Genomic DNA, 57,671 nt, shown 5'->3' with positions numbered 1-57,671 from the left:
TACTACATAGCAAGAAAGTTTGGTAAGGATTTAGTTGATAAATTATTAAAGGGTAGATATAAAAACATTAGATTAACTTCAAATAAAAATGATTTTATTGTAACTTTTATTATGCGAGTTGTTCCTATACTGCCCTTTGATGCGGTAAGTTATATATGTGGGCTTTCGGAAATAAGGTTTAAAGATTATTTTTTAGGAACTTTTTTAGGAATTATTCCAGGAACTTTTATTTATAGTTATTTTGGAAGTGCAGTTAATAATGTTTATTCTAAAAAGTTTTTAATATCCTTATTTTTACTTATTTTGTTATCGCTAATTCCTTTGATTTTTAAAAATTCTAATATAATATTGCAGATTCAGAATAAGGATAAATTAGATTGACACTAAAAAATAAAATAAATATAATAATAGTTGATAAAGGGGAGTAGCTCGGCGTAAGCCTTAACCGATCGTCACCTCGGCGTAAGCCCGGTCGGTTAGCAAGGGAAACCTTGTGAGTAAGACCTTTATCCGTTTTGCGGATAAAGGTCTTTGTTTTTTATTACAATAATTTTAAGGGAGGGATAATATGAGACCTTATTATTTATTGACCAAAGAAGAAATACTCAAGGAACTTGAAACTAATGAAAATGGAATTTCAGATCAAGAGGCAAAAAGGAGATTAGAAAAATATGGATATAACGAGTTTAAGGAAAAGAAGTCAAAAACTATGTTTCAAAGGTTTTTAGATCAGTTTAAAGACTTTTTAGTTATTATTTTAATTGTAGCTGCAATAATATCAGGGTTTGTGGGAGAAATTGCAGATTCTATAATAATTCTTTTGGTTGTTATTATTAATGCTATTTTAGGGGTTATTCAAGAAAATAAAGCAGAACAATCTTTAAAGGCTTTAAAGAAAATGGCCCAGCCTTTGGCTTTGGTTATAAGAGAGGGTGTTTCTAAAGAAGTTCCTGTAAGAGAAATTGTTCCTGGAGATGTAGTTATATTAGAAGCAGGTAGATATGTTCCTGCAGATTTAAGGCTTATTGAAACATCAAATCTAAAGATTGAGGAGTCTTCATTAACGGGGGAGTCTGTTCCAGTTGAAAAAAATAGCGATGTTTTAGAGGAGGATAATATCCCTATTGGTGATAGAAAAAATATGGCTTTTATGTCTTCTATGGTTACATATGGAAGAGGAAAAGGTGTTGTAGTATCTACAGGAATGAAAACAGAAATAGGTAAAATTGCAGATATGTTATCAAGTGTAGAAGAAGAGCAGACTCCTTTACAAAAAAAGCTTGAAGAGGCAGGCAAGTGGATGGGAATAGCAGCTTTGATTATATGTGGTATTATGTTTTTTGTTGGTATATTAAGGGGTAATAATATTTTAGAAATGTTTATGACTTCTATAGCGCTAGCTGTTGCTGCAATTCCTGAGGGACTTCCTGCTGTTGTTACTATAGTTTTAGCAGTTGGAGTTCAAAAGATGATAAAGAGAAATGCAATTATAAGAAAACTTCCTGCTGTTGAAACTTTAGGATGTGCTACTGTTATATGCTCTGATAAAACAGGAACATTAACTCAAAACAAAATGACGGTAAAACAAATATATACAATTAATGGTTTATCTGATAAAAAAGCTTTAATAATAGCTAACTTATGTAATGATACTAAGATAGTTGAAGAAAATGGTAAATTAAGAACTCTAGGAGATCCTACGGAAACAGCCCTTATTGACTTTGCTTTTAAATTAGGAATAGATAAAAGAAAGCTAGATGAAATGTATCCGAGAATTGATGAAATACCCTTTGATTCTGATAGAAAGCTTATGAGCACTTTTAATAAAGTTGATAATCTAATTGAAGTAAATGTAAAAGGAGCGCCTGATATTTTACTATCTAGATGTAAATATATTTTAGATAATGAAAATATAAGAGAAATAACAAGTGATGATTTAGAAAAGATAAAAAGAGCTAATGAAGAGATGGCTAAAAAAGCATTAAGAGTTCTTGCTGTAGCTTACAAGCAGGTTGAAAATATAGATAAGGAAAATGCAGAAAAGGATCTTATATTTGTTGGTCTTATAGGAATGATAGATCCTCCAAGAGAAGAAGCAAAAGAAGCCGTTGAAAAGTGTAAAACTGCTGGAATAAAACCGGTGATGATTACAGGAGATCATAAAATAACAGCAATAGCTATAGCAAAAGAGCTTGGAATATTAAAAAGTGAAGAAGAAGCAATTACTGGAGCTGAGCTTGAAAAGATGAGTGATAAAGAGTTATTGGATAATGTTAAAAAGTATAGTGTTTATGCAAGAGTTTCTCCTGAACATAAAGTTAGAATAGTTGAAGCATGGAAGAAACAAGGACAAATTGTTGCTATGACAGGAGATGGAGTTAATGATGCACCTGCATTAAAAATTGCAAATATTGGTGCAGCTATGGGAATAACTGGAACGGATGTTGCTAAAGAAGCTGCAGATATGGTCTTAACGGATGATAATTTTGCTACTATAGTTGCTGCTGTGGAGGAAGGAAGAACTATTTATTCAAATATAAAAAAATCTATAAGTTATCTTTTATCTTGCAACGTAGGAGAAATTTTTACGCTTTTTGTTGCTACGCTTTTAGGTTGGGCTGAGCCTCTTTTACCTATACATATACTATGGGTAAACTTAGTTACAGATAGTTTGCCTGCTCTTGCTTTAGGAGTAGAACCTGCAGAAAAAGAGGTTATGAAACAACCTCCAAGGGATCCGAATGAGGGTATATTTTCAAAAGGAGCTGGTATTAGAATAATACTACAAGGAATGTTAATAGGAGCATTAACTTTATTTGCGTATTGGTATGGAGTAAGGTATGGTAAAGAACGTGGATTAAGCTTTGACGAATACGAATTAATTGGTAGAACAATGGCATTCTTTACATTAAGTTTATCTCAGCTTGTTCATGCTTTTAATAATAGGTTAGAATTAAAATCAGTTATTGCAAACGGTATGTTTAAAAACAAATATTTAAATTTAGCTGTTCTTATATCTTTCCTAATACAACTTATAGTTTTAAGTACTCCATTTCTTAGGAATATTTTTAAAGTTACTCTTTTAAATAGAGAACTTATTTCTGTTGTGGTATTGTGTTCAATAGCACCATTAGTTTTTGTAGAAATTGTAAAATTCATTAGAAGAAGATAGGCTGCATTAAAATGCAGCCTATTTTTTTGTTGACAATTTAGAAATTTTTAATATTATATTAATGAAGTTGTAACTTAAAAATTGTATCGATACAATAGGAGGGGTTCTATGAAGGATGAAAAATTAAAAAACATTATTTATTCAGGATTAGGTATAGCTCTTGTTTTTGTAGCAACGATTGCTATAAAAATTCCTTATGTTAAAGGTTATATTAATTTTGGGGATATTTTTATTTTTATTATTTCAAGTATATTTGGTGATAAAATAGGCTTTATTTCTGGTGGATTGGGTTCTGCATTAGCAGATATATCATTAGGTTATAATATTTATGCACCAGCAACTTTTGTAATTAAAGGTTTAGAAGGTTTTATTTCAGGAGTTTTATATAATAAATCAAGGGAAAGCTCAAATACATTTTTATATTATTTTTCATATATAATAGCTGGATTATGGATGGTTTTAGGATATTTTATTTATGAAACTTTAATATACGGATATTTAACAGCAACTGCTGCAATTTTTGGTAACTTAGTTCAAGGATTGGCAAGCGCTCTAGTAGCCATTATATTAATAAGGCCTATCAAGATGTTATTAAATAGATAATGTAAGTGCCTAAAAGGCTTTTGCCTTTTGGGCACTTTTTGTTTATTTATAAAAAAATGTGGTAAAAATATTAATAGTTAAAAATGGAGGTGAAGATATGTTAAATAGGATAAGAGAAAGAAGAATACAAAGAGATGGACTTTATGAAATAACATTGCAAATTCCAGAGGATGAATATTTTAGCGTTTATGATAGCGTTACAGAATATAATGCAGTTGAGATATTAGGAAACTATCTTATGAAATATCAAGATGATGCAAGATTTGATAATGTTAGAATAAAACATAATAAAAATGGTCATGTTGTAGATATAAAGGCGGATCTTCATTATCTTAAAAATGATCATACAGATGCCTCTCCTATTCCTGATATGTTAAATAAAATAAGAGGTGAGTAATTTGCTTATTCCTTACATGGTTATATGTTTTATTTTTGGTGCTTTATTTTACTTTACGAAAAACATAATTTTAATTAGTGCAGTTTTATCTGCACTTTTTTTGACTTTTTATTTAGGAAAAAGAAGCTTGGCATTGTTTTTAGCGGCTTTTTTTGTTTTTGGTTATATATCAAGTTATTTTCAAAATGAGGATACTGAGCATAAAATAAATAAATTGATGAGATTTAATAAAGTTGAAGGATATGTTGTAGATAAATATAACAATAATGTTTTAATTACAAATTTTAAAGAAAACTATAAAATTTTGGTTAATTTAAAACAAGCTAGAGTAGGGGTAGGGGATTATTTAATTGTAAATTCTAATATTTTATTATTACCTAATTATAGTAAAAGGTTTTATTATTCTAAAGGAATTATAGCAAAAGCAAATATTATTAACTTTAAAGTTCAAGAGAAAAACAATATAATAACTTTTCTTATAAAGAACAAATATAGATTGATAGAAAAACTTTTGGATATAGATAAAATATCTGGGGCATTTTTATCTGGAATATTATTTGGTTATACAAAAAATATAGAGGATGATTATTATAAAATTTTTGATGAACTTGGAATAACGCATATTTTGGCTGTGTCAGGATTTAATTTGGGTATAATATATTTATTCTTTAATAAAATTTTTTCAAACTTTAGTTATATCTTAAGAAAAATACTAACTTTATGTATTTGTTTTATTTTTGTATTTATTGCAGCTTTTGAAGCATCTATTTTAAGGGCATTTCTTATGATTGTTTTTTTAAATATTGCAAGGTTTTTGAAAAGACCATCATCTAGCATTAATAATATGTTTTTAGCTATGTTATTGATGCTCATTAGAAATATATTTTTGATTTTTAATGGAGGGTTTATATTTTCCTTTGGTGCAACTTTAGGAATTTTACTTTTAAACTCTTATTTTAAAAAATATAATGATGATATATCAGCATCTATTTCGACATTTTTATTTACATTTCCGATTGTTTTATTGTATAGAGGATACTTTTCACTATTAAGTTTAATGATAAACATATTAATAAGTCCTTTTGTTGCTTTTTTAACAGTGGCTTCTTTTATATCAACAACTTTATATTTTATTTTTGAGTTTGATTTTATATTGTATTTTCCTTTATATTTAGGAAGAATATTTATAAATTTTTTAAAGGTTATTCAAGATTATAATGTTTTGTTTTATTTTAATATAAATTATGTAACTTTGTTTTCCTACTATTTTTTGATTATTATCAATTTTGTTTTTGTTAAGTTAAAAAATAAGAGGATTTTAAATTATGTTTTAGGATCAATATTATTGTTATCTATTTTATATAAGCCTAATAATTTATTAATAAGCTTTATAAATGTAGGACAAGGAGACAGTATTTTTATTGAAACTCCAAATAGACATTGTATATTAATTGATACAGGCCCAAGCTATTTAGATTATTTGGCGGCTGAGTCTAAAGTAGTTCCATTTATAAAGAAAAGAGGATATAATAAAATAGACTTGTTTATAATAACACACCCCCATAAGGATCATTTTTCAGGATTTGATTATATATTAAAAAATTTTCATGTAAAAAGAGTAGCGGCTTCTTTTAAAATAAGTAATGTTGATTTTTTATATCTTGTTAAAGGAGATAAAATTTTAGTTGATAATGTTGAACTAGATGTTTTATATCCTCAAAACATAATTTATAAGGATGATAAAAATGAAAATGCACTAGTTTTAAGTTTAAAGTATAAGGATTTTTCAATGTTGTTGCCATCAGATGCAGATTTAGATAACATAGATTTAGAATCTAAAGTTTATGATATAATTCAGCTGCCTCATCATGGTTCAATAAATTCTATGGGGTTAGATACAATAAAGAATTATCATTTTAGAAATGCTATTATTTCTGTAGGTAAAAATAACTTTGGGCATCCTTCTGTTCTTCTTTTAGATTATTTAAAGGATAGTGGAATAAAATTTTATAGAACAGATGTTAATGGTAATATTTTAATTTCTACTAATGGAAAAAAATATTTCGTAAAAGGTGATTGGAATGATAGTGAATGATTTAAAAGCTTTTATTAAAGAAATGAACAATAACGTTTTTATTGTAGGAGGAGTAGATAGAAAAAAAATTGATTATGCTATAAAGAAGATTTATGACTTTTCACAATCTAATGGATATGATTTAAGGATAATAGATTTTGAATTATCCTCCTTTGATGATATAAAAAATGCGTGTTTTACTTCTACGTTTTTTTTAAGCAAAAAACTTGTGCATGTGAAGAATTTTGAGTTGATTAAAGTAAAAGGAGAAGATGAAAAGAGTAGTTTGGATAATATACAAGTTAAAGATATTGTTGAGCTTATAAAAAATTTAGATACAGATACTATACTTTTATTAAGCTATGATGGGCAAATCGATCTTACAAATCAAATTAGTAAGATTGTATCAGAAATAGGATGTGTAGCCAACTTTTCATTAACTAAACAGGATTTACCTTTGTATATTGATAAAATTTTAAATAAAGAATATAAAAGGATTGGAAAGGCTGAAATTAATTATTTTTTAGAATCAATAAATTATTCAACAGAACAGATTTATAATGAATTAGAAAAACTTATAGATTATACAATGGATGAAACAAGGATTACTATAAAGCATATAGATGATATTGTTACAAAAACATTGGAAAGCAATATATTTAAAATGGTTGATAGTATAGGTAAAAAAGAGGCCCATATAGCATTATCTATTTTAAATAATTTGATAAATCAAAAAGAGCCTGAGCTTAAGATATTGGGAATGATAATAAGACAATTTAGACTGTTATATCTTATGAAGATAATAGATGAACGACATAAGGGGATGATAGAAGAAGAAATTTTAAAAAAATTGTCTTTAGATGCTAGGAAAAAATTTATTATAAGAAACTTAAGAATACAAAATCAAAGGTTTAATAAACAAGAATTGATAAGGAATATAAATTTATGTTTAGATACGGATTATAAGATAAAGTCTGGGAATATTCAGGATGGAAAACTTGCATTAGAACTTTTAATTTTAAATATTTGTAAATAAAAAACACCCGCAAGGGTGTTTTTTATTATTGATTTGAAGCTTTGTTTAATTTTAAAGTAAGTCTTGACTTATATCTTGCTGCTGCGTTAGCGTGAATTACTCCTTTAGCGGCTGCTTTGTCAATCTTTTTGATAGCTTCAACAAGTAAAACCTTTGCTTCTTCCATATTTCCATTTTGAAGTGCTGCTAAGAACTTTTTAATAGCTGTTCTCATTGATGATTTAACCATTTTATTTCTTAGAGTTCTCTTTTGTGTTTTCTTTATTCTTTTTATAGCTGATTTTATATTTGCCATTGACTACCCTCCTCAACAATTTTTATCTTTAAGCCAGCAGTTGGGGAAACGGCGAAGGGTCGAGCATACTACAACAAGTAGTATTATAACATTAATAATTTTGGTTTTCAAGCAAAATATGTTTTTTTTATACAATATTTTTAAGTTTTTCATAAATAGAGTATATGAAATATGATTATGGGAACTATATATTATAGAATTTAAATATTAAAGAGGGTGGTTAAATGTTTAATGTTAGGACTGACCTTGCTATAGAAGCAAGAGAAATATATAAACAAGGTAGCAATAGAGAAGTCCCGGGAGTTTCAGTTGATGTTAATAATGAAGATGAAGACATAAAAATAACAATAGTAAAGGTTTTAGATGAAGTAGGGGCAAGGATTATAGGAAAACCTATAGGTAGTTATATTACTATGGAAGTTCCTAAAATAAGGCATTATGATGCAGAATTTCATGATAGATTAGGCAAATCTCTTGCAAAACAACTTTCAAATCTTATAAATCTAAAAAAAGATGGAACGGTGTTAGTAGTTGGGCTTGGTAACTGGAATGTAACCCCTGATTCTTTAGGTCCAAAAGTAGTATCTAAGTTATTTATAACAAGACATTTAAAACAGTATATGCCACAGTATCTTGAAGAAGGAATAAATCCTGTATGTGCTATATCGCCGGGAGTATTAGGAATTACAGGTATAGAAACTGCAGAAATAATTCAAGGAGTTGTAGAAAAGGTAAAACCGGATGTTATTATTGCCATTGATGCTTTAGCATCCAGAAAGATGGAAAGAGTTGTTACAACCATTCAAATTGGAGATACTGGAATAAATCCAGGTTCAGGAGTTGGAAATAGAAGGATGGAATTATCTCAAAAAACGCTTGGGGTGCCAGTAATTGCAATTGGGGTTCCTACTGTAGTTGATGCTGCGACTTTGGCTAATGATACAATTGATCTTATGATTGATTCTTTAATAAAACAAAGCCAAAATGACAAGGATTTTTACAATATGTTAAAAAATATAAACAAAGATGAAAAATATACTTTAATAAGGCAGATATTAAATCCATATATAGGAGATTTAATGGTTACTCCAAAAGAAATAGATAGCCTTATTGAGGATATATCTAAAGTGATTGCCAATGCTATAAATATTGCTGTTCATCCTGGAGTTGGGCTTGAGGATATAAATAAGTATATTCATTAATTTTGACACCGAAAGGTGTCTTTAATTTTTTGTTTTATTATCAAAGATAAAATCATATAAATGTTACGAATAGTTTTAAAAGGGGAAGATGGGGATGCATAAGAGGTTAGATTGGAAATTAATTTTGGAAGTTTTAGCAAAACTTGTATTGTTTTTTGCTTTTTTTAGGATAATTATTCCGTATATTTTTCCTATTGGTTTTATAATTTTTAATTCGAAATATAAAACTAATTCTTATGAGTTTTTATTATCTCAAAGCATACCTATAATTTCTTGTTGTATTGAAGATGATGAAGAAGACATAAATTTAATCTCTATAGTATTAAAAAGTTTTATAGGAATTGATATTTCAGATTATAGAAGTATTTTAAATGTTAGCATACCTGTGATGGGACAGATAGAAGAACAAATATTAGCTATTAAGGAAGATGGACCTGTTGTTATTATTCCAAGGGTAGCACAAAATACAGAAGATAAAGAAAATGCGAGCAGTGCCAGTGAAGGACTTAACATAAAAGAAAGAAAAGAAAATCCCCCTAAGAAGAGAAACTTAGATCCTACAAAACCTTTGATTTTAATTTATCATACCCATACTACTGAGGCTTATAACCCTGATGGAAAAGGTTCTAATTTTACTGTAGATCCTAATTATAATATGATAAGGGTTGGCGAAGAATTAAAAAAGGAGCTTGAAGAAAAATATGGAATATCAGTTATTCATGATACTACATTTCATGATGTTCCTAAAAGAGAAGGAGCTTATTTAAAATCTAGACCGACGGTTCAAAGGTATTTAAAAAAATATAATAGCTTTAAGATAATAGTAGATTTACATAGAGATGCTAATGTTTCAAGGAATAAAAGTACAGCGGTAATAGGAAGCGAGAGGTATGCAAGAATTATGTTTGTTGTTGATACTTTACATAAAAATTATACTAAAAATAATGTTTTAGTATCTAAAATAAATGATAAATTTAATTACTTATACCCTGGATTTTCAAGAGGAATAATGTATAAAAAGTCTAAAATACATTATAATCAAGATCTAGCTTCAAATATAATTCTTATAGAGGTAGGTTCAAATGAAAATTCTCTTGAAGAAGCTTTAAATTCAGCTAAAATAATAGCTAGGGTTTTAGCAGAGTGTATAGAATAACTTGTTTTCTCATTTATTTACATAATGTCGATTTTAATATATAATTATTAAATAGTAAAATCCAAGGAAATAAAGCATTCTACCTATGAGGAGGATATATATGGCAAGCGATAGACAAAAGAAAATTAGGAACTTTTGTATAATAGCTCATATAGACCATGGAAAATCTACGTTGGCAGATAGATTAATAGAAAAAACAGGAACACTAACTCAAAGAGAAATGGAAGATCAGGTTCTTGATACTATGGAACTTGAAAAGGAAAGAGGTATAACTATAAAAGCACAGGCTATAAGACTTGTTTATACAACGGAGGATGGCGAAGAATATATTTTAAATCTTATTGATACTCCAGGTCATGTTGACTTTAATTATGAAGTTTCAAGAAGTTTAGCTGCCTGTGAAGGGGCTTTATTAGTTGTAGATGCAACTCAAGGTATACAAGCTCAAACCCTTGCTAATTGTTATTTAGCTCTTGAGCATAACCTTGAGATAATTCCTGTGATTAATAAAATAGATCTTCCAAGCGCAAGGCCAGATGAAATTAAAAAAGAAATTGAAGAAGTTATAGGTTTAGATTGTTCAGATGCACCTCTTATTTCTGCAAAAGTAGGTATTGGTATTGATGATGTATTGAAGGCTATTGTAGAAAAAATACCTTGCCCTGAAGGCGATGAAGATGCACCATTGAGGGCTTTAATATTTGATAGTTATTATGATTCATACAAAGGGGTTATTTGTTATATAAGAGTTAAAGAAGGAACTATTAAAAAAGGAATGAAAATAAAGCTTATGGCTTCTAAAAAGGAATATGAAGTTACAGAGGTCGGAATATTTAGGCCTCAATATATGGAAGTTCCTGAGCTAAAGGCAGGAGATGTTGGATATGTTTGTGCTAGCATAAAAAATGTTAGAGATGCAAGGGTTGGAGATACTATAACAGAAGCAGAAAGAGAAGCAAAGGAGCCACTTCCAGGATATAGGCCTGCTGTTCCTATGGTATTTAGTGGTTTTTACCCAACTGACAGCTCAAAATATGAAGAGTTAAAAGAAGCTTTAGAAAAGTTACAGCTTAATGATGCTGCCCTTGTATTTGAACCTGAAACATCTGTTGCTTTAGGTTTTGGTTTTAGATGCGGATTTTTAGGATTGTTACACATGGAGATTATACAAGAGAGATTAGAGAGGGAATATGATTTAGATATAGTAACAACTGCTCCAAGTGTTATATATAGAATTATAAAGAAAAATGGAGAAGTTATAGAGCTTACAAATCCCACTAACATGCCTTCACCAACTGAAATAGATTATATGGAAGAGCCTTATGTAAAGGCTACAATAATTACTCCTTCAGAATATGTAGGAGCAGTTATGGAGCTTTGTCAAAGCAGAAGAGGAGTTTTTAAAAATATGGAATATATAGAAACTACAAGAGTAATGCTTCATTATGAAATGCCTTTAAATGAAATAATCTATGATTTCTTTGATTCTTTAAAATCAAGAACTAAAGGTTATGCATCTTTAGATTATGAATTTATAGGATATAAAGAATCAGACCTTGTAAAACTTGATATACTATTAAATGGAGATCCAGTAGATGCTCTTTCACAAATTGTTCCTAGGGAAAAGGCATATCAAAAAGGAAGGGCAATTTGTGAAAAGTTAAAGGAAATCATTCCAAGACAATTATTTGAAATTCCAATACAGGCAGCTATAGGTTCTAAAGTAATTGCAAGAGAAACAGTTAAGGCTTTAAGAAAGGACGTTCTTGCCAAGTGCTATGGTGGAGACGTAACTAGAAAGAAAAAGCTTCTTGAAAAGCAAAAAGAAGGAAAAAAGAGAATGAAGCAAATAGGAACAGTTGAAGTTCCACAAGAAGCTTTTATGGCAGTATTGAAGGTGGAATAATGGAGAGAGCACTTTATGTTCATATACCTTTTTGTTTAAAAAAATGTCTTTATTGTGATTTTTATTCTATAACTGATCTTACGTTACAGGATTGTTATATTGATGTATTATTAAAGGAAATTAAAGAAATTGAAGATAAAGAATTAAAATCTATTTTTATTGGTGGGGGAACCCCCACTGTTTTATCTAAATACAACCTAGAAAGATTACTTAAAAATCTTTCTAGGTTTGATTTTAAGGAGTTTACAGTTGAGGCGAACCCCGGAACTTTGAATGAAGAAAAATTGCTCTTATTAAAGGATTATGGAGTAAATAGGTTATCAATAGGGCTTCAAGCTGTTCAAGATAATCTTTTAAAAAGGCTTGGAAGAATACACAATTTCAATGATTTTTTAAATAATTATGAAATGGCTAGAAAAATAGGGTTTAAAAATATAAATGTAGATTTAATGTTTAACATTCCAGAACAGAGTATTGATGATTGGATGGATACATTGAATAAAATTGTAGATTTAAATCCTGAACATATTTCTATATATAGTCTTATTTTGGAGGAAGGAACAGTATTTTATGATTATTATCAAAAAGGAGAGCTTAGTATTTCAGATGATGAAATAGATAGACAAATGTATCATTATGCTGTTGAATTTTTAAAAAGTTATGGTTATGAGCATTATGAGATATCAAATTTTGCAAAAAAAGGTTTTGAATGTATACATAATTTAACTTACTGGAATGAAGAAGAGTATTATGGAGTAGGAGCTTCAGCTCATTCATTTATAGATAGTTATAGATATGCTAATGCTTCTGATATAAAAGAATATATCACTAGTAGGTATTTAAAAAGAGAAAAAATATATATATCAAAGGAAGAACAAATGCAGGAATTTATGATTCTCGGGCTTAGAAAGATTAAGGGAATTTCAAAAAAAGATTTTAAAAATAGATTTAATGTTGATATAATTGAAGTTTATGGTGATAAGATATCTAAACTTTTAAGACAAGGATTAGTATTTGATAATGGAGAATTTATTTCTTTAACTTCTAAGGGATTAGATGTTGCAAATCAGGTTTTTTTAGTTTTTTTGTAAATAGGCCTTTTTTAGGCCTATTTTTGTTTAAAGGATTTTTTGTTTTTTTATAGAATATTAATAGTAGAAAAGATATTTAAAAGCAGGTGATATAGAATGCAACTTAAAAGGATATACAAACTAGGGGTTGTTGTTGCAGCAATTGCTTTATCGCTAAAGGCTTTTATAAATACTAATATAAAAAGTTTTGATGTGTTGCTTTTTTTGGTTTTTGCAATTTTTGTTACTATGATAATGGGATATTTTACTATATTGGTAGGAGAGATAAAGTTTGATTTTACAGAAACCGTGACTTTGTTTATTTATTTAATGTTTGGAGTTAATTTAGCGGTTGTGTTTGAATTTATATGTGATTTTTTAAGGCTTTTTGCTGATGTTTTTTATAAAGAAGAAGAGTTTAACTTATGTGTTTTATATAACAAGCTTATATTTCCATTTGCTGTATTTTTATCAGGAAGTTTAAGTGGATATATCACTAGTTATTTTAATTTACCTTTTATACAAAGAACCATTTTTTTAGCTACTATATTTGAATTTTTGTTTTTAAATTTTAATATTTTATTTATTTTGTTAGATGGCAAAAAGCTAAGAATAAATTTAAATATGTTGTTATTTAATTTTATAGTAGCAGTTATTTTAGGGGTATTGTTATATTTTATAGATCTTAAAATAGGAAAATATGGAACTTTTCTAATGTTTATAATTTTGATTACTCTAAGTTATTGTTTTTATCTTTTAAAAAGGCTTGAGTTTAAAAATATCATAATAAAAAATATACTTAGTGTTAGTGAAGGCCTAATAAAGCATGGTGATTTAAAGATAAAATGTGATAATTTTCTTTTAAATTTAAAACGTATCTTGCCATATGATGTTGCAGCTATATATTTTTTTGATTATGAAGGAGATGATGTTGTATTACCCATATCTTTTTATTGTCCTAAAGGATTAAATATAGATGAGTTGGATTTAAATATAAGAAACGGTTATACGATTAAAGTTATTTTAGAAGGAGAAATATATATAAGTAGAAATATTAGAAAAGATAAAAAAGTATTAATAATCGGGAGTTTGCTTAACTTTATTAAAACTGCTATATTTGTTCCTATAATGGTTGATAATAAACTTAGGGGATTAATATTTTTAGGTGGCAAGATACATTTGCCTAATTTACTTTTATATGACATAAAAGAACCTTTATCTATATTAGCTAAGCAAATGTCCCTAGCTTTTAACAATTATAGTTATTTTTTAAATATTAAAAAAGAAACTGAAATGGATGCGTTAACAGGATTATATAATAGAAGAAAATTAAATGAAGAGGTTAATAATTTAATTAGAGAAAATATGGTATTTTCTATTGCAATTTTTGATATAGATAATTTTAAAAAAATAAATGATACTTATGGATATTTAGTTGGAGATAAAATATTAATGATGTTTGCAGATATTGTAAAAAAGTTGGTAAGGAAAACAGATGTAGTTTGTAGATATGGTGGAGAAGAAATCGTGATTATACTCAATGGTTTGACTAAGGAACAAGCATACTTAGTTGCAGAAAGAATAAGAAAGTATATTCAAGAATATGAATTTATTGTAGACAATTATAAAATTGATATTACTATTTCAGGAGGAGTTACATCTTTTCCAGAAGATGCTAATAATATGATGGAGTTAATTCAAAAGGCAGATTCTGTTTTATATAAAGAATGTAAAGCAAAAGGGAAAAATAAAGTTGCCGTTTATTTATGTTAACCCTCTTTTTACATTTTAAAAAGAGGGTTTTGTTTTCAATATTTTTTATAGAATATATTGACAAATTGTAATGATAGTGCTATTTTTTATCTTAGGGTTAGCACTCACTTTAATAGAGTGCTAATAAGGAAGGAGGTGGGAGCATGGAATTAGGAGAAAGAAAAAGGTATATACTAAAGGCTATAGTTGATGACTACATTGAAACAGCAGAACCTGTTGGATCAAGGACGATAGCTAAGAAATACGAAATGGGGATAAGCTCCGCCACCATAAGAAATGAAATGGCTGACTTAGAAGAGTTAGGTTACTTAGAACAGCCTCATACTTCAGCTGGAAGAATACCTTCAGATAAAGGATATAGATATTACGTTGACAAGTTGATAAATATAAAAAGCCCATCTCCCGAAGAAGCTGCAGAAATAAAGAAAATCCTTCAATTTGCAACTATGTGTGAAATAGATAATATAATAAGAAGAACGACTAAATTGTTATCTGAAGTTACTAAATATACTGCTGCAGTTTTAACTCCTTCAGTAAAAAAAAGTGCAGTAAAATCAATCCAACTTGTTCAGGTTAATGATAATGAGGTATTAGCAATAGTTGTCACTGATACGGCAATTATAAGACATGTTTTAATTAAGCTTCCTAGAAAAATAGAACAGGATATGTTATTAAAAATAAATAATATGCTTAATGATAAGCTTAAAAATCTTACAGTTGAACAGATAGATTTATGTGTGATTAACCAGATTTTAATGGAACTTGGAGGATACAACGAAATTTTAAATGCTATAATTCCGGTTTTATACGATTCTTTAAAATCTGTAGATTGTGAAGTTTACTTAGAAGGAGCAACAAATATTTTTAAATATCCTGAATACAATGATATTAATAAAGCTAGAAACTTTTTAGCTCTTTTAGAAAGAAAAGAAACTTTAATAGATATTTTTTCAGATGATGGAGAAACTTTAAAAGTTTCTATTGGAAAAGAAAATAATAATGAAAATGTTAAAGATTGTAGCGTAATAAGGGCTTCATATATGATAGGAAATAAAGTGGTTGGAACCATAGGTGTTATTGGTCCAACAAGAATGGATTATTCAAAAGTAATAGGAATGTTAAAATTTATAGCAGATAACCTTAATGAAATTTTAAGAAACTCATTTTAAAAGGTGGTGGCTTTATGGCAAATGACCAAAACTTAAATGAAAAAGAAGAACAAAATATTGAAAATGATGTTATTGAAATAGAAGAAATTAGTGAAGAAAAATCAGTTGATGAATCTACGGAAAATAACACAAAAGTAGAAATTGATGAAAAGGATAAGCAAATTGAAGAATTAAAACAAAAACTTTTAGAAAAAGAAAATGAATGCCAAAGTTATATTGATTTACTAAAAAGGACTATGGCTGATTTTGATAATTTTAGAAAAAGAACTCAAAAAGAAAAGGAAACTATATATACAGATGGTTTTGTAGATGCTGTAAGAGAACTTTTACCTATACTTGATAATCTTGAAAGAGCGATGGTTCATGTTGAAGGTGATTCTAATCCATTAACAGAAGGAATACAAATGACTTTAAAGTTATTCAAAGATACTTTGCAAAAAATGGGAGTTGAGGAAATCAAAGCAGAGGGAGAAAAATTTGACCCCCATTTTCATAATGCAATAATGCATGTTCAAGATGAAAACTTTGATGAAAATGTTGTTATTGAAGTTTTTCAAAAAGGATATAAATATAAAGATAAAATAATAAGACACAGTCTTGTTAAGGTAGCAAATTAAGAAAGGGAGGATGAGTTATGGGTAAGGTTATAGGAATTGACTTAGGAACTACCAATTCATGTGTTGCTGTCATGATTGGTGGAGAACCTGTTGTTATACCAAACTCTGAAGGGGCAAGAACTACGCCATCTGTTGTAGGTTTTAAACCAAATGGAGAAAGAATAGTAGGTCAAGTTGCAAAAAGACAAGCAATAACTAATCCAGAAAGAACAGTTATATCAATTAAAAGACATATGGGAACAAATTATAGGGTAAAGATTGATGATAAAGAATATAGTCCAGAAGAAATATCAGCAATGATTCTTATGAAGCTAAAGGCTGATGCTGAAGCTTACCTTGGAGAACCAGTTACACAGGCAGTTATTACAGTTCCTGCATATTTTAATGATAGCCAAAGACAAGCAACTAAAAATGCAGGAAAAATAGCAGGACTTGAAGTTTTAAGAATTATAAACGAACCTACAGCAGCGGCTTTAGCATATGGTCTTGATAAAATGGATAAAAATCAAAAGATATTAGTTTATGACCTTGGTGGAGGAACTTTTGACGTATCAATTCTTGAAATAGGCGATGGTGTATTTGAAGTTAAAGCAACAAATGGAAATACTCATCTTGGTGGAGATGACTTTGACCAAAGAATAATGGATTATATAATGGATACATTCAAAGCTGAAACAGGTATAGATTTAAGAAATGATAAGATGGCTCTCCAAAGATTAAAAGAGGCTGCAGAAAAAGCAAAAATAGAATTATCATCAATGCTTCAAACTGAAATAAATCTTCCATTTATAACTGCTGATGCTACAGGTCCAAAACATATAAATATGACTTTAACAAGGGCGAAATTTAATGAATTAACAGCAGACCTTGTTGAAGCAACTATTGAACCTATGAGAAATGCTTTAAAGGATGCAGGACTTACAATTAATGATATAGATAAGGTTATATTAGTTGGTGGTTCAACAAGAATACCAGCAATTCAAGAAGCTGTAAGAAACTTTACAGGAAAAGAACCAACTAAAGGAATAAATCCAGATGAAGCTGTTGCAATTGGAGCTGCTATTCAGGCTGGAGTATTAACAGGAGAGATAAAAGATTTATTGCTTCTTGACGTTACTCCATTATCCCTTGGTATAGAAACATTAGGAGGAGTATTTACAGTTCTTATACCAAGAAATACTACTATACCAACAAGAAAAAGCCAAATATTCTCAACAGCTGCAGATGGTCAAACTTCTGTTGAAATACATGTTCTACAGGGCGAAAGGCCAATGGCTAAAGACAACAAAACCCTTGGTAGATTTACTTTATCAGGTATTCCACCAGCACCACGTGGAGTTCCACAAATTGAAGTTACTTTTGACATAGATGCAAATGGTATATTAAATGTATCAGCTAAGGATTTAGGAACAGGAAAGGATGCAAAGATTACAATAACTGCATCAACTCACTTAACAGATGAAGAAGTTGAAAGGGCAATAAAAGAAGCTGAAAAGTATGCAGAAGAAGATAGGAAGAGAAAAGAAGAGATTGAAATAAGAAACAATGCAGATTCATTGATTTATCAAACAGAAAAGACTATGAAAGATCTTGGAGATAAGTTAACTGAGGCTGAAAAATCCAAGATACAAGAAAAGATTAAGAAGCTAAAAGATGCGTTAAACGGAACAGATGTGAATGCTATAAAGGCTGCTTCAGAAGAATTAACTCAATCTTTCTATGAAATTTCATCAAGAATATATTCTCAATTTAACCAAGGATCTAACCAAGGAGGCTTCAATCAACAAGGACCAAACGATGATATAAAGGTTGACTATGATGTTAAGGACGGTAAATAAGAGGGATTTTAATCCCTCTTTTCTCTATGTGAAAGGTGGTGAAACAGATGCCAAAGGATTATTATGCTATACTTGGAGTAGATAGAAATGCAACAGATGAGGAAATAAAAAAAGCCTTTAGAAAACTTGCACTGCAATACCATCCAGATAGAAATCCTGGTAACAAAGAAGCTGAGGAAAAGTTTAAGGAAATAAATGAAGCTTATCAAGTTCTTTCAGACCCTCAAAAGAGGGCTCAGTATGATCAGTTTGGAACAACTGATTTTTCAGGCCAAGGTTTTGATTTTTCTAATTTTGGTGGTTTTGGTGGCTTTGAAGGTTTTGGAGGTTTTTCAGATATATTTGGAGACATATTTGGAGACTTTTTTGGCACTTCTAAAAAACAAAAAAGTGGTCCACAAAGAGGAGCTGATATAGAGTATACTTTAAATCTTTCTTTTGAAGAAGCTGCTTTTGGAGCTAAAAAGGATATAGAGATTTTTAGATATGAAACTTGTGATATTTGTAATGGAACAGGTGCTAAGCCTGGAACTTCTCCAAGAACTTGTGATAGATGTCATGGAACAGGACAAATGAAAATTGAAAGAAGAACCCCTTTTGGTAGTTTTGTAAGTATAACAACTTGTGACAAATGCCGTGGTGAAGGAAAGATTATAGATACTCCATGTTCTGTATGTAGTGGAAGAGGAAAGGTTAGAAAAAAGAAAATCATTACAGTTAATATACCAGCAGGTGTTGATAATGGAATGACTATTCCATTAAGAGGGGAAGGAGAACCAGGTGTTAGAGGTGGTCCTCCAGGGGATTTATATCTTCATATTAATGTAAAGCCTCATAAGATATTTAAAAGACAAGGTAGCGATATATACTGTACTATTCCTGTTAGTATAACGAAGGCAGCATTAGGTGGAGAGATTACTGTTCCAACTTTAGAAGGAGAGGAAAAATATAATTTACCAGAAGGAACTCAGCCGGGAACTATAATAAGGCTTAAAGGGAAGGGTATTCCAAAACTTAGAAGCAATTCAAGAGGAGATTTGTATTTTGAAATTAAAGTTGAAGTTCCAAAGAAGTTAACAGAGCGTCAGAGGGAATTGTTAAAAAAGCTTGCTGAGGAATTTGGAGAAACCGTCTCAGAGCATAAAAAATCCTTTGTAGATAAATTTAAGGATGCATTTGGAGTATGAGTCCCTGGAAACAGGGACTTTATATTGTACTTGCAGTTATTTTATATTTGAATTAATATATTGCTTGATGAATTGAAAAAGGAGTTGATTTTATGAAGGGAAAATGGATAGAGATAAAGGTTGTTACAAGTCCATCAGCTATAGAAATGGTAAGTGCCATATTCTATTCTTTAAATGTTAAAGGAGTAGTCATAGAGGATCCAAATGATATTTTAGAAAAACAAAAAACTCCAGGTTGGGATTATGTTGATATGAAGTTATTAGAACATGGAGAAAAGGCAGCTGTTATAAAAGGATATTTTAGTGATGAGGATAACGTAGGTAATATTATTAAGTATATTGAAGAGAAGATTGATGAGTTAAAGAATGAAGGATTTGACCTTGGAGAAGGAAGGATACTTGTTAATGCTGTATATGAAGAAGATTGGGCTAATTCATGGAAAAAATATTATAAAGTTACAAAGGTAGGTCAAAGGTTAGTTATAAAACCTAGATGGGAAAAATATGTTGAAAAAGAAGGAGATATAGTAATTGAGTTGGATCCAGGAATGGCATTTGGGACAGGAACCCATGAGACTACTATTTTATGCTTAGAACTTCTTGAGAAGTATATAAAAGGTGGAGAAGTTGTCTATGATATAGGAACGGGTTCTGGAATTCTTTCTATTGCTGCAGCCAAGTTAGGAGCTGAAAAGGTAATTGGTGTTGATATAGATGAGGTAGCGGTAGATGCAGCAAGAGAAAATGTTGAATATAATAAAGTTAAAAATGTCGAAATAAGGCATGGGAATTTAACAGATGTTCTGGATGACAAAGCAGATATTATTGTTGCCAATATAATTGCTGATATTATTATAAAGATGACCTCTTCAGCTAAAAAATTTCTTAAAGATGGTGGCTTGTTTATAATATCTGGAATAATTCAGGATAGAAAGATGGATGTTTTAAATGAACTTGGAAAAAACAATTTTGAGATTATTGAGGTTAAAGAAATGGGAGAATGGATAGGAATTGTTGCAAAAAATTTGTAAAGGGGATGAGGTATGCATAAGTTTTTTGTTTTACCTGAAAAAATAGATTATCCTAACATTTATATAACAGGGGAAGATGTTGACCATATAGTTAAAGTTTTAAGGCTTAGAAAAGGTGATAAGATACAAGTTTGTGACGGAAACGGTAATGAGTATATTTGTGAGATTACTTCCAGTGATAAAAAGGAAGTTATATGTAATATAATTGAATCTTTTAAAAATCAAAGTGAACCACCTATAAATATAACACTTTATCAAGGGCTTCCTAAGGCTCAAAAAATGGATTTAATTGTTCAAAAGTGTGTTGAAGTAGGGGTTGTAAGGATTGTTCCTGTTATGACTAAAAGAGTTGTAGTAAAAACAGAAGGAAAAGATTTGAAAAACAAATTAGAAAGATGGCAACGTATTGCTTACGAAGCAGCCAAACAAAGCAATAGAGGAATTATTCCAAAGGTTGATAATATAATGGATTTTAAAGAAGCAATTGAAGATATGAAACAAAATGATTTAATTATAGTTCCATATGAAAAAGAAAGATTGCGAGGAATAAAAAAATTAAGAGAAAGAAATGATATTAAAGACGTTGCAATTTTTATAGGTCCAGAAGGAGGATTTGAAGATAAGGAAATAGAATACTGTTTAGATAATGGAGCTATTCCTGTAACATTAGGACCAAGAATTTTAAGAACAGAAACTGCAGGTTTTATAACATCAGCATTGGTTTTATATGAATTAGGGGACTTAGGAGGAGAAATATGAGAAAAGTTGCGTTTTATACATTGGGATGTAGAGTTAATACATATGAAACTGAAGCTATGGCTGAAAAATTTATAAAAAATGGTTATGAAGTTGTAGATTTTGATGATTTTGCAGATGTTTATGTTATAAATACTTGTACTGTAACTAACGTGGGGGATAGAAAATCAAGACAAATGCTAAGAAGGGCTAAAAAGAAAAACAAGGATGCTGTGGTTGTAGCTGTGGGATGTTATGCACAGGTTGCTCCAGATGAAGTTGAAAAAATTGAAGATGTTGATATAATAATTGGCACTAAAGATAAGGGGAAAATAGTAGAATTTGTAGAGGAGTTTTTAAAAAATAAGAAAAAAATTAAACACGTTGAGAATGTAATGAGTATAAGAGAGTTTGAAGAGCTAGAGATAGATGAATATCAGGATAAAACTAGAGCGTTTTTAAAAATACAAGATGGTTGTGATAAGTTTTGTTCTTATTGTCTAATTCCTTATGCAAGAGGTCCTGTAAGAAGTAGAGATCCTGAAAATATTTTAACTGAAGTTAAGAAGCTTGCTGAAAATGGGTATAAAGAGGTTATATTATCTGGTATACATGTAGCTTCTTATGGTAAAGATTTAAAAGGTATAGATTTAATTGATATAATTGATATGGTATCTAAGATTGATGGAATTGAAAGGATTAGAATAGGTTCAGTTGATCCTACTTTTTTTACAGAAAGATCTATTGAAAGATTAAAATCAATAACAAAGTTTTGCCACCATTTTCATTTGTCTTTGCAAAGCGGTTGTGATGAAACTTTGAAAAGAATGAATAGACATTATACAACAAGTGATTACAGACAAATAGTTAATAATTTAAGGGATGCTTTTGATGATGTTTCTATAACTACTGATATTATAGTTGGATTTCCAGGTGAAACTGAAGAAGAGTTTGAAAAAACTTATCAATTTTTAAAGGAAATAAGACTTGCTAAAATGCATATATTTAAATATAGCCCAAGAAAGGGAACTAAAGCAGCATCGTTTAAAGAGCAAGTTCCTGAGTTTATAAAGGAGGAAAGAAGTAAAAGACTTATAGAACTTGACAAGATATTAGAAACAGAGTTTATAGAAAAACATGTAGGAAAAGTTATGGATGTTTTATTTGAAGAATATTCTGATGGATATTATTGGGGATATACTAAGAATTATATAAGAGTTGGAGTGGCTTCAGAAAAAGATTTGTCAGGACAAATATTAGATGTTAAAATAATAGATAATAGGGAAAATAAGGCAATAGGTGTTTTAAAGGAGGTGAAATGATGGACTGCATATTTTGTAAGATAGTTAATGGAATAATAAAGTCAGATATAGTATATGAAGATGATAAAGTTGTTGCATTTAAAGATATAAATCCTGTTGCTCCAGTTCATGTTTTAATAGTTCCTAAAAAACATATAGAATCAGCGATGGACTTAAATGGTGAAGATTTTAACATTATTGGGCATATTTTTTCTGTAGCAAAGAAACTTTCAAAGGACCTTGGAATAGATAAAGATGGGTTTAGAATAGTAAATAATTGCGGTAGAGCTGGAGGACAAACAGTAATGCATATTCATTTCCATTTGTTAGGTGGAAGAGATATGCAGTGGCCACCAGGTTGATGTAATTTTAGATTGACAAAATTTACTTTGTTGATATATAATGGTTATGTGCTATTTGCATCCATCATCACAGCACGGGTTATTATGTTAAGCGGAGGGAGGGAGAAAGGTGTCAGAAATAAGAGTTGGCGAGAACGAATCACTAGATAGCGCTCTTAGAAGATTTAAGAGAAAGTGTGCGGCTGCAGGTGTTCTTGCTGAAATCAGAAAAAGAGAACACTATGAAAGCCCAAGTGTAAGGCGCAAAAAGAAGTCACAAGCTGCTCGTAAGAGAAAGCATAAATAATGAAAGAAGGGTGATTATGTCACTCAAAGAAAGAATTCAAGAAGATTGGAAAAATGCCATGAAGGCTAAAGATAGCTTTAGAGCAAGCGTTTTAAATATGGCTAAAGCTGCTATACTTTATGATGAAAAAACTAATGGTAAAGCCCTTGATGATGAACAAGTGATTGCTGTTTTGTCAAGGGAAGTTAAGAAAAGAAAAGAATCTCTTGAAGAATTTAAAAAGGGGAACAGGCAAGATCTTGCTGAGCAGGTTCAGAAGGAAATAGAGATTTTGCTTGAATACCTTCCTCAGCAGCTTACTGAAGATGAAATTGCTGAAATAATTAGAAGTGCTGTTGATGAGGTAGGAGCAAATAGCATCAAGGATATGGGAAAAGTAATGGCTATTGTAGCTCCAAAGGTTAAAGGAAGAGCAGATGGTAAATTAGTTAGTGAAATGGTTAAAAAGTTCTTACAGTGAAATAATGACCCGCATTTGCGGGTCTTTTAGTTTTTTGAAAAATAAATTTGTATGTTTAATCATAAAATTTAATGGGACTAATTTTAAGGAGAATAACTATGGATTTAAAGCGAAGACTTTCTGATGCTTTAGATATACCTCAGGAAATAGTTATGAATGTTCCATCTTTAAAAGTGGTTGGAGATAGTGAAATAATTATAGAAAATCATAAAGGAATAATAGAGTATGGCAAGAATGTAGTAAGAGTAGATAGTAATATAGGAATTATAAACATAAAGGGAAGTGATTTTATTATAAAATCTATAACTCAAGATGAAATAGAGTTATTAGGAAAGATTGAAGTTATTGAATATATCAAGTAATCAAGGGGCTGGGGGTATGACAAAAAATTATATAACTGTTGAAATAGAAGGATTGCAGTTAGAAAAATTTATTAACTTAGCTGTAGAAAGTGGAATAAGTCTTTGGAATGTTAAAAGGATAAGTTTTACAAATATTAAATTTAATATGTATGATAAGGATTTCAAAATGATTAGAAAAATTGCTAAAAAAACAAATTGTAGAGTAAAAATTTTAAATAAAAAAGGGCCTATTTTTTTATTTAAAAAGCTTCATAGAAGAATATTTTTTATAGTTGGTTTGATGTGTTTTTCTTCTTTAATTTATATTTTTTCAAATATAATATGGAGCATACAAATAAGTGGAAACAAATATCTTAATGAAAGTTTAATTTTAAAATCCCTTAGTAAATCGGGACTAAAAATTGGAGCGTATAAGAAAAAACTTAATTTAAGGGATATAGAAAATAGTGTTTTAAAGGATATAAAAGAGATTTCAATAATAACAATAACTTTAGATGGAACAAAGGCAAAAGTAGAAGTAGTTGAAAGAACTATGCCACCTACCATAATAGATACCGAAAAACCTATGAATATAGTAGCTGAAAAAGACGGTATTATTACAAAAGTAATTGCTTTAAAGGGACAAAAAATTGTAAGGGAAGGAGATTATGTAAAAAAAGGACAGGTTTTAATTTCTGGAATAATTACAGATTCACAAAATATTCCACTAGAAGTCACAAGGGCTTTAGGAGAAGTTTATGCAAGGACATGGTATGAATCAATTAAGGAATTTTATTTAAATTATAAGTATTTTGAAAGAACAGGAAGAGAAGTTAAAAAGGTTTATTTTATTTTACCTAATAATAAGATTATAGATTTAAAACCTGTAGTTAATAATTTTACACTTTATGATAAAATAATAAATAAAGAAAATGTAAAGGTATTTGGGATTAAGTTACCTATTGTAAAGGTTACAGAGCATTATTATGAAAAAGTTGAAAAAAATAAAAAATTATCCTATAATGAGGCATTAGAAATGGCACTTAAAGAGATTGATAAGGAATTTTCAACTATTTTACCAAAGGGAGTAAAGATATTAGATGAAAAGTATGATAAAATAATTACAAAGGATAAAGTTAGAATAAGAAAATTGGTTGTAATTGAAGAAAAAATATCAAAAGAGGTAGAAATAAAATAGAATGGAGGTTCAATTGCAGGTGGAAAATAGAATTCCGGTAGAAAATATGGATCATATTATGAATCTTTTTGGTAAATTTGATGAAAATATAAAAATAATTGAGCAAACTTTTAATGTTAATATAATTAATAGAGGAACTGAAATAAAAATAACAGGTTTAGGAAATATTGAACTTGCAACTAAAACTATATTAAAACTACTTGATATAGCAAAACGAGGAGAGATTATAAATTTACACACTGTAAATTATATAATAGGTCTTGTATTAGAGGATGCACCAAATGATGTTGAAAAAATACTTGAAGATGTTATTATTGTTACAGCAAGAGGAAAATATGTAAAATGTAAAACTTTTGGTCAAAAGGAATATGTTGAAGCTATAAAGAAAAACGAAATAGTATTCGGAATAGGACCTGCAGGTACAGGTAAGACATATTTAGCAATTGCTATGGCAGTTAAGTTTTTAAAGGAAAAAAGAGTTGGGCGAATTATTTTAACTCGTCCTGCTGTAGAGGCTGGTGAAAAGCTTGGATTTTTACCTGGAGATTTACAAGAAAAAATAAATCCTTACTTAAGGCCCTTGTATGATGCTTTATATGATATACTAGGCGTAGATACTTTTCAGAAATATATGGAAAATGGAATAATTGAAGTAGCTCCTTTAGCATATATGCGTGGAAGAACTTTAGATGATTGTTTTATAATACTTGATGAAGCACAAAATACAACTCCAGAACAGATGAAAATGTTTTTAACAAGATTTGGATATGGTTCAAGAATAGTTGTTACAGGAGACTTAACTCAAATAGATTTGTCGCCAGACAAAATGTCTGGATTAAAGCATGTGACTAATGTATTAAAGGGGATAGATGGAATACAATTTGTATATCTTACCCATAAGGATGTTGTAAGGCATAAGTTAGTTACTGAGATAATAAAAGCTTATGATAAATATGATAATGAAAAAAGGTGATTGCATGAATGCTTTACAAAAGATACTAAAAAATTTTAGATTTCAAAGATTTCTCATATTACTTATTACTTTTTTAGTATTATTGCTTTTGGGTATAAAAAATGTTATACCACAAAAATATGATCTAAAAGAAGGTCAAATATCTCCTGTTGATATAAAATCTCCTCGTGATTTTATAGATGAAATTGCCACAAAAGAAAAAATGCAGATGGCTATTTCAAATGTTCCTTTGCAGTATTCTAAAAGCGATGACATGCAAAAGGATGCAATTAATAAAGCTAAGCAGTTTTTTAATTTTTTATTAGAACAGCAGTCAAGCAGTGAAAGTATTTCTGATAAAGTTAAGAAAATAGAAAACACTTTTACTTTAAATATTGAAGATAAAGACATTGTTTATCTTTTAAAGCAAGATTATTCGACTTTAGTTAAGTTGAGCGATTTATTAAGTGGGATATTAAATGATTTATCAAAGTTTGAAATACTTCAAAATGATGAGGAATCTTTTAATAAAGCTTTAGATTTTTATAAACAGAGGATTCAGGCAGCTAATTTAGATAATAACCTTAAGGATATAATGATTAAGCTAGCCCCTAATTTTATCAAACCTAACATGTTTATAGATATTAAAAAGACTAACGAGCTTCAAGAACTTGTAAAAAAACAGGTAGAGCCTGTTTATGTTAGAAAAAATCAAGTTATAGTATCTAAAGGGCAGGTAATTAATTCTGCACATATATACTTATTAAATAAAGCAGGGGTTTTAAAAAATAATTCTAAAACCGATGTTGGTAATTATATAAGTTTGATATCTATTATTTTGTTATCTGAGTTTTTGATTGTTTTGTATTTGTTTAAATATAAAAGTAATGTTTATAAAAATATAAGTTATTTTATTTTGATATTTATTCTTATCTGTCTTAACATGCTTTTTGTTTCTGCTACCAATGTTATATCTAAGTTTTTAATTCCAGTTGCTTTTATGCCTATAGTTTTAACAATGGTGTTTGAGTATGAACTTGCGTTTTTCGTTTTTATTATATCTTCTTTGATAGTAATAATATTGACAAATTTTAGCTTAGAAGTTTTTGTTATATACGTTTTTGGAGGGTTGATAGGAACTATATTTTTAAGAGATGTTTATGAAAGAAGAAATATAATGCTTGGAGGAATCTTAATAGGTTTTATAAACTCTCTTATTATACTATCTTTGGGTTTGATATCTGGTTCAGAACTTTCTCAAGTATTTTTAAATATGCTTTATGGAATTGTAGGTGGCTTAATTTCCTCTATATTAGCTATAGGTATAATGCCTATATTTGAACAAATTTTTGATTTAGTAACTCCTATTAAGCTTATGGAACTTTCAAACCCTAATCAGCCCTTGCTTAAAAAAGTATTATTTGAAGCACCGGGGACATATCACCATAGTATATTAGTTGGAAATTTAGCAGAAGCTGCAGCAGAATCTATAGGAGCAAACTCATTGCTTGCAAGAGTTGGAGCTTATTATCATGATATAGGAAAAATAAAAAGGCCTTACTTTTTCAAAGAAAATCAAATAATAAATGATAATCCTCATGATAATTTAACTCCTAAGTTAAGTGCCATGATTATTTCAGCCCACGTAAAAGATGGTATTGAACTTGCAAATGAATATAAATTGCCAAGTGTTATAAAACAAATTATAGAAGAACATCATGGAACTACATTGATAAAATATTTTTATGCTGTGGCAAAACAAAATGGAGAAGATGTGGATGACAAAATATTTAGATATCCTGGTCCTAAACCAAAATCTAAAGAATCTGCTATAGTTATGTTAGCAGATTGTGTTGAGGCAGCTGTAAGATCTATGGGAAGTGTTACCTTGGAGGATATTGAAAATATGGTAGATAAAATAATAAAAGATAAAATAGAAGATGGACAGCTTGATGAGAGTAATTTAACTTTAAAGGATATATTAAATATAAAAAAGAGCTTTATAAATGTTTTACAAGGAATATTTCATAACAGAATAGAGTATCCAGATATTACAAAAGAAGGTGATTAAGGTGGTATTTATAGAAAATAATCAACAAAAAATACAGGTTACAGATGAAATTATAAATTTGATTAAAGAAGTTATAGAAAGAGCTATAAGGTATGAAAATATTGATTTTAAGTATGAAGTAAATGTTTATTTGGTTGATAATGAACTTATTAGGGAATATAACAGAGATTATAGAAATATTGATAAAGAGACAGATGTTTTATCCTTCCCTATGATAGATTTTAATAAAAGGGAAAAATATAAAGTTGAAAAGACGGATTTTGATCCAGAGACTAATTGCGTTCTTTTAGGAGATATTGTTTTATCTTTGGAAAAGGCTCTAGAACAATCTAAAGAATATGGACATTCTTTTGAAAGAGAGATAGCTTTTTTAACGGTTCATAGTGTTTTACATCTTCTTGGCTATGACCATGAAAAAGAAGAAGAAAGAATTGTAATGAGAAATAAAGAAGAGGATATTTTAAAGTCCATGAGCCTTGTAAGGTAAGGGTGAATTTCTATGAAAATAAAAAAGCTTACGGATAGTTTCAACCATGCTATAGAAGGTATTATTTATTCAATAAAAACTCAAAGAAATATGAGAATACATCTTATAATTGCAATTTTAGTTTTATTTGCTAGTTTGTTTTTTGATTTAAGTAAAATTGAAATTCTTATTTTATTTTTTACTATAACCTTAGTTATTGTTTTGGAAATGATAAATACAGCTATAGAAGTAACCATAGATTTAAATGCCAATTATTATCATCCCCTTGCAAAAATAGCTAAAAATGTTGCAGCGGGGGCAGTTTTGGTTTCAGCGGTTATGGCTGTTTTGGTTGGTTACTTGTTGTTTTTTGACAGATTAAAGGTAGTAACTAATACTGTAATTTTTAAAATAAAACAATCAGACCCTACAGTTGTTTTTATTTGTCTAATTTTAATAACCATAATTACAATAATCATAAAAGCACTTTATGGTAGAGGAACTCCCCTTAGGGGAGGAATGCCTAGTGGCCATGCGGCTATATCCTTTGGAGCTGCTACAGCAATTTCGCTTTTAACTCAGGATACATTGATAATAACTTTAGCTTTCTTTTTAGCTTTTGTTGTAGCACAAAGTAGAGTAGAAGGCAAGATACATTCACTTTATGAAGTTACTGTTGGTGCTATAATAGGCATTTTAATGGTAATAATAATATTTAAACTTTTATAGACACCTTTTTAGGTGTCTAATTATTTCTTTGACAATATAAAAATTAGTGATATAATTGGTATTACCGAAATTGTATAAATCTTTTATAATATTTATAGGAGGAATGTAAATGGTGAAATATGAAGAATTAGTTGCATTAGCAATTAAAGCAAAGGAAAACGCATATGCCCCATACTCAAATTTTAGAGTTGGAGCAGCTCTTTTAACGGAAGAGGGAAAAGTTTTTACAGGATGTAATGTGGAAAATGCATCCTATGGTGGAACGGTATGTGCTGAAAGGACAGCATTGTTTAAAGCTATTTCAGAAGGTTATAAAAAATTTAAAGCTATTGCAATAACAAGTGATAGCGACAACTTAACTTTCCCTTGTGGAATTTGTAGGCAAGTTTTATCAGAGTTTGGTTTGGAATTTGATGTAATTGTTTCTAATAAGAAGGGAGAATACAAAGTTTATAAGTTAAAAGAGCTTCTACCATATGCTTTTTCCTCTTCAGATATAGAGGGAGGGATTTAAATGAGCAATTTTAAATCAGGATTTGTTACCATCATAGGAAGGCCTAATGTAGGTAAATCAACTCTTTTAAATCATTATCTTGGAGAAAAGATATCTATTATTTCAAACAAACCTCAAACAACAAGAAATAAAATTCAAGCTATAATGACAAGGGATAACTATCAAATTATATTTTTAGATACACCTGGTATACACAAACCTAGAACAAAGCTTGGAGAATACATGGTAAAGGTAGCTAAGGATACTTTAAATGAAGTAGATATAGTTTTATTTTTAATAAACCCGTCAGAACAGCCCAATGAAGGAGATTTGGACATTATAAATCAATTATCAAATGTAAAAACTCCAGTAATTTTAGTTATTAATAAAATAGATACTGTAACTAAAGAAGTCCTTGCAAAGACTATAGCTACATATTCTAAGCTATTTGATTTTAAAGAAGTAGTTCCTATTTCAGCATTAAAAGGAGAAAATACTGATACTTTATTAAATATAATTGTTTCATTGCTTCCTGAGGGACCCCAATATTTCCCAGCTGATATGATAACTGATCAACCAGAAAAATTTATTGTTTCTGAAATAATCCGTGAAAAGCTTTTACATAACTTAAAAGAAGAAGTTCCTCATGGAACTGCAGTTGAAGTTGTTACAATGAAGCCTGATGAAAATAAGGATATGGTTAATATAAGTGCTACTATTTATTGTGAAAAGGAGACCCACAAAGCAATAATTATAGGAAAAAATGGTCAAATGCTTAAGAAAATAGGAACTAGCGCAAGATTAGAAATAGAAAGGCTTTTAGGCAGCAAAGTTTTTCTTGAACTGTGGGTTAAGGTAAAGAAGGACTGGAGAGACAGCCCTTCTGTTTTAAAAACATTAGGATATCAATAAAAGTAGGAGGTGATGATTTTGTCTTTAATTAACGTTCAAGGGGTTGTTTTAAAGGATATTTCCCTTGGAGAGACAGACAAAATCATCACCGTTTTTACTGATAAATTAGGCAAGATAGATATTGTAGCCCACGGAGCAAGAAGGCCTAAAAGTCCGATAGCCTCTTCTACTTTACCGTTTTGTTATAGTAGGTTTTTAGTTTATAAGGGCAAAAATTTATATACGTTAAGACAAAGTAGCATTATAGAATCCTTTCAAAGAATAATAATGGATTTAAATAAACTTGCTTATGGTAGCTATTTTCTTGAACTTATAGATATCCTAAATGAAAAGGAAGTTAAAAATGTATATATGTTAGGGGTTCTTTTAAAGACTTTGTATTTACTTTATCATGATGATATAGATTTAGATATTATAAAATTAACTTTTGAGTATAAAGTATTAAGTTTTGCAGGTTTTCAACCTATAGTAAATAGTTGCATAAAATGTAAAAGAAGAAATAATTTGAAATACTTTAGTATAAAAGATGGTGGAATTTTTTGTAGTGATTGTGTTAATTTTAATAATGATTTTTTTGAGCTTAAAAATGAAGAAATTAATTTTTTAAATAAAATAAGGAACATAAAAATAGAAGAATTGAGGAATATTAAATATGATAGAAGATTAGTTGAAAATTTAAGCGTGATTATGGAAAAGTATGTTTCATATCATGTTGAAAGACAAATAAAATCTTTAAATCTAATAAAAGATTTAAAAGGAGTTGATGGGTATGGAAGAAATAACTCTTGAAAAAATAGATATTTTAAGGCAAAGAACAGGTGTAAGCTATGCTGAGGCTAAAGAAATCCTTGAAAAACACAATGGTAATGTCATTGACTCTTTAATTTATATCGAGCAGAATCAAAAAAAGTTAGGAGCTCAAATTTCAGAATTTAGCAACGATTTAATAGAAACCATAAGAGAAATAATTAGAAAAGGAAACGTAAATAGAATTAAAGTTAAAAAGGACGACAGAATTTTAGTTGATATTCCTGTAACTGCTGGTATTGCAGCTGGTGCATTAAGCTTATTTAATCCTGCTTTATTAGCAATAGGAGCTGTTGCTGCATTAGCATCTAAGGTTAAAATAGAGATAGAAAGACCTGATGGAAGAATAGAAGTGGTTGAAGATGTTATAAAAGAAAAGGTTAATGAAGTAAAGGAAGATGTAAAGGAAGTTGTTGAAAATGTAGTAGATTCTTTAAAACAGCAAATAGACAAAGATGAGGAAAATGAATAAGCCGAAAGGCTTATTCATTTAATATTTGTATCAAAAATATTTTTGTTGTATAATAATAATTATAAACTAGCTTTAAGAATTTTGGCTAGTTTTTGTTAATATACTTATTGTATGAATTAACTATAATTTACATGACATAAAACTACTATTAAGAGGTGGTTTATATTAAGCTGACAAGACGTCAAGAAGAAATAATCGATATAGTAAAGAAATATCAGCCTATAACAAGCGAGCAAATAGCTGAGAAACTAGGATTAACTCGTGCAGCTTTAAGGCCTGATCTTACAATATTAACTATGACAGGTATTTTGGAGGCACGTCCTAAAGTAGGATATGTTTATTCTAAAAAAGGTGAAGATACATTTAAATACAGGTCTATAAAAGAAATAAGAGTGTCAGAAATAAAATCTAAACCAACCGTAGTTTCTGAAAACACATCAATTTATGATGCTATAATCCAGCTTTTTATTAATGATACAGGAACTTTATTTGTTGAAAATAAAGGGTTTTTAACTGGGGCAGTTTCAAGGAAGGATTTTTTAAAAGTAACTCTTGGTAATACCGACATACATAAAGTGCCCGTTGGAATTATAATGACAAGGATGCCTAATATAATAACTGTAACTGATGATGATAGTGTGTATGAGGCTGCAAGAAAGATTATTGAGCATGAGGTTGATAGTATACCTGTTGTTGAAAAAGTTAAGAATGAAGATGGAAAAGAGATGTTTAAAATTACGGGAAAAGTCTCAAAAACTACAATTACAAAGCTTTTTGTAGAACTTGGTAAAGATTAGGGGGTTATACATATTTAAGGGACAACGTCCCTAAGGCAGCTATATTAGGGGGGGAAATAATGAAGAAAAAGTATGTTTATTTTTTTAATGAAGGTAATGCTAAAATGAAGGAACTTTTAGGGGGAAAAGGTGCTAATCTTGCTGAAATGACAAACATAGGTCTTCCTGTACCTCCTGGCTTTACAGTAACAACAGAGGCTTGTATTAGGTATTATAAAGATGATCAAAAAATAGCGGATGAGATAATTAATGAGATATTTGAAGCATTAGGTAGGTTAGAAAAAATAACAGGGAAAAAATTCGGTGATCCCTCTAACCCTCTTTTGGTGTCAGTAAGGTCAGGGGCAAGAGTATCAATGCCTGGGATGATGGATACAATTTTAAATCTTGGTTTAAACGATGAAACTGTTGAGGGACTTGCTAAGTTAACTAAAAATGAAAGATTTGCTTATGACAGCTATAGAAGGTTTATATATATGTTTGGCGATGTTGTTATGCAAATAGATAAAAATAAATTTGAAGATATATTAGATGAGATAAAAGAAAAAAGAGATGCTAAATATGATACAGACTTGACAGCTGAAGATTTAAAAGAAGTTGTCTTAAAATTCAAACAATTATATAAACAGGAAAAGGGGGAAGAATTTCCACAGGATCCTAAGTACCAACTATTAGAAGCTATCAAAGCAGTTTTTAGATCATGGAATAATCCAAGGGCTGTTGTTTATAGAAAGTTAAATGATATTCCAAGTGATTGGGGAACAGCAGTAAATATTCAAATGATGGTTTTTGGAAATATGGGAGAAACTTCTGGAACGGGTGTGGCCTTTACGCGAAATCCTGCAACAGGGGAAAACAAAATATTTGGGGAGTTTTTAGTAAATGCCCAAGGAGAAGATGTTGTTGCGGGCATAAGAACTCCTCATAGTATAGAAAAGCTAAAGGAATTAATGCCTAAAGCTTATGCTGAATTTGAGAAAGCTATGCGTCTTCTTGAAAGACATTATAAAGATATGCAGGATGTAGAGTTTACTATAGAAAAAGGAAAATTTTATTTATTACAAACAAGAAACGGTAAAAGAACAGCTCAAGCTGCTTTAAGGATAGCTGTCGATCTTGTTAATGAGGGATTAATAACAAAAGAAGAAGCCATGCTTAAGGTTGATGCAAAACAGTTAGATCAGTTGTTGCATCCAATGTTTGACCAAGATGAATTAAAGCTTGTAAAACCAATAGCTCATGGTCTTCCTGCCTCACCAGGAGCTGCATGTGGTAAGGTTTATTTTACTGCAGAAGATGCAAAAAAAGCAGCTCAAAGAGGTGAAAAGGTTGTTCTTGTTAGAGTTGAAACGTCTCCGGAGGATATCGAAGGAATGGTTGTTGCAGAAGGTATATTAACTACAAGAGGTGGCATGACTTCTCATGCGGCAGTGGTTGCAAGAGGTATGGGAAAATGTTGTGTTGTAGGATGTGGAGATATAAAAGTAAATGAAAAAGATAGGTATTTTTTAGTAGGAGAGTTAAAAATAAATGAGGGTGATTATATATCTATAGATGGAAGCACTGGTAATGTATATGCACAAAGAATAAAGACAGTTGAACCAGAAATGACGGGATATTTTGAAATATTTATGAAATGGGCAGATGAGATTAGAAAACTAGAAGTTAGAGCTAATGCAGACACTCCTAAGGATGCTGACCAAGCTGTTAAGCTTGGAGCGGAAGGTATAGGACTTTGTAGAACAGAGCATATGTTTTTTGATGAAGATAGGATATCTTTAGTTAGAGAAATGATAGTTGCAAAAAACAGTGAGCAACGAAAAAGAGCTTTAGATAATCTGTTACCTATGCAAAAACAGGACTTTATAGGTATATACGAAGCAATGAAAGGACGTCCAGTTACAATAAGACTTCTTGATCCTCCATTACATGAATTTTTGCCATATGAAGATAAGGATATAAAAGTTGTTGCAGAAAATATGGGAATTACCTTTGAAGAATTAAAAGCAACGGTAGAAGCCTTAAAAGAATTTAATCCAATGCTAGGGCATAGGGGATGTAGATTAGCTATAACCTACCCAGAAATAGCAAAGATGCAGACAAGAGCAATAATTGAAGCTGCAATAGAGGTTAAACAAAAAACTGGATGGGATATAATTCCAGAAATAATGATACCCCTTGTTGGAGAACTTAAAGAGTTAAAATATATAAAAGATATTATAGTTAAAACAGCTAATGAAATAATAGAAAGAGAAGGAGTTAAGATAGAATATAAGGTAGGAACTATGATAGAAGTTCCAAGGGCAGCTTTAACTGCAGATGAAATTGCAAAAGAAGCAGAATTTTTCTCATTTGGTACAAATGATCTAACGCAAATGACATTTGGTTTTTCACGAGATGATGCTGGAAAGTTTTTAAATGATTATTATGAAAAGAAAATACTTGAATTTGATCCGTTTGCTAAGCTTGATATAAATGGTGTTGGTAAGCTCATAAAAATGGCTGTTGAACTTGGAAAAGCAACAAGGAGTGATTTAAAGCTTGGGATTTGCGGTGAACATGGAGGAGATCCTGCTTCCATTGAATTTTGTCATAATGTTGGGTTAGATTATGTATCATGTTCACCATATAGAGTCCCAATAGCACGACTTGCAGCTGCTCAGGCTCAAGTTAAAAATCCAAGAAAATAAAGGGGGAATTTCCCCCTTATGTTTTTTTTGATAATAGCTCTTTAAGTTTATTACAAAATGCTTCATGGTTTTCTCTGTATTTTACAATAGACTTTAGCTCATTTATATATTCGGATTTATTACAATATTTTATATTTTTATAATAATCTTTGGAAACTTTCCAAAGTTTTTTAGGAAATAAAAGGAAAGCGTATATTGCTAAATATTCATTTGTAGTAAGAGGTCTTATTTTTTCATAACTATTAATTGCAACTTCAAATACTTCAAAGCTCCAAGCTGTTTTTTTTCTTTTTAATATTCTGTGTAAAAAGCTGCTTATATCATGAACAGGACAATCTAGCTTTGTTTTATCAAAATCTATTACATAAAGTTTATTATCTGGAGTAAATATCAAATTTTTATTTACATAATCTAAATGACATATAGCTTGATTGCTTATTTCATCTCCCATGTTATCAAAATCTATTTTAGATAGGATGTAAATGCTTTCTTTTGCACAGTTTAAATAATAATCAAAGTTATCTAAAAATATTTTTGAGAATTTGTCTTTAATTCTATATGCTGAATTTGCACATTCTATTAATTGTTTAAAATGTTTATTATAGCTTTTAAAGTAATCCTTGTCTGAAATTAATATTTTACTTCCTTCTATGGCAAAAAATCCTTTAGATGCGCTATGTATTTTAGCAAGGTTTTCAGAGATATCTTTAATATCATTAATATCATCATAATTGCACTTACGCCCATCAATCCAATCTGTTAAAATATATATGTTGGAGTTGTATTTTACATATTTTAAGCCCTTTTTTGTAGATATAAGTTTTGGACATAATATGCCTTTCACATTAAGCCATTCTATTACTGAATATATAAACAAGAGAGTTTTTTCATCATAGTAAACTTTTTTAAGACATTTATAGCCTTTATCGGTATTTATTTTATATACGGCTCTTTCTTTATCGCTTTCTTTGATTTTTATGTTTTCTATTGAGTATACTTTTAAATTGTAGTTAGATAATATTTTATCTATTAAAGAATCATTATCTAGTAATATTCTTGGAGCAAGACTAATGTTTTTCATAATATCACCAAATTATTTATACATTTGAATTATATGACTTTTTTAAAAATTTTATGTTTAGCTAGATAAATTGCATAAAATTATTCAAAAATAGACATAATGAATAACGTTGAGAAAGAAGAAGATATTAAAAGAAAAAATAAAAAAATAATCCTATTTTAGTTTTTATAAAAAAGAAGGTTTCTTGACAAATATGAAGAATATATATAATAAGAAATATTTGAGTAGGTGGTGTTATGAATTTAAGAGAAGAATATGAAAAATTGGAAGAAAAAATATTGTCACCTCTAGCTACTTTAAGCAGTAAAAGTAAAGGTAGGCTAAAGAAAGAAGAGAAATGTAGTATAAGAACAGATTTCCAAAGAGATAGGGATAGAATTATACATTCTAAAGCTTTTAGGAGGCTTAAACATAAAACTCAAGTTTTTATAGCACCTGAAGGAGATCATTATAGAACAAGATTAACTCATACCCTTGAAGTTGCACAAATTGCAAGAACTATTTCAAGAGCTATTAGATTAAATGAAGATTTAACAGAGGCTATCGCTTTGGGGCATGACCTTGGCCATACTCCTTTTGGACATACCGGTGAAAGTGCTTTAAATGAAATTACCAGCATAGGGTTTAAACATAATGAACAAAGTTTAAGGGTTGTTGATTATCTTGAAAAAGGAGAAGGGCTTAATTTAACCTTTGAAGTTAGAGATGGTATATTGTGCCATTCAGGTGATTTAATTCCTAAAACTAATGAAGGCAAAGTTGTAAAATTAGCAGATAAGATTGCTTATATAAATCATGATATAGATGATGCAATTAGAGCAGGTATATTAACTTTAGATGACCTTCCAAAGGAATGCATAAAAGTTTTAGGTAAAGGTCATTCAGAAAGAATAAATACAATGATTAGAGCAGTTATCGAGCATGCTTTAAAATATGGAGAAATAGCGTTAGTTGGTGAAGTTGGAGAAGCTACATGGGAGCTTAGAAAATATATGTTTGATAATGTTTATATAGATTCTGAAGCAAAAAAGGAGGAAGAAAAAGCACGAAGTGTATTAAAACAATTATTTTTATATTATATTAAACATCCGGAAGTTATGCCTAAAGAATTTTATGAAAAAGTTCAAGTGTATGGATTAGAAAGAATAGTGTGTGATTACATAGCTGGTATGACCGATAGATATGCAATACACGAGTTTAATAAATTGTTTATTCCTATGCCTTGGAAATTAAAATTTTAAGCAGGAATTTTTATGTTTTATGTCGAATAATATTTATTTGTGTCATGTAATTGTATAAAATTAATATAGCTTAAGAAGGATTTTTGAATGTTTATGTAGAAAAGTATAATAAATATCAGGTGATGTTTTTTATGAGGATACCAGAACAGGTTATAGATATGATAATACAAAAAAATGATATAGTTGAGGTAATTTCTGAATATGTAAGTTTAAAAAGAGTTGGTAAAGGTTATATGGGGGTTTGTCCTTTTCATAATGATAAAGGACCCTCTTTAAGTGTTTCTCCTGATAAACAATTATTCCATTGTTTTGGGTGTGGTGCTGCAGGAAATGTTGTTGGTTTTATAATGAGGATAAGAAATTTAGAATTTATTGATGCAATAAAATATTTAGCAGATAGAGTAAATATTCCTCTGGATGCAAATTCTTATAAAAATAGTGAGGTTGAAAAGATATATGAGATTAACATTTTAGCTGCTAGATATTTTTATTCAAATTTACAACAAAATGGTGATAAAGTCAAATATCTTTTAGATAGAGGATTAGATATAAAGACTATAAAAAGATTTGGATTAGGGTATAGTTTAAATTCTTATACGAGTCTACTTGATTATTTAAAGAAAAAAGGTTATAATGAAGATTTGCTTCTAAAGGCAGGTTTAGTGTTAAAGGGTGGAAAAGGATATTATGATAGGTTTAGAAATAGAATAATGTTTCCTGTATTTGATTATAAAGGAAGAGTTATAGGGTTTGGTGGTAGGGTTTTAGATGATTCAAAACCTAAATATTTAAATTCCCCTGAAACTCCTGTTTTTAAAAAGGGAACTAATCTTTATGGATTAAATTTTGTTCTTAAAAATGGTGTTCCTAATGATCTTATAATAGTAGAAGGTTATATGGACTGTATAAAACTTCATCAACATGGTGTAATTAATACAGTGGCTTCCCTTGGTACTGCTTTAACAAAAGAACAAGCAAAGTTAATAAAAAGATACTGTAATAATGTATACCTTTGTTATGATTCGGATGCTGCAGGCAAGGCTGCTACTTTACGTGGTATAGAGGTTTTGCATTCAGAAGGGCTTGATATAAAAATAATTAACATTCCTAAGGGGAAGGATCCAGACGAATTTATAAATGATTATGGTGTTGAAGAGTTTAAAAAACTTATCCAAGATGCTCTTCCAGCAATTGAGCATTTAATAATGGCAGCTAAATCAAATAAAAATTTAGATAACCCTAGGGATAGAGTTATGTTCATAAAAGAAGTAGTTGATATATTGAGAATACTTAATGATGAAGTTGAAGTACAAGCATATGCTGCTAAAGCGTATGAACTTACTGGTATTGCGCCTCATGTAATATTAGAACAGTTAAATATAGCAAGAAAGATGAAGAATAATAATTGGAATAATAGCCAATATAAAAGAAATAATATAATTGGTGGAAATATTTTCATTGAACCTGGTTATAAAAAGGCAGAAAGAACGTTGTTGATGTTTTGTTTAAAAGACGAAGATATTAAACAATATATTATGCAAAAGATAAACCCTGATGAGTTTATAACCCCTTCGTATAAAAAAGTTGCACAACTTATTTATTCAGGAGAACGGGAGATAAATTCTATATTAAGTAAATTTGAAGAAAAGAATGATATACAGGATGTAGCAAAAATTTTTGTTGATGAAGAAATTGAAGAGGTATCTTTTGAATTTATTAATGGACTTATTAAGACCATAAAAAAATATGACCTTGAGAAAAAAATAGAAGATATTAAGTTACAAATTAAAAGGCTTGAAAAAACTGATAATTTTTCTGAAATAATTTATTTAACCAAGCATCTTGAAGATTTAAAAAGACAATTGGCATTGCTTTAATGTATGAAAGGAGGTTGAGAAAATGAAAAAAGAAAAGGAAAATCAAAAAAATGAAGCTAACAATAAAAAAATGTCTATAGTAAAACAACTTATTGAAAAAGGTAAGAAAAATGGAGTTTTAACATATAAGGAAATTATGGATGCGTTAGAAGATATAGATTTATCTCCCGAACAAATTGAAAAAGTTTATGAAATACTTGAATCTATGGGTATAGAAGTTATTGACGATATGGATGATTTTAACCCTGATCAACTATTAGAAGAAGATCTTGAACTTTCTCTACCAGAAGGAATTAGTATTGATGACCCAGTTAGAATGTATCTAAAGGAAATAGGAAAAGTTCCTTTGCTTTCTGCTGAAGAAGAAATTGAACTTGCAAAACGAATTGAGCAAGGGGATCAAGAAGCTAAGAAAAAACTTGCAGAAGCTAATTTAAGGTTAGTTGTTTCTATTGCCAAAAGATATGTTGGAAGAGGTATGTTATTTTTAGATTTAATCCAAGAAGGTAATTTAGGTCTTTTAAAAGCTGTTGAAAAGTTCGATTATAGAAAAGGATATAAATTTTCAACATATGCTACATGGTGGATTAGGCAGGCAATAACAAGAGCTATTGCGGATCAAGCAAGAACTATAAGAATTCCTGTGCATATGGTTGAAACTATTAATAAATTAATAAGAGTAGAGAGACAATTGCTTCAAGAACTTGGAAGAGCTCCAACACCAGAAGAAGTTGCGAAAGAGTTAAATATGGATGTTGATAAAGTGAGAGAAATTATGAAGATAGCTCAAGAACCTGTATCTCTTGAAACACCTATAGGTGAAGAAGAAGATAGTCATCTTGGAGATTTTATACCTGATGAAGATGCACCAGCTCCAGCAGAAGCTGCTGCTTATACAATGCTTAGAGAACAGCTTATGGATGTTTTAGATACTTTAACACCAAGAGAGGAAAAAGTATTAAGACTAAGGTTTGGTCTTGATGATGGTAGAGCAAGGACTTTAGAGGAAGTTGGTAAAGAATTTAAAGTTACTAGAGAAAGAATTAGACAAATTGAAGCAAAGGCTCTCAGAAAGCTTAGACATCCAAGTAGAAGTAAGAAATTAAAGGATTATCTAGACTAGGCTTACACTATGTAAGCCGTATTTTTTATATTTAAGAATGTTTTTTGGTAAGTGGAGGTGAAGTATGACTTTATCAGAAAGATTAAATCATATAGTTGATTTGATTCCGCCATGTGAATGTTTAGCAGATATAGGGACAGATCACGGATATGTTCTTATACATTGCATTTCCAAAGGTATTTGCAATAAAGGAATTGCAACTGATGTAAAAAAGGGTCCTATTGATATAGCAATAAAAAATTTGAAAAAATATAGGGTTATAAACAAAGTTGATACACGGATTGGCAATGGCCTTTTACCATTAAAAGAAGGAGAAGCAGATGTTATAGTTATTGCTGGTATGGGAGGAAATTTGATAGCAAACATTTTAAAAGAAGGAAGACATATTGCTAATACAGCAAAATATTTAATACTTCAGCCTATGCAAAATCCAGAGCTTTTAAGAAAATTTTTGGTTAACAACAATTTTAAAATAGTGGATGAAGATATTGTAAAGGATGATAATAAGTTTTATCATATAATTAAAGTTATAAATGGAAAAGAAGAAGCTTATGGTAAAGAAGTTTTGTATTATGTTGGCAAAATATTATTAGAAAAAAGACATCCTTTAGTTAAAGAATATGTAGACTATAAAATTAAAGGCCTTGAAGAAATTTTAAAATCTGTTCCAAAGGATAGTCTAAGATTTAATGAGTTAGCATATCTATTAAATGAATTTAAGGAAGTGAGAGAATGGTTACAAAGGTAAAAGATATAATGGATTATTTACATAAAAAGTTTCCAACTAAGCTTGCTGAAGATTATGATAATGTTGGACTTTTGATTGGGGATAAGGATAAGGATGTAAGAAAAATTTTATTTACCCTTGATGTAACTAATTCTGTTATTGATGAAGCTATAAGCTTGGGGTGTGATATGATTATATCCCATCATCCATTGATTTTTACTCCTATTAAAAAAATAACGACGGATGATTATTTGGGTAGAATCATTTATAAAGCAATAAAAAACGATCTAAATATATTTGCAGTCCACACTAATTTTGATAATGGACGTGATGGGTTAAATGATTATATTTCAAAAAAGTTAAATTTAGAAGATATTTGTATTTTATCACCAACTAAAGAAATTAGACTTTATAAGCTAGTTTGCTATGTTCCTAAAAATTATGCTCAAGCAGTAAGAGAAGCTATTTTAAACGAAGGTGCAGGACATATTGGAAACTACAGTCATTGTTCCTTTAATATAAACGGTCAAGGAACTTTTATGCCTTTAGAAGGTTCGAATCCTTTTATAGGTCATAAAAATAAATTAGAATTTGTTGATGAGGTTAGAATAGAAACAATAGTTAAAGAGGAAGATTTAAGCAAAGTAGTTTCAGCTATGTTAAAAGTTCATCCCTATGAAGAGGTAGCTTATGATATTTATTCTCTTAAAAATTCTATTATTGAGGGAACAGGAAGGATTGGTCAGTTTAAAAAAGAATATACAGTGAAAGACTTAATAGAGTTTATAAAAACAAATTTTAATATAACTAATGTAAGGGTTGTAGGTGAAGTTGACAGAAAAATAAAAAAAGTAGCAGTTGTAGGGGGAAGTGGTTCATCTTTTATTAAAGATGCAATAAAAAATAAATGTGATGTTTTAATAACAGGGGATTTAAAACACCATGAAGCATTATTTGCTAAGGAGGAAGGTTTAATAGTATTAGATATAGGGCATTTTGGTAGTGAATTTATTGCTGTTTCTTACTTGATGGAACTTGTTAAACATAAATTTGATGTAGAGTGTGTATTGACAGAGACAAATAAAAATCCATTTAAGACTGTTTGAATAAGAAAATATTTCTGGTTTTTCTATAAAATATATGTAGACAAAAATTTTATTTCATGATAATATATTATTTGCCTTGATTATTATATAAAAGAAAATATAGTTGAGTAAGCCGGATGGTCGCTGCCGCTTTATGCGGGAGAGGAAAGTCCGAGCTCCACAGGGCAGGGTGCTGGGTAATACCCAGTGGAGGCGACTCCAAGGAAAGTGCAACAGAGATATACCGCCAGATCCAATCCTAGTGGATTGGTGAGAGCAGCTTATGCTGCCTGGTAAGGGTGGAAAGGTGAGGTAAGAGCTCACCAGCACACTGGCGACAGTGTGGCTCTGTAAACCCCACCTGGAGCAAGACCAAATAGGGGAGCATATGCGCTGGCCCGGCGCGCTCCCGGGTAAGGTCGCTTGAGCCTGCTGGCAACAGTAGGCCTAGATAGATGACCATCTAAAACAGAACTCGGCTTACAGGCTTACTCAACTTTCGCATCGATACCACTACGCTTTTTGCGTAGTGGTTTTTTATTTGGCTTTATGTCAAAAGTTGGGGTGGGAAAGTATTAAAATGATTGCTCTTGTTAATTTTAAAGGATTATATAATTGATGTTTAAATAAATGTGTTGAGATTTAATCTTGATACAAATAAATTAAATTTTTGAAATTAAGTGTATAAATGATAAAGTTAAATATAATGTGTTTTATATAACATAAACATATTATACAAGAAGGTTAAATAAAATAGTATTAAAAATAAATGTTGAGGAGGGTCAATATGATAAAATTAATAGGTATTTTAATTATTATTGTTGGTTTTGTTTTAAAACTTGATATTTTAGCTATTGTGGTATTTGCAGGCATTGTAACGGGTATGGTGGCAGGCATCCCATTTAATAATGTAGTAGAAACTTTAGGTAAAGCATTTGTTGAAAACCGATATATGTCTCTTTTTATAATTTCTTTACCAGTAATTGGATTGCTGGAAAGATATGGATTAAGAGAGAGAGCAGCATTTATAATAAGTAAAATAAAATCTGCAACGGTCGGGAAACTTACATCAATATATTTAATTTTAAGGACTTTAGCTGCAATGTTTAGTCTTAGGTTAGGTGGTCATGTACAATTTATAAGACCTTTAATTTTTCCTATGGCTGAAGGAGCTGCTAAAAATAGATATGGAAATATTGAAGAGGATGATTTAGAAGCAATTAAAGGCCTTCAAGCAGCAGCTGAAAATTATGGTAATTTCTTTGGACAAAATTGCTTTGTTGCGGCAGGAGGGGTACTGCTAATTGTTGGAGTTATGAAGGAATTGAATTATACAGTAGAAGCTTTGGATGTAGCAAAAGCTTCGATTCCTATAGCATTAATTATAATGCTTGTTGGGACAATTCAATTTTTATACTTTGATAAAAAATTTGATAGGAAATATTTACTAAAATTGAATAAAAGCAAAGATTTTTTTAAGAATGATACTAACTAAATTCTGAAAAGATGGGGAGGGTAAGGTATGCTTAAAACTTCGCTTACTGAGCTTCTTTATGTAATGTGTGGTATTGTTTGTTTTTATTCTGCTTACGCGACATTTAAAGATGATACGCATAGCTCAAGATTTTCTACTGCAATCTTTTGGACAATTTTAGGCGTTATATTTACTTTTAGTAGATTTGGATTGATATGGGGGAATAAGGAAATAATGATACCAGACGTAATAGTAGGCTATATGGTAATTGTATTAGCAATTTTATCTGCATTTAAATTGGTTAAAATAGGGAAATATAACGAATCAACAAATGAATTTAAGAAAACAATGTCTGAAAAAATTGGGAATAAGATATTTATACCAGCTCTATCTCTTGGAATTTTGACTTTTATAATTGCTCAAATATGGACTAAGCAATTAGGTTCTTTAGTAGCTCTTGGAATAGCAACTATTCTTTCTGCAATAATTGCAATAATTTATACCAATGGTAGGGTTAGCGAAATGGCAGATGAAGGAAGAAGATTATTGGAATTAGTAGGACCTGTTAGCTTATTACCACAATTGCTTGCAGCATTGGGAGCAGTTTTTGCTGCTGCCGGAGTTGGAGATGTAATATCTTCAGGAATAAAAAGCGTTATACCTCAAGGCAACATATTGTTAGGAGTTATCGCATATTGCGTTGGTATGGCGTTATTTACTATGATTATGGGTAATGCTTTTGCAGCGTTTGCAGTAATAACTGCAGGTATTGGAGTTCCATTTGTTATTGCTCAAGGTGGTAATCCAGTTATAGTCTCGGCTTTAGGTTTAACAGCAGGATATTGTGGAACATTAATGACCCCAATGGCAGCAAATTTCAATATTGTTCCTACTGCTATTCTTGAGATAAAGGATAAAAAATATGGTGTAATAAAATATCAAGTTCCTGTAGCTATAGTAATGCTTATTATTCATATAATTCTTATGTATACATGGGCATTTTAGTAAATTCAAAAAGGAGTGGAGTTTATGAAGATATTAGTTACAGCTTTTGATCCATTTGGTGGAGAAAAAATCAATCCTTCTTATGAAGTATTAACACGATTAAACGATGTTATCGAAGGAGCTGAAATAATTAAACTACAGGTGCCAACTGCATTTTACGTTTCAGTTGATAGGGCTATAGAAAAAATTAAGGAAGAAAAACCAGATGTAGTTTTAAGTATAGGACAAGCAGGTGGTAGGTTTGATATTACAATTGAAAGAGTTGCAATAAACATTGATGATGCAAGGATACCTGATAATTTGGGTCAGCAACCTATTGATACTCCTATTGATGAATCAGGTGAACCTGCTTATTTTTCAACATTGCCAATTAAAGCCATTGTCAATGGTATTAGGGAAGAAAAAATTCCTGCATCGATATCAAATTCTGCTGGCACATATGTGTGCAATCACTTGTTGTATGGTATTTTAAACTATATTAAGAAAAATAAATTAAACATTAAAGCAGGTTTTATTCATATACCATATTTACCTGAACAGGTTATAGATAAACCTAATACTCCTTCTATGTCAATAGAGACTATGGTTAAAGCAATTGAAACAGCAATAAAGGTTATAGTTAGAGAGGAAAAAAAAACAACAATGTGAAAAAGTTGTTTGTATATGGGACGTTAATGAGTGGGTTAAGTAATTTTGAGAAATACTTGAGAGGAAAGATTATTAGTATAAGTAAAGGATATACTTTTGGTAAGTTATATCATCTTAAAAGTTATAATTGTCCTGCTTTGGTTGATGGAGAAGATAAAATTGTTGGTGAAATACTTGAATTAGGAAATGATGTAGTAATTGATGAAATAGATTTATTAGAAATGAACTTTTTTAACACTCAAGGGCCTTCATATTTAAGAGAAAAAAGAAAAGTGTTTTATGATAGTGGAAGAATAGAATTAATAGATGTTTATATTTATAAGCAAAAAATTGATGAAAAAACAAGCATTTATATTCCAAGTGGGGATTGGAAAGAGTTTTTAAAAAATAATGAATAAATAAAAAACAAATATTAGTTGACATTAAAAGATAGTATCCTTTTTGGTTCAGTGTTAATAGTCGAGGCGGGCATTTTACTCATATGCCTGCCTTTTGTGATAAATGGATTTAGAATTTACATTAAAGACGAAAAGATAATTTTTATTAAAAACTTGATTTAGATCAATTTATAAAAAACTAGAGTAGTAGTAAATAAGCTTAAAAATTTTATAGTAAAGAAACATTTAATTGTTAAAATAAACTTAGGAGATGGTTTTAATGCTTGGTGCTATTATAGGTGATATTGTTGGCTCAAGATTTGAATTTCAAAATAGAAAGATAAAGGATTTTGAGCTTTTTAATCAATATTCTCGTTTTACTGATGATACTGTTCTTACCATCGCGACTATGGATGCACTACTAAGTAATAAGCCTTTTAATGTTGCATATAAGGAATGGTTTAGAAGATATCCTGATGCAGGATATGGGGAAAGATTTATAAGCTGGGGATTATCAGATGGATTTGAACCTTATAACAGTTTTGGAAATGGTTCAGCTATGAGAGTTAGTCCGATAGGATTTTATTATAATACTGAAGAAGAAGTTTTAAAAATGGCTGAAGAAAGTGCAAAAGTTACCCATAACCATCCTGAAGGAATTAAAGGAGCTCAGGCTACAGCTTTGGCTATATTTTTAGCAAGAAAAGGTGCAACAAAGAAAGAGATTAAAGAAGAGATAGAGAAAAGATTTAATTATTATTTAGATGAGCCTTTGGATAGCATTAGAACATGGTATAGGTTTGATGTTAGCTGTCAAGGGTCAGTTCCTCAGGCTATAAGGGCATTTCTTGAATCTGAAGATTTTGAAGATGCTATAAGAAATGCAATTTCAATAGGAGGAGATAGCGATACTATTGCTTGTATAACAGGAGGAATAGCAGAGGCATATTACGGTTCTATATCTGAAGATTTAAAGATGGAGGCTTATAAAAGACTTGATAACGATATGATATATGTAATAGATAGGTTTTACAAGTTATTAAGCAGTGTAAAATAAAGTTAGAAATTTTATAAGTTGGGTCGTGTTTTGTAATTGAACATATTTATTTTTATGTTATAATTTTAAGAAAATTATAAAAATGGGGGTTATGATGGAGTATAAAAGCACGAGGGGAAATATAAGGTTAACGTCTACAAAAGCTTTAATTCAAGGATTAGCTGATGATGGAGGATTGTTTGTTCCTATTAAGTTCCCAAAGGTAGAATTGAATTTTAAAGAACTTATGAATAAGAGTTATAACGAACTTGCATTTTATATTCTTAAAAATTATTTTAATGACTTTGATGAAAACACACTTTTAAATTATATAACTAAGGCCTATGATGATAAGTTTGATACAAAAGAAATAGTTCCTTTAGTAAAGAAGGATAAGTTTTATTTTCTTGAACTATTCCATGGACCAACCCTTGCCTTTAAGGATATGGCTCTATCATTATTTCCATACCTTTTAAAAGAAGCAAAATTAAAAGAAAATATTAAAAAGGAGGTAGTAATTCTAACAGCAACATCTGGGGATACAGGAAAGGCTGCCCTTGAGGCTTTTAGGGATATAGAGGGAATGAAGATAATAGTTTTTTATCCTTCTAAAGGGGTTAGCAACATTCAAAGATTGCAGATGACAACTCAAGAGGGAGAAAATACCTTTGTTTTTGGAATAAACGGCAATTTCGATGATGCCCAAAGGGCTGTAAAGGAGATTTTTTCGGATGTTTACTTTAATGAAGAAATTGATAAAAGAGGTTATGCTTTATCCTCTGCAAATTCAATAAACATAGGAAGGCTTTTCCCACAGATAGTATATTATTTTTATGCCTACTTAAAACTTTTAAAAATGGGGGAAATATCTGAAGGGGAATATGTAAATATAGTTGTTCCAACAGGAAACTTTGGTAACATACTTGCTGCCTATTATGCAAAAAAGATGGGACTTAAGGTTAATAAACTAATATGTGCATCAAATAAAAATAATGTTCTTTATGATTTTTTAAGGAGTGGAGTATATGATATTAGAAGAAATTTTTATACAACAATATCTCCTTCTATGGACATTTTAGTATCCAGCAATCTAGAAAGATTTTTATATGATGTCTGTGATGAGGATGAGGATATAATTAGAGCTCTAATGAGGGATTTGAAAGAATTTGGATGCTTTAAGCTTTCAGAAAAATATATGGATTCTTTAAAGGATTTTTATGCTAATTTTGCAGACGATGAGGAGACATGTTCTGAAATAAGGTGGGCCTTTTTAAATCTTGGGTATCTTATTGATCCCCATACTGCTGTTGCATTAAACGTTTATAAAAAGTATCTAAAGGATACCGATGACGATACAAAGACAATTATAGCTTCAACTGCAAGTCCATATAAATTTGTAGCATCTGTTTATAAAGCCATTACTTTAAAAGAGTCTTATGGTGATGAATTTATGCTTGCTGATGAATTGTCAAAGCTTACAAAAACATCTATCCCAAAGCAAATAGTTGAGCTTAATAATAAAAGGGTTTTGCATAAGAAGGTTATTGATAAAGGGGAAATTTATGATGTGATAAAGGATATACTTAAGGGGGATTAATATGGTTAAAGTAAGGGTTCCTGCTACAACTGCCAATATAGGGCCAGGGTTTGACTGTTTAGGAATAGCATTGGATCTTTATTGTTATATAGAAGTCGAAGAAATAGAAAAAGGACTAGTTATAGAGGGATGTGACGATAAATTTAAAGGCGAGGATAACTTAATTTATAAATCTATGAAAAGGATATTTGAAAGTGCATCATATTCACCGAGGGGAATTAAAATAAAAGTGGATAGTAAGATTCCTATATCAAGGGGGCTTGGAAGCAGTGCTGCTTGTATAATTGGAGGCCTTTTGGTGGCCAATGAACTTGTGGGATGTGTTTATTCAAAGGAAGAAATTCTAAATATTGCAACTCAAATAGAAGGACATCCTGATAATGTAATTCCTGCTTTGGTTGGAGGTATGACGGCAGCAATTCATGAAAAGGATAGGGTTTATTATAATAAAATCAAGGTTTCAGATAGATTTAAGTTTTATGCCTTAATTCCTCAATTTACAGTTTCAACAGAAAAGGCAAGAAAGGTTTTGCCAAAGGTTATAGATTATAAGGATGCAGTTTTTAACATAGGTAGGGTTTCCCTTCTTATAACTTCCTTTATTGAGGGAAATGATAATATAAAAATAGCCTGCAGAGATAAAATACATGAGGATTATAGAAAGGAGCTTATAAAGGGTTTTGATACTATAAAAGAGAAATGTTTAGATTTAGGTAGCCTTGCAGTTTTTATAAGCGGTTCTGGATCTACTCTTATGGCTATAGTTGATAAGGAGAATACGGATTTTAAAGCAAAAATAGAAAAGGCTATATATAATTTTGAAGGAAGCTGGATAGTTAAGGAAGTAAATATAGATTATGAAGGGGCTAAAATAATAAAATAGGGCAGGTTGCCCTATTTTTGTTTTACAATATAAAGGGTATCAAACTCTAAAAAGTTAGGATAAATTTCTAATAGTTCATTAAGGGGTATTTCTTTCTTGGGAAAGCTATTTAAAAATTCATCAAAATCTTGTTTGTTTCCAAGAAGGACCTCAACATCCTCTTCATCGCTGTTTACAACTATAAATTTAAAATCTTTTTCTATATTTTGTAGGATGTTTTTTACGTTATCTATCCTGCTAAAGGAGCTAATAACTATATCGCAGGCACAATGTCCATTGCTTATGTGATATAAAAAACCATCGTCTATTTCAACTTTCTCTGTTATGTCTGTTACATATAAATTATCCACTTCGTTTTGTCTTAAAACCTCATCAGGTAGCTTATTTTTTGTTCTTGCAAATATAAAGTAGCACATAATATCACCTTCCCTTTTTATTTAATTATACCACAAGTTAACAGTTAGTTTATAAAAATTTAATAAAATAAAATTGACTATTAGTCATTTTAGAGGTATATTAATATTGTCGATGTAATGACTAATAGTCAATTGTTTTGGAAAAATATAAATAAAAAACAAATGGAGGTATTGTATGGTTAATACAAAGGATATTTCAAGTAAGAAAAAACTAAAGCAGATAAAACTTTTTGAGTCAGCTTTTAAGCTTTTTTTAAATAAAGGCTTTAATGAAACAGCAATAGATGACATAGTAAAGGATGCTGGTGTGGCAAAGGGAACATTTTATCTTTATTTTAAAGATAAATACGACATTTTAGATAGGATTATACTTTCAAAAAGTTGTATGGTAATTAGAGAAGCATTGGAAAAAACAAAGGAAAAACAACAGGATGATTTTATAGATAATATGATAAACTTTATAGATTACATCATCGAATATTTTAAGAATAATAAAAGGCTTTTAAAACTTATTTATAAAAATCTATCTTGGGGACTTTTTAGAAAGGCATTGGCAAGGCCAGAGGAATATGAAGAGATGAATAATTTAAAAAATATAATCCTAGAAAACTTTAAAAATAAAGGTTTTACTGAGGATGAAATTGAAAGAAATATTTTTATGATTATGGAGCTTGTAAGTTCTGTTACTTATAGTTGCCTAATTTTAAATGAACCTGAAGATATAGATAATATGAAGCCATACCTTTTTAATGCTGTTCGTAAAATATTAACAAAATAAAGGAGATGATGAACTTGAAAAAATTTGGACGCTGGATTGCAAAACATAGTACTTCTACGTTAATTATTGCTATAATTCTTTTAATTCCTTCTTTCATTGGTTTTATAAATACAAAGGTAAATTATGATATTTTAACCTATCTTCCCAAAAATTTAGATACCATGAAGGGACAAGAAATACTTGAGAAAAATTTCAATAATGCAGCAACAGCTATGCTCATAGTTGAAAATATGCAAACTAAAGATGTTTTAAAATTAAAAAACGAGATCGAAAAGGTTAAGGGTGTAGAAAAGGTTATATGGATAAGTGATATCTTGGATTCATCGGTTCCTAAAGAATTTTTGCCTAAAGATATTAAGGATGTTTTTTACAGAGAAAATTCAACTTTGCTTTTTATTCAATTCAATGAATCAGCATCAAGTTTAACTACCATGAAGGCAATAGAAAATATAAGGATGATAGCAGGCAAGAATTGTTTCCTTGCAGGTATGGCGGCTATAGTTAAAGATACTAAAGACCTTGCAGATAAAGAAACTCCTATTTATGTTCTTTTAGCAGTTATTCTTACGCTTTTAGTTTTAACTCTTGCAATGGAATCATATGTAACACCTATAATATTTGTTTTGAGTATAGGATTTGCTGTTATTTATAATTTTGGAACAAACATTTTTCTTGGACAAATATCATATATTACAAAGGCATTAGCAGCAGTTTTACAGCTTGGAGTTACTATGGATTATTCAATATTCCTACTTCATAGATATGAAGAGGAAAAAAAGGAATTTGAAGATAGATCAGAGGCTATGGCAGAAGCGATAGCTTCTACCTTCTCGGCTATAACAGGAAGTTCCTTAACAACTATTGCAGGTTTTGTGGCTTTAACTGTTATGAGCCTAGGAATAGGTAAAGATATGGGAATAGTTATGGCAAAGGGTGTGTTTATAGGGGTTTTAACTACGGTTACGGTTCTTCCTGCTATGATATTAACTTTTGATAAGCAGATTCATAAATATCAACATAAGGTATTACTCCCTGAATTTAATAGGACTGCTAATTTAGTAACAAAATATTATAAGGTCTTTGCAACAATAGCTATATTAATATTTGTCCCTGCTTTTATAGGCCAGGCTAGCACAAATGTTTATTATAATTTAGATGAATCTTTACCTAAGGACTTAAAATCAATAATTGCAACTAATAAATTGAAAAATGAATACAACATGACAACAACCCACATGATTCTTATTAAAGATAAGATTCCTGCATATAAAGTTAAGAATATGATAAAGGAAATTGAAATGGTTGATGGAGTTGAAAGGGTAATAGCCTATGATAAGTTTGTGGGTAATAGAATTCCTGAAAAATTTTTACCGGAGGATATAAGAAGCTTTGCTTCAAAAAATGGGTATAAGCTTATTATAGTAACTTCAAAATATAAGGCAGCATCCCCTGAAGAAAACCTGCAAATAGATAGAATAAATTCAATAGTAAAAAGTTATGACAAAGCAGGTTTAGTTGCAGGGGAAGGACCTCTAACAAAGGATCTTATAGAACTAGCCGATAAGGACTTTAAAAAGGCTAATTGGGTTTCTATACTTGCAATATTTGTAATAATTTTAGCTGTATTTACTTCTTTATCTCTTCCAATAATATTGATTCTTTGCATAGAGCTTGCGATATTTATAAACATGGCAATACCTTTCTTTACAGGGCAGACAATACCATTTATAGCTTCAATAGTAATTGGATGTATTCAGCTTGGTGCTACAGTTGACTATGCAATACTTTTATCAACAAGATTTAGAGAGGAAATTAGAGAAGGTCGCGATAAGTTTGATGCTATGAGGATTGCAGTTCAATCTTCAGGTAGGTCTATTCTTACAAGTGCTTTATCCTTTTTCTCTGCAACCATAGGGGTTGGCTTAATTTCTAAGATGGATATGATTCAAACTCTTTGTAAAATGCTTGCAAGAGGAGCACTAATTAGCATGGTTGTAATAGTGTTTATCCTTCCTTCTATTTTAATCATATGTGAAGGAATTATTTCAGCTACCAGCAAGAACTGGAATAAAAAGCCATCATTGAAACTTACGCTTGCAAAGGAGAGTGAATGACAATGAAGGACTTAAAAAAATTATTAGCTTCAGTATTAGCTTTTATAGTTGTGTTTGCTAATGTAGGTTATGCAGCAGTTAAAAAAGATGAGTCAGTTTATGTTGTTCTATCTTCAAAGGGTGAAACCAAGGATGTGATAGTTAGTGACTGGATACATTCAGATGATGTAAATGTTGAAATAAAGGATAGGTCGATATTAGATAATGTTGTCAATGTTAAAGGGGATGAAGTACCTAAAAAGGAAGGAGAAAATTTAATTTGGACTTTACAGAACAATGACCTTTTCTACCAAGGAACTACTAAAAAGAAGTTACCATTAGAAGTTAGTATTAATTATTATTTAAATGGACAAAAAATAGAGCCTAAAGATCTTGCAGGAAAAAATGGAAGAGTAAGGATAGAATTAAGCTTTAAAAATAACGATGAACATGAAGTTAAGATAGATGGAGAGTATAAAAAGGTGTTTACTCCTTTTACAGTGGTTGCGGTTGTTAATTTACCCCTTGATAATTTTAAAAATGTAAAGGTATCCTCAGGGGAAGTTTTTTCAGATGGTAATAACCAAGTAGTAACCTTTGTAACTTTTCCTGGACTTAAAGAAAGTTTAAATTTAAATAGCAATTTATTGGGTATTGATGATAAATTAATTATTGAAGCAGATACAAATAAGTTTAATTTATCTCCAATAATGATTACAGCAACGCCTAAGATGATAAATATAGATAAAATAGAAGGTGCCGATAACATCAATGAACTTATAGATGGAATTAAAAAGATAAAGGAAGCAACAGAAAAGCTAAGTGATGGTTCAAAAAAGCTTTCAGAGGGTTCTAAAGAACTTTACAATAACATGAATAAATTAACAGATGGCCTTGATAAGCTTTCTTCCGCTTCAAAGGATGTTAAAGGTGGAATTCAAAGGATAGCCGTTGGTGCTAAAGGTGCTTACGAAGGTTCAGTAAAATTAAGTGAAGGTCTAGGGAAATTAAAAGATGGTTTGGGAAATGCAGAAGATGGCTTAAATGCTTTTTGTAATGGAGCAACGTCATATGCTGATAATGCCAAGAAGTTTGCGGATGGTGCTGTAGAATTTTCAGAGGGGGCATCCACTCTTTCAGAAAATACAAAAGCATTAGAAAGTGGGCTATATAACATAGTTAAGACAACAGAAGAGATAAAAAATGGAGAAAACAGTATAGTTGAAGGTGCAACAAAAAGCTTAGAAGCTATAAAGAAGTTAAAGGAGGAAAAGGAAAAGGAAAATTCTTATTATGAACTATTAATAAGGGGTATAGATTCTTTAAAAAATTTAGTTTCTTTATTATCAAATATTTCAGAGGCACAAAGTATAGCAGATCAGTTAAATGCTGGATTAGAAGAACAAAAAAATTATCTTCAATCTATGTTAAAGTCGGGACAAGATTATATTTTAGCCCTTGATGAGCTTGAAAAGGGAATTTGTGACATAAAAACTGGAGCAGAAAATTTAAGCAATGTACTTCAAGGTTTAAATGAAGGACAAAAAGAGGTTTTATATGGTGCTAAGGCACTTTCATCAGCTGGAGATACATTAAAGGGTTATGCAATTGAGATGCAAAAGGGAAGTTTAGGACTAAAGGATGGTGCTGAAAAGCTACAAAAGGGAGCAGAAAATTTAGCTGGTGGTTTAAAGCAAATAGTTCCTTCTGTAAGTGCTCTTTATGAAGGATCTAATAATCTTAAAGGTGGTTTAGAACAATTAAGTAAAGGTTCTGATAAGCTATATAGTGCTTATGATGAATTTTCAAAGGGGATAGACTTAGCTAAAGATGGAAGCTTAAAATTAACTCAAGGGGCTAAGAAACTTTCTGATGGATTAGAAGAATTTGATAAAAACTTTACTAAATACAAAGAAGAAGGAATATACAAGATGGATTCAGAAGTTAGCGGCAAGTTTGGAGATATAAATGAAATATTAAAAAGGAAGGATGAGATTATAAGGCTTTCTAAAAACTATGGAACCTTCTCAGGTCTTTCAAGGGACATGGAGGGAAGCGTGAAGTTTATAATGAGGACGGAAGAAATAAAATACAATGAAGTTAAAGAAGTTCCACAAACAAATGTTGCAAAAGAAAATAAAAACATGTTTGAAAGATTAATTGATTATTTAAAGAAAATGTTTTAAAAAATAGTTATTTTATATTTTTTATCTTCGTATATATGTATAGGGGTGAAATTTTGGAGGAAAGACAATTAAAAGAAATTTTCAGAGATGAAATTGGTAAATATTTAAAAGAAATTGCAGATGCACTAAAACCTAAGGAAAAAATAAATTATCTTTTAGGTATATTATGGGGAATAGTAGGGTTAACAATTATGTATATTTTATATGTTATATTCAAAATACTTGAAAGTACAATGAGTATATGAATTTTGACCAGTTTTAGGGCGGGTAATTTAAATGCCCGCCATTGTTATTTTTAGGTAAATAGTAAAATAGAAGTTTTAATTAAAAACTTTAAGTAAAAAATAATTGCAAAGATGAAAAAATGTGATAAAATAATAACGAGAATTTAATATCAAAGGCTATGATGAGGAATAGTAAAAATTAGTTCCTTTCCAGAGAGGGAATGGTTGGTGAAAATTCCTAAGGAACTAATTTTGAACCCGCCTCGGAGCTCTGCACCGAAGTTTAGTAGGCTGCAGCGGTAAGTCCGTTATCCAATTGAGTGAATATGCGTTTTGCATATTAATTAGGGTGGTACCGCCGATTATAACCTCGGTCCCTTTCTAGGGATTCGAGGTTTTTTGCTAAATACTTAAAAAAGGAGGAGTGAAAATGGCTAAAGAAAATGAAAAAAAGTTAGTTGAGGCAATAACTTCTATGGATGAAGATTTTGCTAAATGGTATACCGATATTGTAAAAAAAGCAGAGCTTGCAGATTATTCAAGTGTAAAGGGTTGTATGATACTAAGGCCTTATGGATATGCTATATGGGAAAATATTCAAAAAGATTTAGATGCGAGATTTAAAGAAACAGGCCATGAAAATGTTTATATGCCTTTGTTTATACCAGAAAGCCTTCTTAAAAAAGAAGCAGAACATGTTGAAGGATTTGCTCCAGAGGTTGCTTGGGTTACCCATGGGGGAAGTGAGCCTCTTGCTGAAAGACTTTGTGTAAGACCAACATCTGAAACCTTATTCTGTGAGCATTTTTCAAAAATAGTTCAGTCATATAAGGATCTTCCAAAATTATATAATCAATGGTGTTCAGTAGTAAGATGGGAAAAAACTACAAGGCCATTTTTAAGAACGACAGAGTTTTTATGGCAGGAAGGTCATACTATTCATGCAACAGCTGAAGAAGCAATGGCAGAAACTATACAAATGCTTAATATTTATGCTAAGCATTGCGAAGAGGTATTGGCTATTCCAGTTATTAAAGGAAGGAAGACAGATAAAGAAAAATTTGCTGGTGCACAGGCTACATTTACAATAGAAAGCTTAATGCATGATGGAAAGGCTTTACAAACAGGAACTTCCCATTATTTTGGAGATAATTTTGCAAAGGCATTTAATATTAGATATCTTGACAAAAATGGACAGCTTCAATATGTGCATCAAACTTCATGGGGGGTTACTACAAGGCTTATAGGTGCTGTTATAATGGTTCATGGCGACAATAACGGATTAAAACTTCCTCCAAAGATAGCTCCAATTCAGGTTATAATCGTTCCAATAGCTCAACATAAAGAAGGAGTTTTAGAAAAGGCGAATGAATTGAAAAATAGATTATCAAAGGTTGTAAGAGTTAAGCTAGATGATTCAGATAAGATGCCAGGATGGAAGTTTGCAGAGTATGAAATGAAGGGTGTTCCATTAAGACTTGAAGTAGGACCAAAGGATATTGAAAAGAATCAAGTAGTTTTAGCAAGACGTGATACTATGGAAAAGATAGTTGTTGCAATGGATAACTTAGAACAAGAAGTTTTAAAATTATTAGATGATATTCATGCAAATATGCTTGAAATGGCAAGAAGACATAGGGATGAACGTACATATGTAGCTACAAATTTAGAGGAATTTAAGTATATTGTTGAAAATAAACCAGGATTTATAAAGGCTATGTGGTGCGGAGATAGAGCTTGTGAAGATAAGATAAAAGAAGAAACAGGTGCAACTTCAAGATGTATACCATTTGATCAGGAAACTTTAAGCGATAAATGTGTTTGCTGCGGAAAACCAGCAAAACATATGGTTTACTGGGGAAGAGCATATTAATGCTGCTCGTTAACAAACGAGCAGCTTTTTTATAATCTGTCTTTGTTGTTAATTTTTATGGGTTCTATGTCAATAGTTGGGGTGGGCAAATTATTCAGATGCCCGCCCTTGCTAATTTCCAAGGAGTTTTTATGTAATTGAGATTAATTTAAGCAAAAGCTTTAAAAATGGGCATGACAAAAAGGCCAATCAAAGGTTGGCTTTTATAAAAGCTCAGCGTATTGTTTATTTTTGCACGTAGTTTGGTATAGGTTTAAGAAGAAAACCTTTAAAGACTGACTTAGGTCGACTAAGGTTTTCTTCTTAAATTTTTTGCGCGAGGCCGTTAAAAATTGTTGTAGATTTAATA

The 57,671-nt window shown here is 30.1% G+C and carries 53 protein-coding genes, 1 other RNA gene and 1 other annotated feature (1 of these 55 running past the window's edge); of the genes, 51 read left to right on the top strand and 3 right to left on the bottom strand.

What is annotated here, in order from left to right:
• From C4R78_RS04495 to holA, 6 genes are all read left to right on the top strand, one after another.
• Positions 1 to 381 carry the 3' portion of a TVP38/TMEM64 family protein gene (locus C4R78_RS04495; RefSeq protein WP_103895906.1) on the top strand. The gene continues 282 nt to the left of window position 1, outside the view, so 381 of the gene's 663 nt are visible here — the last part of the coding sequence; its start codon lies beyond the left edge, outside the window; its stop codon occupies positions 379 to 381.
• Between the two features lie 187 nt (positions 382 to 568).
• The gene (locus tag C4R78_RS04490) at positions 569 to 3,172 is read left to right on the top strand and encodes a calcium-transporting P-type ATPase, PMR1-type (RefSeq protein ID WP_103895905.1); all 2,604 of its coding nucleotides are present in this window, start codon (positions 569 to 571) and stop codon (positions 3,170 to 3,172) included.
• 108 nt (positions 3,173 to 3,280) lie between these two features.
• Entirely contained in the window at positions 3,281 to 3,775 is a 495-nt protein-coding gene (locus C4R78_RS04485; protein ID WP_103895904.1) for an ECF transporter S component, read from the top strand.
• Between the two features lie 58 nt (positions 3,776 to 3,833).
• On the top strand, positions 3,834 to 4,172 hold the full coding sequence (locus tag C4R78_RS04480) for a hypothetical protein (RefSeq protein WP_242971192.1): 339 nt from the start codon (positions 3,834 to 3,836) through the stop codon (positions 4,170 to 4,172).
• Position 4,173: 1 nt separating this feature from the next.
• On the top strand, positions 4,174 to 6,267 hold the full coding sequence (locus C4R78_RS04475; protein WP_103895902.1) for a DNA internalization-related competence protein ComEC/Rec2: 2,094 nt from the start codon (positions 4,174 to 4,176) through the stop codon (positions 6,265 to 6,267).
• Positions 6,254 to 7,282, top strand: coding sequence for a DNA polymerase III subunit delta (gene holA, locus C4R78_RS04470; protein ID WP_103895901.1), 1,029 nt, complete (start codon positions 6,254 to 6,256; stop codon positions 7,280 to 7,282). The genes C4R78_RS04475 and holA overlap by 14 nt, the downstream gene beginning before the upstream one ends.
• Positions 7,283 to 7,307: 25 nt before the next feature.
• Here holA and rpsT read toward each other — a convergent pair whose 3' ends face one another.
• A complete protein-coding gene (gene rpsT, locus C4R78_RS04465) occupies positions 7,308 to 7,577 on the bottom strand; it encodes a 30S ribosomal protein S20 (RefSeq protein WP_103895900.1) in 270 nt (89 codons plus the stop codon).
• A gap of 224 nt (positions 7,578 to 7,801) precedes the next feature.
• On the opposite strand from rpsT, the gene gpr reads away from it, so the two are divergent.
• The 27 genes from gpr to ppdK all read left to right on the top strand — a co-directional run bounded on the left by gpr (position 7,802) and on the right by ppdK (position 35,598).
• Positions 7,802 to 8,779 (top strand): GPR endopeptidase, encoded by a 978-nt coding sequence (gpr, locus tag C4R78_RS04460; RefSeq protein ID WP_103895899.1) that lies wholly within the window; start codon positions 7,802 to 7,804, stop codon positions 8,777 to 8,779.
• Positions 8,780 to 8,873: 94 nt separating this feature from the next.
• Positions 8,874 to 9,935, top strand: coding sequence for a stage II sporulation protein P (gene spoIIP / locus C4R78_RS04455; protein WP_159945808.1), 1,062 nt, complete (start codon positions 8,874 to 8,876; stop codon positions 9,933 to 9,935).
• Between the two features lie 100 nt (positions 9,936 to 10,035).
• Positions 10,036 to 11,841 carry a translation elongation factor 4 gene (gene lepA, locus C4R78_RS04450; protein ID WP_103895897.1) on the top strand — a complete coding sequence of 602 codons (1,806 nt, stop codon included), beginning with the start codon at positions 10,036 to 10,038 and terminating at the stop codon, positions 11,839 to 11,841.
• Positions 11,841 to 12,932, top strand: a complete 1,092-nt coding sequence (gene hemW, locus C4R78_RS04445) for a radical SAM family heme chaperone HemW (protein WP_103895896.1) — start codon at positions 11,841 to 11,843, stop codon at positions 12,930 to 12,932. Before lepA ends, hemW begins: the two co-directional genes overlap by 1 nt.
• 96 nt (positions 12,933 to 13,028) lie before the next feature.
• Positions 13,029 to 14,684, top strand: a complete 1,656-nt coding sequence (locus C4R78_RS04440; protein ID WP_103895895.1) for a GGDEF domain-containing protein — start codon at positions 13,029 to 13,031, stop codon at positions 14,682 to 14,684.
• Between the two features lie 143 nt (positions 14,685 to 14,827).
• Positions 14,828 to 15,853, top strand: a complete 1,026-nt coding sequence (hrcA, locus tag C4R78_RS04435; RefSeq protein WP_103895894.1) for a heat-inducible transcriptional repressor HrcA — start codon at positions 14,828 to 14,830, stop codon at positions 15,851 to 15,853.
• A 14-nt stretch (positions 15,854 to 15,867) separates the two neighbouring features.
• Positions 15,868 to 16,470, top strand: a complete 603-nt coding sequence (gene grpE, locus C4R78_RS04430) for a nucleotide exchange factor GrpE (protein ID WP_103895893.1) — start codon at positions 15,868 to 15,870, stop codon at positions 16,468 to 16,470.
• A 17-nt stretch (positions 16,471 to 16,487) separates the two neighbouring features.
• Entirely contained in the window at positions 16,488 to 18,308 is a 1,821-nt protein-coding gene (dnaK, locus tag C4R78_RS04425) for a molecular chaperone DnaK (RefSeq protein WP_103895892.1), read from the top strand.
• A 47-nt stretch (positions 18,309 to 18,355) separates the two neighbouring features.
• Positions 18,356 to 19,495 (top strand): molecular chaperone DnaJ, encoded by a 1,140-nt coding sequence (gene dnaJ, locus C4R78_RS04420; RefSeq protein WP_103895891.1) that lies wholly within the window; start codon positions 18,356 to 18,358, stop codon positions 19,493 to 19,495.
• Positions 19,496 to 19,587: 92 nt separating this feature from the next.
• Positions 19,588 to 20,526 (top strand): 50S ribosomal protein L11 methyltransferase, encoded by a 939-nt coding sequence (gene prmA / locus C4R78_RS04415; RefSeq protein ID WP_103895890.1) that lies wholly within the window; start codon positions 19,588 to 19,590, stop codon positions 20,524 to 20,526.
• A gap of 12 nt (positions 20,527 to 20,538) precedes the next feature.
• Positions 20,539 to 21,285 carry a 16S rRNA (uracil(1498)-N(3))-methyltransferase gene (locus C4R78_RS04410; protein WP_103895889.1) on the top strand — a complete coding sequence of 249 codons (747 nt, stop codon included), beginning with the start codon at positions 20,539 to 20,541 and terminating at the stop codon, positions 21,283 to 21,285.
• Positions 21,282 to 22,583, top strand: coding sequence for a tRNA (N(6)-L-threonylcarbamoyladenosine(37)-C(2))-methylthiotransferase MtaB (mtaB, locus tag C4R78_RS04405; protein WP_103895888.1), 1,302 nt, complete (start codon positions 21,282 to 21,284; stop codon positions 22,581 to 22,583). The genes C4R78_RS04410 and mtaB overlap by 4 nt, the downstream gene beginning before the upstream one ends.
• Positions 22,580 to 22,924, top strand: a complete 345-nt coding sequence (locus C4R78_RS04400) for a histidine triad nucleotide-binding protein (RefSeq protein ID WP_103895887.1) — start codon at positions 22,580 to 22,582, stop codon at positions 22,922 to 22,924. Before mtaB ends, C4R78_RS04400 begins: the two co-directional genes overlap by 4 nt.
• Before the next feature lie 109 nt (positions 22,925 to 23,033).
• Positions 23,034 to 23,210, top strand: coding sequence for a 30S ribosomal protein S21 (gene rpsU / locus C4R78_RS04395; protein WP_008907865.1), 177 nt, complete (start codon positions 23,034 to 23,036; stop codon positions 23,208 to 23,210).
• Positions 23,211 to 23,226: 16 nt separating this feature from the next.
• Positions 23,227 to 23,670 carry a GatB/YqeY domain-containing protein gene (locus C4R78_RS04390; RefSeq protein WP_103895886.1) on the top strand — a complete coding sequence of 148 codons (444 nt, stop codon included), beginning with the start codon at positions 23,227 to 23,229 and terminating at the stop codon, positions 23,668 to 23,670.
• Positions 23,671 to 23,768: 98 nt separating this feature from the next.
• Positions 23,769 to 24,032, top strand: coding sequence for a sporulation protein YqfC (yqfC, locus tag C4R78_RS04385; protein ID WP_103895885.1), 264 nt, complete (start codon positions 23,769 to 23,771; stop codon positions 24,030 to 24,032).
• Between the two features lie 16 nt (positions 24,033 to 24,048).
• Complete coding sequence (gene yqfD / locus C4R78_RS04380; protein WP_103895884.1) at positions 24,049 to 25,209, top strand: sporulation protein YqfD; 1,161 nt, start codon at positions 24,049 to 24,051, stop codon at positions 25,207 to 25,209.
• 1 nt (position 25,210) lies between these two features.
• Entirely contained in the window at positions 25,211 to 26,182 is a 972-nt protein-coding gene (locus tag C4R78_RS04375) for a PhoH family protein (protein ID WP_103895883.1), read from the top strand.
• On the top strand, positions 26,154 to 28,232 hold the full coding sequence (locus tag C4R78_RS04370; RefSeq protein ID WP_103895882.1) for an HD family phosphohydrolase: 2,079 nt from the start codon (positions 26,154 to 26,156) through the stop codon (positions 28,230 to 28,232). Before C4R78_RS04375 ends, C4R78_RS04370 begins: the two co-directional genes overlap by 29 nt.
• A gap of 1 nt (position 28,233) precedes the next feature.
• The gene (gene ybeY, locus C4R78_RS04365; RefSeq protein WP_103895881.1) at positions 28,234 to 28,719 is read left to right on the top strand and encodes an rRNA maturation RNase YbeY; all 486 of its coding nucleotides are present in this window, start codon (positions 28,234 to 28,236) and stop codon (positions 28,717 to 28,719) included.
• A 12-nt stretch (positions 28,720 to 28,731) separates the two neighbouring features.
• Positions 28,732 to 29,427, top strand: a complete 696-nt coding sequence (locus tag C4R78_RS04360; protein ID WP_103895880.1) for a diacylglycerol kinase — start codon at positions 28,732 to 28,734, stop codon at positions 29,425 to 29,427.
• A 112-nt stretch (positions 29,428 to 29,539) separates the two neighbouring features.
• Positions 29,540 to 29,941 carry a cytidine deaminase gene (gene cdd / locus C4R78_RS04355; protein ID WP_103895916.1) on the top strand — a complete coding sequence of 134 codons (402 nt, stop codon included), beginning with the start codon at positions 29,540 to 29,542 and terminating at the stop codon, positions 29,939 to 29,941.
• On the top strand, positions 29,942 to 30,832 hold the full coding sequence (gene era, locus C4R78_RS04350; RefSeq protein ID WP_103895879.1) for a GTPase Era: 891 nt from the start codon (positions 29,942 to 29,944) through the stop codon (positions 30,830 to 30,832).
• An 18-nt stretch (positions 30,833 to 30,850) separates the two neighbouring features.
• On the top strand, positions 30,851 to 31,621 hold the full coding sequence (gene recO, locus C4R78_RS04345; RefSeq protein WP_159945806.1) for a DNA repair protein RecO: 771 nt from the start codon (positions 30,851 to 30,853) through the stop codon (positions 31,619 to 31,621).
• Entirely contained in the window at positions 31,602 to 32,111 is a 510-nt protein-coding gene (locus tag C4R78_RS04340) for a DUF4342 domain-containing protein (protein WP_103895877.1), read from the top strand. Before recO ends, C4R78_RS04340 begins: the two co-directional genes overlap by 20 nt.
• 164 nt (positions 32,112 to 32,275) lie before the next feature.
• Positions 32,276 to 32,908 carry a transcriptional regulator CcpN gene (gene ccpN / locus C4R78_RS04335; protein WP_207654275.1) on the top strand — a complete coding sequence of 211 codons (633 nt, stop codon included), beginning with the start codon at positions 32,276 to 32,278 and terminating at the stop codon, positions 32,906 to 32,908.
• 56 nt (positions 32,909 to 32,964) lie between these two features.
• The gene (ppdK, locus tag C4R78_RS04330; RefSeq protein ID WP_207654274.1) at positions 32,965 to 35,598 is read left to right on the top strand and encodes a pyruvate, phosphate dikinase; all 2,634 of its coding nucleotides are present in this window, start codon (positions 32,965 to 32,967) and stop codon (positions 35,596 to 35,598) included.
• Between the two features lie 16 nt (positions 35,599 to 35,614).
• On the opposite strand, the gene C4R78_RS04325 is transcribed toward ppdK, so the two are convergent.
• A complete protein-coding gene (locus C4R78_RS04325; RefSeq protein ID WP_103895874.1) occupies positions 35,615 to 36,679 on the bottom strand; it encodes a CotS family spore coat protein in 1,065 nt (354 codons plus the stop codon).
• A 236-nt stretch (positions 36,680 to 36,915) separates the two neighbouring features.
• On the opposite strand from C4R78_RS04325, the gene C4R78_RS04320 reads away from it, so the two are divergent.
• The 13 genes from C4R78_RS04320 (at position 36,916) to thrB (ending at position 49,752) form a co-directional block, all read left to right on the top strand.
• On the top strand, positions 36,916 to 37,920 hold the full coding sequence (locus C4R78_RS04320; protein ID WP_103895873.1) for a deoxyguanosinetriphosphate triphosphohydrolase: 1,005 nt from the start codon (positions 36,916 to 36,918) through the stop codon (positions 37,918 to 37,920).
• Between the two features lie 122 nt (positions 37,921 to 38,042).
• Positions 38,043 to 39,797, top strand: a complete 1,755-nt coding sequence (gene dnaG / locus C4R78_RS04315) for a DNA primase (protein WP_423236634.1) — start codon at positions 38,043 to 38,045, stop codon at positions 39,795 to 39,797.
• Positions 39,798 to 39,819: 22 nt separating this feature from the next.
• The gene (gene rpoD / locus C4R78_RS04310; RefSeq protein WP_103895871.1) at positions 39,820 to 40,920 is read left to right on the top strand and encodes an RNA polymerase sigma factor RpoD; all 1,101 of its coding nucleotides are present in this window, start codon (positions 39,820 to 39,822) and stop codon (positions 40,918 to 40,920) included.
• A 64-nt stretch (positions 40,921 to 40,984) separates the two neighbouring features.
• The gene (locus C4R78_RS04305) at positions 40,985 to 41,668 is read left to right on the top strand and encodes a tRNA (adenine(22)-N(1))-methyltransferase (protein ID WP_103895870.1); all 684 of its coding nucleotides are present in this window, start codon (positions 40,985 to 40,987) and stop codon (positions 41,666 to 41,668) included.
• The gene (locus C4R78_RS04300; protein WP_103895869.1) at positions 41,653 to 42,753 is read left to right on the top strand and encodes a Nif3-like dinuclear metal center hexameric protein; all 1,101 of its coding nucleotides are present in this window, start codon (positions 41,653 to 41,655) and stop codon (positions 42,751 to 42,753) included. The genes C4R78_RS04305 and C4R78_RS04300 overlap by 16 nt, the downstream gene beginning before the upstream one ends.
• A gap of 104 nt (positions 42,754 to 42,857) precedes the next feature.
• Positions 42,858 to 43,231: RNase P RNA component class A (rnpB, locus tag C4R78_RS04295), an RNA gene on the top strand.
• Positions 43,232 to 43,519: 288 nt separating this feature from the next.
• Positions 43,520 to 44,227 (top strand): DUF969 domain-containing protein, encoded by a 708-nt coding sequence (locus C4R78_RS04290; RefSeq protein WP_103895868.1) that lies wholly within the window; start codon positions 43,520 to 43,522, stop codon positions 44,225 to 44,227.
• Positions 44,228 to 44,254: 27 nt separating this feature from the next.
• A complete protein-coding gene (locus C4R78_RS04285) occupies positions 44,255 to 45,211 on the top strand; it encodes a DUF979 domain-containing protein (RefSeq protein ID WP_103895867.1) in 957 nt (318 codons plus the stop codon).
• A gap of 24 nt (positions 45,212 to 45,235) precedes the next feature.
• A complete protein-coding gene (pcp, locus tag C4R78_RS04280) occupies positions 45,236 to 45,859 on the top strand; it encodes a pyroglutamyl-peptidase I (RefSeq protein ID WP_103895866.1) in 624 nt (207 codons plus the stop codon).
• Entirely contained in the window at positions 45,856 to 46,257 is a 402-nt protein-coding gene (locus C4R78_RS04275; protein ID WP_159945804.1) for a gamma-glutamylcyclotransferase family protein, read from the top strand. Before pcp ends, C4R78_RS04275 begins: the two co-directional genes overlap by 4 nt.
• A 259-nt stretch (positions 46,258 to 46,516) precedes the next feature.
• Positions 46,517 to 47,293, top strand: a complete 777-nt coding sequence (locus C4R78_RS04270) for an ADP-ribosylglycohydrolase family protein (RefSeq protein WP_103895864.1) — start codon at positions 46,517 to 46,519, stop codon at positions 47,291 to 47,293.
• 94 nt (positions 47,294 to 47,387) lie between these two features.
• Positions 47,388 to 48,869: a threonine synthase gene (thrC, locus tag C4R78_RS04265; RefSeq protein WP_103895863.1), complete on the top strand. Its 1,482-nt coding sequence runs from the start codon at positions 47,388 to 47,390 to the stop codon at positions 48,867 to 48,869.
• A gap of 1 nt (position 48,870) precedes the next feature.
• Positions 48,871 to 49,752 carry a homoserine kinase gene (gene thrB, locus C4R78_RS04260; RefSeq protein ID WP_103895862.1) on the top strand — a complete coding sequence of 294 codons (882 nt, stop codon included), beginning with the start codon at positions 48,871 to 48,873 and terminating at the stop codon, positions 49,750 to 49,752.
• 11 nt (positions 49,753 to 49,763) lie between these two features.
• Here thrB and C4R78_RS04255 read toward each other — a convergent pair whose 3' ends face one another.
• Positions 49,764 to 50,168 carry a hypothetical protein gene (locus C4R78_RS04255; RefSeq protein WP_103895861.1) on the bottom strand — a complete coding sequence of 135 codons (405 nt, stop codon included), beginning with the start codon at positions 50,166 to 50,168 and terminating at the stop codon, positions 49,764 to 49,766.
• Positions 50,169 to 50,343: 175 nt separating this feature from the next.
• On the opposite strand from C4R78_RS04255, the gene C4R78_RS04250 reads away from it, so the two are divergent.
• The 5 genes from C4R78_RS04250 to proS all read left to right on the top strand — a co-directional run bounded on the left by C4R78_RS04250 (position 50,344) and on the right by proS (position 57,322).
• Positions 50,344 to 50,946 carry a TetR/AcrR family transcriptional regulator gene (locus C4R78_RS04250; RefSeq protein WP_103895860.1) on the top strand — a complete coding sequence of 201 codons (603 nt, stop codon included), beginning with the start codon at positions 50,344 to 50,346 and terminating at the stop codon, positions 50,944 to 50,946.
• An 8-nt stretch (positions 50,947 to 50,954) separates the two neighbouring features.
• Positions 50,955 to 53,060 (top strand): efflux RND transporter permease subunit, encoded by a 2,106-nt coding sequence (locus C4R78_RS04245; protein WP_341456808.1) that lies wholly within the window; start codon positions 50,955 to 50,957, stop codon positions 53,058 to 53,060.
• Between the two features lie 2 nt (positions 53,061 to 53,062).
• On the top strand, positions 53,063 to 55,225 hold the full coding sequence (locus C4R78_RS04240; protein ID WP_159945802.1) for a hypothetical protein: 2,163 nt from the start codon (positions 53,063 to 53,065) through the stop codon (positions 55,223 to 55,225).
• Positions 55,226 to 55,278: 53 nt separating this feature from the next.
• Positions 55,279 to 55,470, top strand: a complete 192-nt coding sequence (locus C4R78_RS04235; protein WP_103895857.1) for a hypothetical protein — start codon at positions 55,279 to 55,281, stop codon at positions 55,468 to 55,470.
• A gap of 149 nt (positions 55,471 to 55,619) precedes the next feature.
• Positions 55,620 to 55,831: a binding site (T-box leader), on the top strand.
• 48 nt (positions 55,832 to 55,879) lie between these two features.
• Positions 55,880 to 57,322, top strand: coding sequence for a proline--tRNA ligase (gene proS, locus C4R78_RS04230; protein WP_103895856.1), 1,443 nt, complete (start codon positions 55,880 to 55,882; stop codon positions 57,320 to 57,322).
• The last annotated feature ends 349 nt before the right edge of the window (positions 57,323 to 57,671 follow it).

This window comes from Caloramator fervidus (genome assembly GCF_900108045.1).
Taxonomy (GTDB): Bacteria; Bacillota; Clostridia; order Clostridiales; family Caloramatoraceae; genus Caloramator; species Caloramator fervidus.
This window is presented reverse-complemented; position numbering and strand designations above follow the sequence as displayed.

What these genes read in the sequence shown, in the direction of transcription:
- C4R78_RS04490 (WP_103895905.1), top strand. Translation starts at nt 569, where the DNA reads ATGAGACCTTATTATTTATTGACCAAAGAAGAAATACTCAAGGAACTT.
- C4R78_RS04485 (WP_103895904.1), top strand. Translation starts at nt 3,281, where the DNA reads ATGAAGGATGAAAAATTAAAAAACATTATTTATTCAGGATTAGGTATA.
- holA (WP_103895901.1), top strand. Translation starts at nt 6,254, where the DNA reads ATGATAGTGAATGATTTAAAAGCTTTTATTAAAGAAATGAACAATAAC.
- rpsT (WP_103895900.1), bottom strand. Translation starts at nt 7,577, where the DNA reads ATGGCAAATATAAAATCAGCTATAAAAAGAATAAAGAAAACACAAAAG.
- gpr (WP_103895899.1), top strand. Translation starts at nt 7,802, where the DNA reads ATGTTTAATGTTAGGACTGACCTTGCTATAGAAGCAAGAGAAATATAT.
- spoIIP (WP_159945808.1), top strand. Translation starts at nt 8,874, where the DNA reads ATGCATAAGAGGTTAGATTGGAAATTAATTTTGGAAGTTTTAGCAAAA.
- lepA (WP_103895897.1), top strand. Translation starts at nt 10,036, where the DNA reads ATGGCAAGCGATAGACAAAAGAAAATTAGGAACTTTTGTATAATAGCT.
- hemW (WP_103895896.1), top strand. Translation starts at nt 11,841, where the DNA reads ATGGAGAGAGCACTTTATGTTCATATACCTTTTTGTTTAAAAAAATGT.
- C4R78_RS04440 (WP_103895895.1), top strand. Translation starts at nt 13,029, where the DNA reads ATGCAACTTAAAAGGATATACAAACTAGGGGTTGTTGTTGCAGCAATT.
- hrcA (WP_103895894.1), top strand. Translation starts at nt 14,828, where the DNA reads ATGGAATTAGGAGAAAGAAAAAGGTATATACTAAAGGCTATAGTTGAT.
- grpE (WP_103895893.1), top strand. Translation starts at nt 15,868, where the DNA reads ATGGCAAATGACCAAAACTTAAATGAAAAAGAAGAACAAAATATTGAA.
- dnaK (WP_103895892.1), top strand. Translation starts at nt 16,488, where the DNA reads ATGGGTAAGGTTATAGGAATTGACTTAGGAACTACCAATTCATGTGTT.
- dnaJ (WP_103895891.1), top strand. Translation starts at nt 18,356, where the DNA reads ATGCCAAAGGATTATTATGCTATACTTGGAGTAGATAGAAATGCAACA.
- prmA (WP_103895890.1), top strand. Translation starts at nt 19,588, where the DNA reads ATGAAGGGAAAATGGATAGAGATAAAGGTTGTTACAAGTCCATCAGCT.
- C4R78_RS04410 (WP_103895889.1), top strand. Translation starts at nt 20,539, where the DNA reads ATGCATAAGTTTTTTGTTTTACCTGAAAAAATAGATTATCCTAACATT.
- mtaB (WP_103895888.1), top strand. Translation starts at nt 21,282, where the DNA reads ATGAGAAAAGTTGCGTTTTATACATTGGGATGTAGAGTTAATACATAT.
- C4R78_RS04400 (WP_103895887.1), top strand. Translation starts at nt 22,580, where the DNA reads ATGATGGACTGCATATTTTGTAAGATAGTTAATGGAATAATAAAGTCA.
- C4R78_RS04390 (WP_103895886.1), top strand. Translation starts at nt 23,227, where the DNA reads ATGTCACTCAAAGAAAGAATTCAAGAAGATTGGAAAAATGCCATGAAG.
- yqfC (WP_103895885.1), top strand. Translation starts at nt 23,769, where the DNA reads ATGGATTTAAAGCGAAGACTTTCTGATGCTTTAGATATACCTCAGGAA.
- yqfD (WP_103895884.1), top strand. Translation starts at nt 24,049, where the DNA reads ATGACAAAAAATTATATAACTGTTGAAATAGAAGGATTGCAGTTAGAA.
- C4R78_RS04375 (WP_103895883.1), top strand. Translation starts at nt 25,211, where the DNA reads ATGGAGGTTCAATTGCAGGTGGAAAATAGAATTCCGGTAGAAAATATG.
- C4R78_RS04370 (WP_103895882.1), top strand. Translation starts at nt 26,154, where the DNA reads ATGATAAATATGATAATGAAAAAAGGTGATTGCATGAATGCTTTACAA.
- C4R78_RS04360 (WP_103895880.1), top strand. Translation starts at nt 28,732, where the DNA reads ATGAAAATAAAAAAGCTTACGGATAGTTTCAACCATGCTATAGAAGGT.
- era (WP_103895879.1), top strand. Translation starts at nt 29,942, where the DNA reads ATGAGCAATTTTAAATCAGGATTTGTTACCATCATAGGAAGGCCTAAT.
- C4R78_RS04340 (WP_103895877.1), top strand. Translation starts at nt 31,602, where the DNA reads ATGGAAGAAATAACTCTTGAAAAAATAGATATTTTAAGGCAAAGAACA.
- C4R78_RS04325 (WP_103895874.1), bottom strand. Translation starts at nt 36,679, where the DNA reads ATGAAAAACATTAGTCTTGCTCCAAGAATATTACTAGATAATGATTCT.
- C4R78_RS04320 (WP_103895873.1), top strand. Translation starts at nt 36,916, where the DNA reads ATGAATTTAAGAGAAGAATATGAAAAATTGGAAGAAAAAATATTGTCA.
- dnaG (WP_423236634.1), top strand. Translation starts at nt 38,043, where the DNA reads ATGTTTTTTATGAGGATACCAGAACAGGTTATAGATATGATAATACAA.
- rpoD (WP_103895871.1), top strand. Translation starts at nt 39,820, where the DNA reads ATGAAAAAAGAAAAGGAAAATCAAAAAAATGAAGCTAACAATAAAAAA.
- C4R78_RS04305 (WP_103895870.1), top strand. Translation starts at nt 40,985, where the DNA reads ATGACTTTATCAGAAAGATTAAATCATATAGTTGATTTGATTCCGCCA.
- C4R78_RS04300 (WP_103895869.1), top strand. Translation starts at nt 41,653, where the DNA reads ATGGTTACAAAGGTAAAAGATATAATGGATTATTTACATAAAAAGTTT.
- C4R78_RS04290 (WP_103895868.1), top strand. Translation starts at nt 43,520, where the DNA reads ATGATAAAATTAATAGGTATTTTAATTATTATTGTTGGTTTTGTTTTA.
- C4R78_RS04285 (WP_103895867.1), top strand. Translation starts at nt 44,255, where the DNA reads ATGCTTAAAACTTCGCTTACTGAGCTTCTTTATGTAATGTGTGGTATT.
- pcp (WP_103895866.1), top strand. Translation starts at nt 45,236, where the DNA reads ATGAAGATATTAGTTACAGCTTTTGATCCATTTGGTGGAGAAAAAATC.
- C4R78_RS04270 (WP_103895864.1), top strand. Translation starts at nt 46,517, where the DNA reads ATGCTTGGTGCTATTATAGGTGATATTGTTGGCTCAAGATTTGAATTT.
- thrC (WP_103895863.1), top strand. Translation starts at nt 47,388, where the DNA reads ATGGAGTATAAAAGCACGAGGGGAAATATAAGGTTAACGTCTACAAAA.
- thrB (WP_103895862.1), top strand. Translation starts at nt 48,871, where the DNA reads ATGGTTAAAGTAAGGGTTCCTGCTACAACTGCCAATATAGGGCCAGGG.
- C4R78_RS04255 (WP_103895861.1), bottom strand. Translation starts at nt 50,168, where the DNA reads ATGTGCTACTTTATATTTGCAAGAACAAAAAATAAGCTACCTGATGAG.
- C4R78_RS04250 (WP_103895860.1), top strand. Translation starts at nt 50,344, where the DNA reads ATGGTTAATACAAAGGATATTTCAAGTAAGAAAAAACTAAAGCAGATA.
- C4R78_RS04245 (WP_341456808.1), top strand. Translation starts at nt 50,955, where the DNA reads ATGAACTTGAAAAAATTTGGACGCTGGATTGCAAAACATAGTACTTCT.
- C4R78_RS04240 (WP_159945802.1), top strand. Translation starts at nt 53,063, where the DNA reads ATGAAGGACTTAAAAAAATTATTAGCTTCAGTATTAGCTTTTATAGTT.
- proS (WP_103895856.1), top strand. Translation starts at nt 55,880, where the DNA reads ATGGCTAAAGAAAATGAAAAAAAGTTAGTTGAGGCAATAACTTCTATG.